Raw genomic sequence first — 57,439 nt, 5'->3', positions numbered from 1 at the left:
GCTTTACCAAGGTTAAAAATACTTCACAAGCTCTTCGTGGACATTTTGCTAAGGCTTCTGTTGAGCCAAAAGCAAAAATAGCGGAGTTTCGTGTAAGCCCCGATAATCTCCTTGATGTCGGTACTGAGATTACCGTGGAGCATTTTGTTCCAGGACAGAGGGTCGATGTGACTGGTACGAGTATTGGTAAAGGTTTTGCTGGTGTTATGAAACGGCATAATTTTGGTGGACATCGTGCATCGCATGGTAATTCAATCACACATCGTGCTCATGGTTCGACAGGACAGTGTCAAGATCCTGGTAAGGTTTTTAAAGGCAAGAAAATGGCTGGCCATATGGGGCAAGTTCGTGTGACGACGCAGAATATTGAGGTTGTTTCTACAGATATTGTGCGTGGTTTAATTTTGGTACGTGGTGCTGTTTCGGGATCTAAAGGTGCTTGGATTTTGATACGGGACGCTATAAAAAAACGTCTTCCTGATAATGTACCTAAGCCCGCTGGTATTCGCTGTCTTGAGAAAGAGAAAACGGAAATGGTTACTCCAGTGATGGAAACCTCTGTAACTGAGGGAGCTGAGTAATGGATCTTGTAATTAGAACCCTTGATGGAAATGAAGTTGGTAAGTTAAAGGTTTCTGAAGGTATTTTTGGTCTTGTTCCGCGTGAGGATATTTTGCAACGTGTTGTTCGTTGGCAACTTGCTCGTCGTCAACAGGGAACGCATCAATCGCAGGGACGATCTGATGTGTCACGAACAGGAGCAAAGATGTTTAAACAGAAAGGAACTGGGCGAGCTCGGCACTCATCTGCTCGTGCGCCGCAGTTTCGAGGTGGAGGTAAGGCGCATGGTCCTGTTTTTCGGAGTCATGCATATGATCTTCCTAAAAAGGTTCGTGCGCTCGGGGTGCGTCTTGCTTTGTCGGCAAAATTAAAAGCAAATAATTTAATTGTTGTTGATGATTTAAGTGTTAAGGATGCTAAAACGAGAATCCTTGTTTCTCATTTTTCTAAACTTGGATTTGATAATGCTCTTTTAGTTGGCGGCAAGGAGATTGATGTTAGTTTTTTTCGTGCAGCATCTAATATTCCTAATGTTGATATTTTGCCAATTCAAGGAATTAATGTTTATGATATTTTGCGTCGCAGCAAACTTGTTTTATCAAAAGCAGCTGTAGAGGCTCTTGAGGAGCGTTTTAGATGACAGACCTTCGCCATTACGATATAATTGTTAGTCCAGTTATTACTGAAAAGTCGACTATGATTTCTGAATATAATCAAGTTGCTTTTAATGTTGCGCCGAAAGCGACAAAGCCTGAGATTAAAGCTGCTATTGAAGCTCTTTTTAATGTTAAAGTTAAAGCGATTAATACGATAGTTCGTAAGGGCAAAGTAAAGCGTTTCAAAGGAATCGTTGGTCGGCAGAGTGATGTCAAAAAAGCGATCGTAACGTTGGCCAGTGGTCAGTCTATCGACGTTTCGACAGGTCTTTAAAGGGGCTCGGAGATAAAAACAATGGCACTTAAGCACTTTAATCCAACTACACCTGGGCAGCGTCAACTTGTTATTGTAGATCGCTCTTGTCTTTATAAAGGTAAGCCTGTAAAAACGTTGACAGAGGGACTATCGTCAAAGGGTGGACGCAATAACCGTGGTCGCGTTACTGCTCGTTTTCAAGGTGGTGGACATAAACGCAGCTATCGCTTTGTTGATTTCAAGCGTCTTAAACGGGATGTTACTGCAAAAGTTGAGCGTTTGGAATATGATCCGAATCGGACTGCTTTCATTGCGTTAATACGTTATGAGGATGGACAGCTAAGCTATATCCTTGCACCACAGCGTCTTGGTGTTGGTGATTCTATTATAGCTGGTTCAAATGTTGATGTTAAACCAGGTAATGCGATGCCTCTTGGTAATATGCCGGTGGGTACGATTATCCATAATGTTGAAATGAAGCCGGGAAAAGGTGGTCAAATTGCACGTTCAGCTGGCACTTATGCGCAATTGGTTGGACGAGATCAAGGGATGGCTATTCTTCGTCTTAATTCTGGAGAGCAGCGTTTGGTATCTGGGAGTTGTTTTGCAACTGTTGGTGCAGTTTCAAATCCTGATCATGGGAATATTAATGATGGTAAGGCGGGGCGGTCGCGTTGGCGTGGTAGGCGTCCACATGTTCGTGGTGTTGCTATGAATCCTGTTGATCATCCACATGGTGGTGGTGAGGGTCGTACATCGGGGGGGCGTCATCCGGTGTCTCCTTGGGGTAAGCCTACAAAAGGTAAGCGTACCCGCTCCAACAAAGCCACTGATAAATTTATTATGCGTACGCGTCATCAGCGCAAGAAATGAGAAAGGTAGTCTGAAGTGGTTCGTTCAGTTTGGAAAGGTCCGTTTGTTGACGGCTATCTTCTTGGAAAAGCAGAAAAGGTCCGTGCAAGTGGGCGCAATGAGGTTATTAAAATATGGAGCCGTCGCTCTACTATTTTGCCGCAATTTGTTGGTTTAACTTTTGGTGTTTACAACGGTAATAAGCATATTCCTGTTTCTGTTTCTGAAGAGATGGTTGGGCATAAGTTTGGTGAGTTCGCTCCCACGAGGACTTATTATGGGCATGGTGCAGATAAAAAAGCGAAGAGGAAATAGGAATGGGAAAAGCTAAAGTTCCGCGCCAGCTTAAGGATAATGAAGCAAAGGCGGTTACGCGGACAATTCGTGTTAGTCCACAAAAGCTTAATTTGGTTGCTGCAATGATTCGTGGTAAAAGAGTTAATGTTGCGCTCGCTGATTTGACATTTTCACGGAAACGTATTGCTGAAACTGTGAAAAAAACTCTTGAATCAGCGATTGCAAATGCAGAGAATAATCACGATCTTGATATTGATTCGCTCATTGTTGCCGAATCTTATGTTGGTAAGTCGATTGTGATGAAACGTTTTCATGTTCGTGGTCGTGGACGCGCTAGTCGAATTGAACGTTCATTTTCGCATCTTACTATTATTGTTCGTGAAGTTACCGAAAAAGTGGAGGCTGCATAATGGGTCAGAAGATCAATCCAATAGGACTTCGTCTTGGAGTTAATCGGACTTGGGATTCCCGTTGGTATGCTGATAGTGGTGAGTATGGGCGTCTTCTTCATGAGGATTTAGCAATTCGTTCATATGTGCTTGAAGAGTTAAAGCAAGCGGCTGTTTCTAAGGTTGTTATTGAACGTCCTCATAAGAAATGTCGTGTGACGATTCATTCGGCACGTCCAGGCTTGATTATTGGTAAAAAAGGTGCTGATATCGAAAAGCTTCGTCGTAAGCTTTCGGAAATGACAAATGCTGAGGCTTCGTTGAATATTGTAGAAATTCGTAAGCCGGAAATTGATGCTACGATTATTGCACAGTCAATTGCTCAGCAATTAGAGCGTCGTGTTGCTTTTCGGCGCGCGATGAAGCGTGCAGTTCAATCAGCTATGCGTCTTGGGGCGGAAGGGATTCGTATCAACTGTTCTGGTCGTCTTGGTGGTGCTGAAATTGCTCGTATGGAATGGTATCGCGAAGGTCGTGTTCCACTTCATACCTTACGTTCTGATGTTGATTACGGTACGGCAGAAGCTAAGACTGCTTATGGTATTTGTGGTGTTAAGGTTTGGGTCTTTAAGGGTGAGATACTTGAACATGATCCGATGGCTTCGGAGCGTCGTGCTACGGAAGCTGATCATTCTGGTTCTTTATCGAATCGTCGCCGCGAAAATGCTTAGTTTTTGTGATTGAACTAAAATTTGGAGTAAAGAGCAATGTTGCAGCCAAAGCGCACAAAGTTCCGTAAGCAGTTCAAGGGCCGTATTCACGGTGTTTCGAAGGGTGGTACGGATTTGAATTTCGGTGCTTACGGACTGAAGGCTGTTGAGCCTGAGAGGATTACTGCCCGTCAAATTGAGGCGGCGCGTCGTGCGATTACACGTTACATGAAACGTTCTGGTCGTGTGTGGATTCGTATTTTTCCAGATCTTCCAGTTACATCTAAGCCGACTGAAGTTCGTATGGGGAAGGGTAAAGGAAGTGTTGATTATTGGGCTACTCGTGTTGCGCCTGGGCGTATCATGTTTGAGCTTGATGGGGTTCCTGAAGATGTAGCGCGTGAGGCATTAAGATTGGGTGCTGCGAAGTTACCTATTAAAACGCGTTTCATCCAGCGTATTGCTGAATAAAGAGGTAAAGCGATGAGAGCCACAGAGTTACGGGCGCAAACGCTCGACCAAATGAAAGATGAATTGGTTAAGTTGAAGAAAGAGCAGTTTAATTTGCGCTTTCAGAAAGCAACGGGTCAATTAGAAAAGACTGCACGTGTTAGGCAGGTTCGTCGTGATATCGCGCGTGTTAAAACTTTTCTTCGTCAGAAGATAAACGAAAGTAAGGTTTAAGGAAATAAGAGATGCCTAAACGCGTTTTGCAAGGTGTTGTCGTAAGCGACAAGAGCGATAAAACTGTAGTTGTTAAGGTGGAACGGCGTTATTCCCATCCACTTCTTAAGAAGACTGTTAGACAGTCTAAAAAATATAAAGCGCATGATGAGAACAATCAGTTTAAGGTTGGTGATCAAGTTTCTATTCAGGAATCTAAACCAATTTCGAAAGATAAATGTTGGATTGTTCTGAAAGGCAGTGTAGCGTAGTTCATTGGGTTTATTGTTATAAAATTTAACGGTGGATTTCTTTCTATTGGTAGTTTTTGGACAATAACTTTATTGTTATTTGGCAGGCAAATCCGGGTGTGTTAGAGACATAACCGGATATAAATGTTAAGAGAAGGTGGCCAGTCATGATTCAGATGCAAACAAACCTCGACGTTGCCGATAATTCTGGTGCTCGTCGTGTCATGTGCATCAAGGTGTTAGGCGGTTCAAAGCGAAAATATGCTTCGGTCGGCGACATTATTGTTGTTTCAGTCAAGGATGCTATTCCTCGTGGCCGTGTTAAAAAAGGTGATGTGATGAAAGCTGTGGTGGTTCGTACTGCTAAGGATATTCGTCGTGCGGATGGTAGCGTTATTCGTTTTGATAGTAATGCTGCTGTTTTAGTTGATAATAAGAAAGAGCCGATCGGTACACGTATCTTTGGACCAGTTCCTCGCGAACTTCGTGGTAGGAATCATATGAAGATCATTTCCCTCGCTCCTGAAGTGTTATAAGGAGTGGTTGTTATGCAAAAGATTCGAAAAGGTGATAAGGTCGTCGTTTTATCCGGTAAGGATAAAGGGTGTAGTGGTGAAGTAATTAAGGTGAATCCAAAGGAAAATAAAGCTTTTGTTCGTGGCGTTAATATGATTAAACGTCATCAACGTCAAACGCAAAAACAAGAGGCTGGTATTATCTCGAAGGAAGCTCCAATCCATCTGTCTAATTTGGCGATTGCTGATCCTAAAGATGGTAGACCTACCCGTGTAGGTTTTCGTATGAATGCAGATGGTAATAAGATTCGTTTTGCCAAGCGTTCGGGAGAGTTGATTAATGGCTGATGAAAAACAAGCACCGCGCATGAAGACGCATTATTTTGAAGTTGTTCGTAAAACGCTTCAAGAGAGGTTTAGTTACAAGAATGCGATGCAAATTCCGCGGGTTGATAAAGTTGTGGTTAATATGGGGATTGGTGAGGCAACTGCTGATTCTAAGAAGCCCTCTATTGCTGCTGGGGATTTGGGTTTGATAACAGGTCAAAAGGCTGTTGTTACTCGTGCACGTAACTCCATTGCGACCTTTAAGGTCCGTGAAGGAATGCCACTTGGGGCTAAAGTTACATTGCGTAAAGATCGTATGTTTGAGTTTTTGGATCGTCTTGTTACGATTGCACTTCCACGGGTTCGTGACTTTCGTGGTCTGAATCCCAAAAGCTTTGATGGTCATGGTAATTTTGCTATGGGTATTAAAGAGCACATTGTGTTTCCAGAGATCAATTATGATAAAGTTGATCAAATTTGGGGCATGGATATCATCGTTTGTACGACAGCGAAAACGGATGATGAGGCGCGTGAATTGTTGCGTGCTTTTAATTTCCCTTTTCGTTCGTAACGGCAAATGTAGCGAGGTAAGGTTATGGCCAAAGTAAGTGCCGTTGAAAAAAATAAGCATCGTGAAGTGATGGTAAAACGTTATGCTGCGCGTCGTGCGCGTTTGAAAGCGATAGTTATGGATCAGAAGCTTCCTCTTGAAGAGCGTTTTAAAGCTTCTGTTCAGTTAGCTAGGTTGCCACGTAATTCTGCTAAAGTTCGTGTTCGTAATCGTTGTGAGGTTTCAGGGCGTCCACGGGCTTATTATCGTAAATTAAAAATGTCGCGGATTGCATTGCGGGAACTTGGCTCTATAGGCCATATTCCAGGCATTGTTAAGTCTAGTTGGTAAGAGGAGTTTACTCAATGTCTCTGTCAGATCCTCTTGGTGATATGTTAACGCGTATTCGTAATGCACTTGGTCGTAAAAAAAACAAAGTGATTACGCCTGCTTCTAAGCTTCGTGCGCGCGTTCTTGATGTTCTTCATTCTGAAGGTTATATTCGTGGCTATAAGCAAATCGATTTAGGTGGTGGAAAGTCTGAAATTGAAATCGAGTTGAAGTATTTTGAAGGATTAGCTGCTATTCGTGAAGTTTCGCGTGTTTCAAAGCCTGGTCGTCGTGTATATGTTTCTGCTAAGTCACTTCCTCAAGTGGCAAATGGTCTTGGTATATCAATTTTATCAACCCCTAAGGGTGTTATGGCCGATCATGAAGCGCGTGAGCAAAATGTCGGTGGAGAGCTCCTTTGTCGTGTTTTCTAAGTAATGTTAAGAAAACAGAAAAAAAGTAGGTTAGAACAATGTCTCGTATTGGAAAAAAACCCATTTCAATTCCTTCTGGGGTTACCGCAACTGTTGAAGGGCAGTTGGTTAAGGCAAAAGGTCCGAAAGGTGAACTGAGTTATGTCGTTAATGATGAAGTTTTGGTGAAATTTGAGGAAAATGTTATAACGGTTTCACCTCGGGATCAGTCAAAAGAAGCGCGTTCTAAATGGGGGATGTCGCGGTCAATGATTGAAAATATTTTTTGTGGTGTGAAAGATGGTTTTGAAAAAAAGCTGGAGATCAATGGAGTTGGTTATCGTGCTGCTTTGCAGGGTAAAGACGTTCAGCTGTCATTAGGTTTTTCGCATGATGTGATTTATAAAGTGCCATCAGGGGTTACGGTTACGGTTCCAAAGCCTACAGAAATTGTTGTTTCTGGAATTGATAAGCAGCAAGTTGGGCAAGTCGCAGCAGAGATTCGCGAATATCGTAGGCCTGAGCCTTATAAAGGTAAAGGCGTAAAACACGCAGATGAGCGTATCTTTCGTAAAGAAGGTAAAAAGAAGTAAGGATTTTGTATTATGGTTTCATCTAAGGACATTATCCAGCGTCGTGCGCGCCGTGTTCGTCGTAGAATCAAAATGGTTTCTAGTGGGCGTTTGCGGCTTAGCGTTTATCGTTCAAATCAAAATATTTATGCTCAAATTATCGATGATTCGCGTGGGCATACCCTTGTTTCCGCATCTACTCTTGAAGGTGACTTGAAAAAGTCATTAAAAAGTGGGGGTGATAAAGATGCAGCTTTTGCTGTTGGTAAGTTGATTGCTGAACGTGCAAAACAGGCCGGTGTTAAGGAAGTTGTTTTTGATCGAGGGGCGTATGTTTATCATGGTAGAGTAAAAGCCTTGGCTGAAGCTGCTCGTGAGAGTGGGTTGAACTTCTAGGGTATTTTATTGAGAAACTTAAGGAAGAAAATTTTAAGGTTTTTGGTATAAGTTCTTCTAATGTTTAGATAGAATTTTATTAGAGTGCTTCCGGAAAAGAAAAAGGAATGAGGAATGGCACAGAAAGAGCGTAGTGAGCGAGATGAGCGTGATGGTGAATTTGTCGATAGGCTTGTTCATATCAATCGTGTTGCTAAAGTTGTGAAGGGTGGTCGGCGTTTTGGTTTTGCTGCTCTTGTTGTTGTTGGTGATCAAAAAGGCCGTGTAGGTTTTGGTCATGGTAAAGCGCGTGAAGTGCCAGAGGCAGTTCGTAAAGCTACGGAAGCTGCAAAGCGTGGAATGATTTACGTTCCGCTGCGATCTGGGCGTACATTACATCATGATCTTGAAGGTCGTCATGGAGCAGGTCGGGTTTTGCTACGTTCAGCTTCTGCTGGTACCGGTATTATTGCTGGGGGACCGATGCGTGCTATTTTTGAAACTCTAGGTATGCAGGATGTTGTTGCGAAATCATTAGGATCTTCTAATCCTTATAATATGGTGCGTGCGACGTTTGATGCATTAAAACATCAAATGCATCCTAGAGATATTGCAGCTCAACGTGGTATCAAATATTCAACTTTGCAGGCACGGCGTCGGCATTTGGTTGATGCAGAAGGGTAGTTTCTGAGATTGTCAGAAAAGGAATTAGGAAATGGTTCAGAAAAAATCTCAGAGTGGTAAAACTGTGACGATAGAACAAGTTGGAAGTCCAATTCGGAATTCACAGATTCAGCGCGCAACCTTGAAGGGACTCGGGTTAAATAAAATACGGCGTCGGCGTGTTTTAGAAGATACCCTTTGTGTGCGCGGGATGATTGCTAAGGTTCGGCATCTTGTTCGTGTTGTAGATGAAGGTTAAAGGTTGCGGGAGTATAAGATATGAGACTCAATGAGCTGCGTGATCGCGAAGGCGCAACGAGAAATCGTAAACGTGTTGGGCGTGGGATTGGTTCTGGTACTGGTAAAACTGGTGGTCGTGGTGTCAAAGGACAGAAATCACGTTCGGGTGTTTCACTCAATGGTTTTGAAGGTGGGCAAATGGCTATTTATCGTCGTTTGCCAAAGCGTGGATTTAGGAATTTTTTTGCCAAAACGTATAATGAGGTTTCATTGGGACGTATTCAGTTGGCAGTTGATGCGGGTAAGTTGAATATTGAGAAGCCTGTTGATATCATTGCCTTGAAAGAGGCTGGGATTGTTCGTCGTATGAAGGGTGGGGTACGTCTTCTTTCTGATGGTGAGTTGAAAGCAAAAATTATAATTCATGTTTCTGGAGCTTCTGAAACTGCTCGTATTAAGGTTGAAAAAGCTGGTGGCCAAGTTGTTTTTCCTGAGGTTCTTTCGGCAAGCTAGCTTTGATATGGATGATGCTCTAGGAAAGCTTGTTTGCTTCAGTGAGGGTATTTTTTGAGGGTTATTGTTTTGGTTTGCATTTATTTATGTAAGGCGGTACAAATTTTAAGGGTTATGCTTCCGTGATTTAGAGAACTGAAGTGTGGATGGGAGACGTTTTATGGCATCAGCGGCAGAGCAATTTGCTTCCAATGTGAACTTTGGTACTTTTTCACGTGCAACCGAATTGAAAAAACGCATTTGGTTTACCCTTGCGGCGCTTCTTGTTTATCGCTTTGGTACTTATATTTCTCTTCCTGGTATCAATATTGATTCTTTACGGCAGACATTTGAACATCATGCCTCTGGTGTTTTGGGGTTATTTAATATGTTTGCTGGAGGCGCTGTTGGTCGTATGGCAATTTTTGCATTGGGAATTATGCCTTATATATCGGCTTCGATTATTGTACAATTATTAACTTCAGTTATTCCTTCGTTAGAAACCCTTAAAAAAGAGGGTGAACTTGGTCGTAAAATTATTAATCAGTATACGCGTTATGTAACAGTAGTTTTAGCGATTTTGCAAGCATTTGGTATCGCGGTTGCGCTCGAAACTGGTATAGGGACAGGGCTTCAAATTGTTGCTGAGCCGGGTCTTATGTTCCGTGTTTCTTCTGTTATTACCCTTGTTGGTGGAACGATGTTTCTCATGTGGCTTGGTGAGCAGATTACTTCACGTGGTGTTGGTAATGGAGTCTCTCTTATTATTTTCACAGGTATTGTTGCTAATCTTCCTTCTACTTTTGCTCAACTGTTGACCGCTCATAGTCAGGCTGATTTGTCAACTTTTTTATTAATAGGAATCGTTCTTATTGCGGTTTCTGTTATTGGAGTTATTGTTTTTGTAGAACGCGCACAACGGCGAATTCTCATTCAGTATCCAAAACGTCAGGTCGGTAATCAAATTTTTCAAGGTGATATGTCACATCTGCCTTTGAAATTGAATACTGCTGGTGTTATTCCGCCGATTTTTGCTTCATCTTTGTTGTTGTTGCCTGCAACGATTAATAACTTTTCTGATAAAATGCCTCAATGGATGCAGGCTATTTCTTATTCTCTTGGTCATGGGCAACCACTTTATATGATTGTTTATGCAATTTTGATGGCGTTTTTTTGCTTTTTTTATACAGCGATTGTATTTAATCCAAGTGATACAGCAGATCAGTTGAAAAAGCATTCTGGTTTCATTCCTGGCATTCGTCCTGGTGAGCGTACAGCTGAATATATTGATTATGTTTTGACTCGTATCACTGTTGTGGGGGCGATCTATATTATTTTGGTTTGTTTGTTGCCTGAATTTATGATATCTGCATTACAGGTTCCTTTCTATCTTGGAGGAACATCTTTATTGATTGTTGTTACTGTTACGCTTGATACAGTTACTCAAATTCAGGGACATCTTGTTGCGCACCAATATGAAGGTTTGATTAAAAAATCAAAACTTCGTGGAGGTAGAAGGAATCGATGAGAATTATTCTTTTAGGACCTCCTGGGGCTGGGAAAGGTACGCAAGCAAAAATGTTGACCGAGGAGTATAATATTCCTCAGTTGTCAACAGGTGATATGTTGCGTGAAGTTATTGCTAAAGAGACAGAGATTGGCAAAAAAGCTAAAGATACTATGAGTTCTGGTGCTTTGATCTCCGATAGCATTGTTAATCAAATTGTATCGAATCGAATTGATGAAAGTGATTGTGTAAACGGTTTTGTTTTGGATGGCTATCCGCGAACTGTAGGGCAGGCAGAAGCATTACAAAGCATTTTGCAATCAAAAAATATGCGACTTGATGCTGTTATTGAGTTGCGTGTTGATGAGCATGCACTGATTGAGCGAATGAAGAAACGGGTTGAGCAGGCAATGGCTGCTGGTGAACAGGTTCGTCCAGATGATAATTCTGTTGCATTTACGAAGCGATTAGTGGAATATCGTGAAAAAACAATTCCTCTATCAAGATTTTATTCAGAAAGGGGATTGTTGAAGGTGATTGATGGAATGATTGATATCAGTGAAGTATCGCGCATGATTAGAGAATCTCTTCAATAATAATTTTTTTTTAGAAATAAATGAAAAGTGTTGACTTTTTTTGTAAGATCTATCAAAAGGATCTTAATTTATTTCAGTGAAATATTAGGATTCGGAGTATGTTTGTGCCGGGTCACTTTTCTGTAAAGTACATCAGGTGTTTTACGGCTAATGTCAATATAAACCAAGGAGAGTAGGCGTGGCTCGTATTGCTGGCGTCAATATCCCGACAAATAAGCGTGTAATTATTGCGCTTCAGTATATTCACGGGATTGGACCAAAATTTGCTCAAGAAATTACTAAAAAGGTTGGTATTCCCGTAGGGCGTCGTGTCCATGAGCTTTCTGATGCAGAGGTGTTGCAAATTCGTGAGGCGATAGATCAGGGCTATCAAGTTGAAGGTGATCTTCGGCGTGAAGTTGCTATGAATGTTAAGCGGTTGATGGACCTTGGTTGTTATCGTGGTTTGCGTCATCGTCGTTCTTTGCCTGTGCGCGGGCAGCGTACCCATACAAATGCGCGTACCCGTAAAGGGCCGGCTAAAGCAATTGCCGGCAAGAAGAAATAATAGTCTTTTTTTAAAAAAGGTTTGTTTTTTTACATTTTGTTTCTTGTTAGTTCATTTTAATAAGAACAAAGAAGGTGGAGCTGCTGGTGTTACGGCGGTGAGGAGATCGTTGAAAGGAAGATTATGGCCAAGGAAGCCACACGTGTTCGTCGTCGAGAGCGTAAAAATATCTCATCAGGTGTTGTTCATATCAATTCAACATTTAACAATACAATGATTACTATTACAGATGCGCAGGGAAATACTATTGCGTGGTCTTCTGCTGGTGCTCAGGGGTTTAAGGGGTCACGTAAATCTACGCCCTTTGCAGCTCAAGTTGCTGCGGAAGATTGTGCTAGAAAAGCGCAAGAGCATGGTATGCGTTCTTTGGAAGTTGAAGTTTGTGGGCCTGGGGCAGGTCGTGAGTCTGCTTTGCGTGCGTTACAGTCTGTTGGTTTTATTATTACTTCTATTCGTGATGTAACACCAATTCCTCATAATGGATGTCGTCCGCGAAAAAGACGGCGTGTTTAATTGGGTGTTGTTTTTTGTTGTCAGAGACTCCTCTGATGTTCACATTGGTCGTTACGATTGAATGGTAGCGGAACTAAAGAACGGGAATAAAAATATGATCCAGAAAAACTGGCAGGAACTGATAAAACCCAATAAGGTTGATTTTTTTGCACATGATAATCCAAATGTTGTGAGCATGGTTGCAGAGCCTCTTGAACGTGGTTTTGGTTTAACATTGGGGAATGCACTCCGTCGTGTGTTGTTGTCGTCACTTCGTGGTGCCGCAATTACTGCTGTACAGATTGATGGAGTGTTACACGAATTTTCATCAATTTCAGGTGTTCGTGAAGATGTTACAGATATTATTCTTAATATCAAAGAGATTGCATTGCGCATGGAAGAAGAGGGTCCTAAACGTGTTGTTATTTGTAAAGAGGGCCCTGGTGTTGTGAGAGCTGGAGATATCAATGCTGTTGGAGATATGAAAATTCTGAATCCGGAGCATGTTATCTGCACCCTTGATGAAGATGCTGAGATTCGTATGGAGTTTATTGTCAATACAGGGAAAGGATATGTTCCGTCTGATCGTAATTGTGCTGACGATGCGCGGATAGGTCTTATTCCTGTTGATAGTCTTTATTCACCAATTCGTAAGGTCTCTTATAAAGTAGAAAATACACGTGAAGGGCAGGTTCTGGATTATGACAAATTGACGCTTACGCTTGAAACAAATGGCGCCGTGAGTGGGGAGGATGCTGTTGCTTATGCAGCACGTATTCTTCAGGATCAGTTGTCGTTGTTTGTCAATTTTGAGGATCCGCAGAAGCAAGCCGCTGAAGAGCCTGATTCAGAGCTTGCTTTCAATCCAGCGCTTCTCAAAAAAGTGGATGAATTGGAACTATCTGTTCGCTCAGCAAATTGTCTTAAGAATGACAATATTGTCTATATTGGTGATCTTATCCAAAAAACAGAAGCTGAAATGCTTCGGACACCAAATTTTGGACGAAAATCGTTAAATGAGATTAAAGAAGTTTTGGCATGTATGGGATTACATCTTGGTATGGAAATTTCGGCATGGCCACCGGAAAACATTGATGATCTTGCTAAACGCTATGAAGATCAGTATTAAAATTTAGAATTTAAGGAGAGAACTCATGCGCCATAGTAAGTCAGGTCGCAAGTTGAACCGGACTGCCAGTCACCGTAAAGCGATGTTTGCTAATATGGCCGTTTCGCTGATTGAGCATGAGCAGATTGTGACAACGTTACCAAAGGCTAAAGAAATCCGTCCTATTGTTGAAAAACTTGTTACACTTGGTAAACGTGGAGGATTGCATGCACGTCGGCAAGCTATTGCCGCACTTCGTGATGTGGATAAAGTTGCAAAATTATTTGATACGCTTGCGCCGCGTTATGCGTTGCGCAACGGTGGGTATTTGCGTATTATGAAAGCGGGATTTCGTACCGGTGATAATGCCCCTATGGCTGTTATAGAATTTGTTGATCGTGATGTTGAGGCAAAGGGCGCTATAGACCGTGTGCGTACGGAAAGTGTTGCAAATGAAAAAGAAACTTCTTCATAAAGAGAGAGTATTTTTCTTTTTGTTAAGTTTTAAAAAGCCGCCTTTTTAGGGCGGTTTTTTGTGGATGTTTTGGAGTTAACTTGACTTAAAAATATACATGGTGAGAAGATTATAGAATGTTGAATTATTTTATAATATTTATTGTTCGTATGGTTGTTTTTCTTCTTCATTATAAATATTAATAAAAATTCTTAGCTTATGGAGGATGAGAGGGTTTCTTATCTTATTAACATTAAAGAGTGGATTGGTTTTTAAGGAGTGAGTCATGAGGTATTCTCTTTTGGCGGGTCTTTTTTTCGCTATTATGGTACAGATGTCCTTTCATTGTGCGTATGCTCAAATTCCACAAACACAAAAAGAAATTACTCTTTCATTTTCTCCTCTCGTTAAAAAGACGATTCCATCTGTTGTGAATATTTATGCAGCGCGGCAAATTAGAGCGCGTTCGCCTTTTGAAGGAGATCCCTTTTTTGAGCAATTTTTTGGTCGATTCCAAAATAATCGTCCCTTGCGTAGACAATCTTCATTGGGATCAGGGGTGATTGTTGATGCACGTGGTTTGATCATTACTAATTATCACGTTATTAAGGATGCAGATGAAATTAAAGTTGCTCTTTCTGATGGACGTGAGTTTGAAAGTAAGGTTAAGTTAAGAGATGAAGAAACAGACATTGCTATTCTTGAAATTGATGCAAAGGGAGCTCAGTTTCCTATTCTTTCTTTAGGAGATTCTGATGCCGTTGAAGTTGGCGATCTTGTCTTAGCAATTGGTAATCCTTTTGGTGTTGGTCAAACAGTTACAAGTGGTATTGTTTCAGCCCAAGCACGGACACGTGTTGGCATTTCTGATTTTGACTTTTTTATTCAAACAGATGCTGCCATTAATCCAGGAAATTCTGGTGGAGCTTTGATTGATATGAAAGGACAATTAATAGGGATTAATACGGCTATTTATTCGCGTTCAGGTGGTTCTGTAGGGATTGGTTTTGCTATTCCATCAAATCTTGTAAAAGTAATGCTTGATACTGTGAAACGTGGTGGGAAATATTTTGTGCCACCTTATATTGGTGCATCTTTTCAAAATGTTACACCTGATATTGCTGGGGGCTTAGGTTTAGAACGTCCCTATGGTGCTCTTGTTATTGAAGTTATCGAAAACGGTCCAGCGGCCAAAGCTGGTTTGAAAGTAGGCGATGTTGTTTTGAGTGTGCAAGGGATGCGCGTTGATAGTCCAGACGGTCTTGGATATCGTTTGATGACAGCTGGTGTTGGGCACAGCCTTGTTTTAGAATATTTACGAAATGGAAAATTTTTAAAAACACAAATAACCATTTCATCGATACCGGAATCTGCATTTTTAAAATCTGAAAAAATTATTGATGAGGGGCCTCTTTCTGGTGCTGAAGTCTTAGATTTAACACCGCAAAATAGTCGACGTTTTCATCTTCCAATTTCTGCAAGAGGTGTTGTCATTACCAATATTGATGAAATGAGTAATGCTGCTGGAATTTTTCGGCCCAGAGATATTTTGCGTGTTATTAATGGTCATAAAATTCAAACAGTTAGTCAGTTAAAAAAGATTCTTATGCAAGGTCGTCCGCGTGTTTGGCAATTGGAGTATGAACGTGATGGTATGTATATTCGCCAATTTATTCGCTGAGGTTTTTTTTGAATAAAGATTTTTTTACTTCGTCTTTTGATTTTCAAGTTAATAAAAATCGGCCACTTGCGGAAAAATTGCGTCCACATTCTCTCAGTGAAGTCATGGGACAAAATCACTTGATTGGAGAAAACGGGGTGCTTTCACGTATGCTAGCAGTCGGTTCGATACATTCGATGATTTTTTGGGGACCTCCAGGCACAGGGAAAACAACGGTTGCGCGCTTGTTAGCGACTGAAACAAATTTTGTTTTTGAGCAAGTTTCTGCTATTTTCACTGGTGTTTCTGAGCTCAAAAAAATTTTTGAAGTTGCTCAGACTCGTTTTATGTCTGGATGCCAAACACTTTTGTTTGTCGATGAAATTCATCGATTTAATCGTGCGCAGCAGGATAGTTTTCTTCCTGTTATGGAGGACGGGACGATTATTCTTATAGGGGCAACGACGGAAAATCCTTCCTTTGAACTTAATGCGGCCCTTCTTTCTCGTGCACGTATTTTGACATTTCTTCCACATAATAATGAAAGCTTGCACATGCTTTTGAAGCGTGCTGAAGAAGTGCAGGGGAAATCTCTTCCTTTGGATGATGATGCTAGAGATGTTTTAATTGGGATGTCTGATGGTGATGCGCGGGCAGTATTAACATTGGCAGAGGAAGTTTGGTGTCTTGCACAACCGGGAGAGATCTTTGATGCTGTCTCTTTGCAAAAAATAATTCAGCGTCGTGCTCCCATTTATGATAAAGGAAGAGAGGGGCATTATAATCTTATTTCAGCGTTGCATAAGTCAGTTCGAGGATCTGATCCTGATGCCGCCCTTTATTATTTAACACGAATGTTTGATGCCGGAGAGGATCCTCTTTATATTGGGCGAAGATTGGTTCGTATGGCTGTTGAGGATGTTGGTTTGGCAGATCCGCAAGCCCTTGTCATTTGTAATGCGGCAAAGGATGCTTATGATTATTTAGGATCACCTGAAGGAGAATTGGCTTTGGCGCAGGCATGTCTTTATGTTGCGACCGCACCAAAATCAAATGCAACATATCTCGCTTATAAAGCAGCTATGCATTGTGCGCGCAAAAATGGTTCTTTGCCTCCCCCTCAGCATATCCTTAATGCCCCTACAAAATTTATGAAGGAAGAAGGATATGGGCACGGTTATCGCTATGATCATGATGAACCAGATGCTTTTTCAGGACAAGAGTATTTTCCTGAAAAACTTGGGCGCCAGATCTATTATCAACCACGAGAACGTGGTTTCGAGCGCGAGATTGCGAAGCGCCTTGAGTGGTGGAAGCAATTGCGCAAAAAACGAGCCAATCAAAAGTGAAATTTTAGTTGAAAAATTTTTTTATCGGTTTTGGGCTTATTTTACAGAAGTTATCTCATTACAATCTCCTGTTAATGGTCTCAATCATGTCTTAAATGCTTGTTATTTTTATAGAATAAAAAATTGGATCAAAATTTCTATACACTTAAAATTCAAATTTAAAAAATATTTGTCTCGTTTTAATTCTCTGATTGTTTTGTATTTATGATTTCAGTTGTATGCGATGTCGTGTAATTTTGATTGAAGATGGTTTTTTTATCAAGAGCGCGAAAGTGGTTAAATGCTAGGGATTTTTTTAGTGTGTATAAAGAAGGATGAGAGAGGCTTTGTATAAAGTTTATGTTGAAATTTACATTGTTTCTTTTCTCGAGGAAGGCTATAACTGTATCGAGTTTTCTCCTTTATATAGGGGGAGTAGGGGAAGTCTATTGCGTGCTCTAAGTTTAAAGAATTTAAGTTCTTTATCTTAGATGGGGTTTGTCTTGTAGATGCGGTATGGAAATGGAAATAGTCTGTGAAAATCTAAACTCTAGACTTTAGTTAACCAAAAATAACAGTGTACATTGAATATTGGATTATTATGAATTGATCAAGGATATTATCGTGGATAAAGCAAAAGCTCTCGATGCAGCTCTCTCTCAAATTGAACGTGCTTTCGGTAAAGGCTCTATTATGCGTCTTGGGCAAAAAGAACAGGTCGTTGAAATTGAGACGATTCCAACAGGTTCATTGTCCTTGGATATTGCATTGGGTGTTGGTGGATTACCGAAGGGACGTATTATTGAGATTTATGGTCCAGAAAGTTCTGGAAAAACAACATTAGCTCTTCATGCTATTGCTGAGGCTCAGAAAATTGGTGGAATTTGTGCTTTTATTGATGCGGAGCATGCTCTTGATCCTATTTATGCACGTAAGCTTGGTGTTGATTTAGAAAATTTGTTTATTTCTCAGCCAGATACTGGTGAACAGGCATTGGAAATTACAGAAACATTGGTTCGTTCTGGTGCTGTTGATGTGCTTGTTGTTGATTCCGTAGCAGCTTTAACACCACGTGCAGAAATTGATGGTGAGATGGGGGATGCTTTACCTGGGTTACAGGCACGGTTGATGAGTAAAGCATTGCGAAAATTAACAGCAGCAATTTTTCGCTCTAATTGCATGGTTGTTTTTATTAATCAAATTCGCATGAAGATTGGTGTTATGTTTGGTTCTCCAGAAACAACAACAGGTGGGAACGCCTTAAAGTTTTATGCTTCTGTTCGTTTAGATATTCGCCGTATTGGATCTATTAAAGATCGGGATGCGATTGTTGGTAATCAGACACGTGTTAAAGTCGTGAAGAATAAACTTGCACCTCCATTTAAACAGGTTGAGTTTGACATTATTTACGGTGAGGGTATTTCCAAAGTAGGTGAGTTGATTGATTTAGGTGTCAAGGTTGGTATTGTAGAGAAATCTGGCGCGTGGTTTTCTTATAATTCTCAACGATTAGGACAGGGGCGAGAAAATGCCAAGCAGTTTTTACGTGAACACGCAGAAATAGCTGCAGAAATCGAGACGGCTTTGCGCCAAAATGCTGGTTTGATTGCAATTGAATTGTTAGAAAATGTAGGATCAGAAAATATAGAAAACGATGAAACAATTTGAATGCACGTTTGTTAAATTTTTTAAGTATAAGATCGTTTATTCTTTGTTTTTTAACATTCCACTTTTTGATTAAATGGACTCTAAGGATTACGAAGAGTTTATTTAATGAGAGTGGGGGGTTTTTATAATTTTGTACTGTCCACTGCAGGTATCCATATGAATAGCGTTAATAGCATACGGTCAACTTTTCTAGATTATTTTCATCTTAATGAGCATGAAGTTCTGACCTCTAGCCCACTTGTTCCACGTAATGATCCTACACTCATGTTTACAAATGCAGGAATGGTGCAGTTTAAAAATGTTTTTACGGGACTTGAACAGCGTTCTTATAAAAAAGCAGCAACAGCACAAAAATGTGTCCGTGCCGGTGGAAAGCATAATGATCTTGACAATGTTGGTTATACGGCACGCCATCATACATTTTTTGAAATGCTGGGTAATTTTTCTTTCGGTGATTATTTCAAGGAAGAAGCTATTTTTTTATCATGGAAGCTTTTAACAAAAGAATTTTGTCTTCCAAAAGATAAGTTGTTAGTGACGGTTTATCATAGTGATGATGTGGCTGCTGAATTGTGGCGTAAAATTTCAGGACTTCCAGATGAAAAGATCGTCCGTATTGCGACGGCTGATAATTTTTGGGCAATGGGGGATCTAGGTCCTTGCGGTCCTTGTTCGGAGATTTTTTATGATCATGGTGATAAAATTTGGGGAGGGCCACCTGGAAGTGCTGACGAAGATGGTGATCGCTTTGTTGAGATTTGGAATCTTGTCTTTATGCAGTACGAGCAAGTGAGCAAGGAAGAGCGTATTGAGTTGCCTCAGCCTTCTATTGATACAGGTATGGGATTAGAGCGCATTGCTGCTGTTTTACAAGGTGTTCATGATAATTATGACATTGATCTTTTTCGTACATTAATGAGTGCTTCACAAGAGATAACAGGAGTTAAAGCAACGGGTGATTTTGTTGCCAGCCATCGTGTGATTGCGGATCATCTTCGCGCATCTGCCTTTTTGATTGCAGATGGTGTTCTTCCTTCCAATGAAGGAAGGGGGTATGTTTTACGTCGTATTATGCGTCGTGCTATGCGTCATGGGCATCTTCTTGGTGCTAAAGAGCCGTTAATGTGGCGACTTTTGCCCACGTTAATTCGTGAAATGGGGCAAGCTTATCCTGAATTGGTGCGTGCTGAATCTTTGATTTCAGAAACTTTAAGGTTAGAAGAAACGCGGTTTCGTAAAACTCTTGAACGGGGACTTGGTTTGTTGAATGAAGCAAGTACTCATCTCAAAGAAGGGGATCATTTTAATGGTGAAGTTGCCTTCAAGCTTTATGATACCTACGGTTTTCCGCTTGATTTAACACAGGATGTTTTGCGGCGGCGTGGAATAATTGTTGATATTGATGCCTTTGATAAAGCGATGGCATGTCAGAAAGCAGAAGCGCGTGCTCATTGGTCTGGTTCTGGGGAGGTTGTAACAGAAAAGATCTGGTTTTCCATTCGTGATCAGGTGGGAGCTACAGAGTTTTTGGGTTATGAAACAGAAAAAGCTGAAGGCGTTCTTACCGCTCTTGTGTGTGATGGTAAAATTGTTGATCATATTTCTTCGGGGCAGAAAGCCATTCTTGTTGCGAATCAAACACCTTTTTATGGTGAATCTGGGGGACAGATTGGTGATAGTGGTATTATTTCTGGTGAAAATTTTGTTTTTGAGGTGCATGATACTCAAAAAAAAGGTGATGGTGTTTTTATTCATATTGGAGAGATTAAATCTGGTCAGGCAAGGATCTCTGATTGTGTGGAATTAGCTGTTGATGTTGTTCGTCGTAGAAAAATTCGCGCAAATCATTCCGCTACTCATTTATTACATGAAGCTTTGCGTCAAACATTGGGATCTCATGTTATACAAAAAGGTTCTCTTGTCTTACCCGATCGGTTGCGTTTTGATTTTTCCCATCCAAAATCCGTTTCTTTAGAAGAATTGAAGAAAATAGAAGATTTAGCAAATGATGTTGTTTTGCAAAATAGTGAGGTAAAAACACGCCTTATGCTCGCGGATGATGCAATTTCTGAGGGTGCAATGGCATTATTTGGTGAAAAATATGGTGATGAAGTTCGCGTTGTTTCTATGGGTACTCAGCTTGAACAGGAAGAATCAAAAAGTCACTGGTCAATTGAGCTTTGTGGAGGGACGCATGTAGAGAGAACAGGGGATATTGGTTTGATTCATATTGTTTCTGAAAGTTCTGTAGCAGCAGGAGTGCGTCGTATTGAGGCTTTAACAGGCACAGCAGCACGCCTCCATCTTAAGCGCCAAGATGAGCGTATGCATGAGATTGCAGGCCTTTTAAAAACTTCCCCTACTGATGTGGAAGAACGGATTCAGGTTTTGCTTGATGATCGTCGTAAACTTGAAAAAGAGTTGAATGATGTACGAAAGAAAATGCTGCTGAGTGGGGAGATGATACAAGGTGGTCAAGAAGATGTTAGCATCATCAATGGCATATCTTTTATGGGACATGTTATGAATAATGTTTTACCGCGGGATCTTAAGGCATTGGTGGATTCTGGAAAAAAACAGATTGGGTCTGGAGTCATTGCTTTTATTACTGTTTCAGAGGATGGTAAGGGGAGTGCTGTTGTTGGTGTTACAGATGATTTAACGGATAAGTTGAATGCTGTTAATTTAGTACGTATTGTTTCCGGTGTTCTTGGTGGTCAAGGTGGTGGTGGTCGCCCTGATATGGCGCAGGCTGGCGGTCCTGAAGGGAATAAGGCTGATGAGGCACTCGCGGCACTAAAAGCCGCTCTTGAAGGATAATTTCTGATTGGTTATATTGTTTCTTAGATTCGAGATCTCTTAAAGAGAGGAGGGGGACTTACAGATTCTATGAAGCTATGGCTTTATGCAAGGGGATTACATTTTCATCGTTTTCTATTGTTGATTGATTGAATGTTAAACCGCTGGTTTCTAAGAGTTTATAGAAGCGGCCACCTTTATCGATCAATTCTTGAAAGTTTCCTTTTTCAATTAGGTGACCATTTTCTAAAAATAGCACAATATCAGCATCGCGTATTGTTGAAAGGCGATGCGCTATAATAAAAGTAGTACGATTACGGCTTATGCAATCAAGAGCCTTTTTTACATATGCTTCTGTTTCGATATCAAGAGCACTTGTTGCTTCATCTAAAATAAGAATGGGCGCATTTTTTAAAACAGCGCGTGCGATTGCTAATCGTTGCCTTTCTCCTCCTGACAATTGAGACCCTCGTTCACCAACTATTGTGTTGTAACGATCGGTTTTTTTCAGAATAAAATCATGAGCAGAAGCTATTTTTGCTGCTGCATAAAGTTCCTCATCTGTTGCTGTTGTTTTCCCTATTGAAATATTGTCATGAATACTTCGGTTAAAAAGGCAGGCATCTTGAAACACGGTTGCTAAAGATTTGCGTAAGGATTCACGATTAACAGAGCGTATATTTATTCCATCAATGGTGATATATCCAAATGTAGGGTCGTATACACGTTGTAATAAATTGATTAATGTTGTTTTCCCAGCACCTGTTGGTCCTACAATTGCAACAGTTTGTCCTGTTTTAACTTCAAAGGAAATGTCGAAGATTCCCTGAGAAGAATTAGGAAATTTGTAACTAACATGATGAAATTGTATAGAGCCTTTAACATTTTGGAGAGAAGGTAAATTTTCAGGTTCGCTGATATGAAAGGTTGAGTCCTCCATTGAAAAGAATTCTTGTAGTTTTGCTTGTGAGGATACAGTTAAATTAATAAAATTACTCATTTGATCTAAACGGCTAATCATTAATTGTGCAAATCCGACAAAGGCAACAACTTCACCTACACGTAATTGGCTTTTTGCTACAAAAAAAGCTCCAAGGAGAAGAACACAAACTATTGAAATGGTTGAAGCCATTCGGTTTAAGCCACTGGCAAGAGCCCACCAATTGAGAACAGGGTTTTGTGCTTGTAGAAGATCGTTTGTATGCTGGTGCAATGCTAAGGTTTCTTCCTTTATTCGATTATAGCTTTGTACAATGGAAACGTTAGAAATTGAATCACTGATATGCTTAAAAACATTATGATGATAGCATTCTACAGCAGCTTGTCCGTTTTTTGTTTTGCGCATCACTAAACGTGCAATCAAGACATAGATAATGGCAAGTATTACCAAGACTGTTGAAAGACGCCAATTCATGTTAAAAGCTATAGGAATAAGAACGCATAATGCGACAAGAGTTGAAAGATGTTGACGCATAAAGTCAAGCCATAGGGTTGACAGAGAGTCTACAGCGCGCAAAAGTATATGAAGAGCATTAGAAGTTCCACGTTGTTGATGCCAAGTTAAAGGCATGGTGATGATACGCTCAAAAGATTCAGTTAAAACAGCTAAGCGGCGTCTATGGACTAAGCGATCAGCGCTGCGAGCAACAAGGACATAGGCGATAATATGAGAAATACCAAAACACACCCAAATTGTAAGGGTCGAGATAATAGCTGTTTTTTCTGTGATAGAGTCAATGACGCGTCCAAATAAAATAGGTTCTGCAATAGTAATAATAGCTAGCATAATATTAGCGGTACAGATTAAAATAGATGCCTTTTTTTCTTTGTTTAGATAGTTAAGAACACGAGCATATGTTTTGAATAAGGACACAGATGATTATCTCCACGAGCTATTGCAAGGTTATCGATTTTTGTACGCTAGGCTTTGAGCTAATAAAATTTGAACAGTAAGAAAATGCAATTTTGAATACTAACTGTAATATGGTGTGATAAAGCCAATTCTATGGGATATAGATTTTTGTCTTTTTAAAGAGGAGAGAAAGAGTTGATAGATAAAATTATATTGGCGAGGAAGTTTTCATGGCAGGCGTAAAAATAAAAAAAGTTGAGATAGATGAAAACGGAATGCGTGTAGATCGTTGGTTTAAAGTACATTATCCAGGACTTGGATTTGGATATTTACAAAAATTGCTGCGTTCTGGTCAAGTACGGGTTGATGGTGGACGTGTGAAAGCCGATACGCGTCTTCTTATGGGGCAGTCTGTTCGTGTCCCGCCTTTACCTATTGGTGACAAGGAGAGTTCTCCTGTAACGGAAAAAATACTTCGTGGACAGGATGATGAAACCCTTTTGAAAAAAATGCTACTTTATGAGGATTCAAAAGTTTTTGTTTTCAACAAACCAGCTGGGTTAGCTGTACAAGGTGGCTCTGGCTTGACGCGCCATGTTGACAGTATGCTTGAGGTATGGCGCAATAAAAAAGGTGAAAAACCACGTTTGGTTCATCGGCTTGATCGTGAAACATCAGGTGTTCTGGTTGTGGCTCGATCAAGAGGGGTTGCACAGGCTTTAACAGCTGCTTTTAGAACACGAGAAACAAAAAAAACTTATTGGGCATTGGTTCGGGGAGTGCCTAAAAAAAATCAGGATAAAATTTCAACATGGATGGTTAAGGAAATTACTGCACAAGGTGATAAAATGCGTGTTTGTGAACATGGAGAACCTGATTCTAACCATGCTGTTTCCTACTATCGCGTTTTAGATACTAGGGGGCGGGCTCTTTCGTGGCTTGAAATGGAACCCTATACGGGGAGAACACATCAACTACGTGTGCATGCTGCTTATATAGATCACCCGATTATTGGCGATTCAAAATATTTTTTTTCTGATAGTAATTGGACGTTACCAGGGGGGATGCAAAACCGCCTTCACCTTCATGCACGTCGACTTCGTGTTCCTCATCCTTCAGGAGGAGTATTGGATGTTGTTGCGCCTTTACCTCCTCATATGGTACAAAGCTTTAATCTTTTGGCTTTTAATGAAATTGATGGGGATACAGAAACAGAATAAGAGAAAAATTTTTACAGTTTGTTCTTTTTGGTTTGTGTAAATTTTTTATGATTTAATAAGGTGTAATGAATTTATTATGAAGAGCTTTTTTTGATAAGATTCTTATCACTAAAGAGTTCTGTTTTTTAGTAATAAATTGCGGATATCACTTCTAAGATCTTTTTCTACAGTTTCTTTATTTTATTATAACGTCAAATATCTTTTTTTAATAGTGATATAAGTCATGTAAAATTTCAAACATCGGAGGGACAGTAGATATCATATTGTAAAAGTGCAATTAAATTAATACATTACGTGCTTTTATTTTGTTCACTTCTCCAGCAGAATCCACACTTTTATGAATAATTACCATGTATAAACAGAGCATAAAGATCAAAACATGTAGCAAATAGTATAACGCATATGAGCATTCAAATTAAAGACTTCAAAGTTGATCTATTGTTAATTCTAAGCGTATGAGTTTTTTTATAAGAAAATGCTTTCAATAGAAAGTGATCATTGGGGTGATGATCAATACCAGCTTTTCATCCTTATAAATATATATTCTTTAGAACGCAATTTTTAACCTATAATGTTATTGCTTTCTTGATGGCTTTAAACGCTTAAACATTCCTTTAAAGAGTCTATCATAAACTTATTTCTTTCCTTACTAAAGGTAACTTCTTTTAAATAAGCCGGTTCAATTTTGAGTTGGCAAAATTAACCACTCTAAATTTTGATGCGTGCTCTTTGTATAATTCTCTTTAAACATTGATGTTTAATGATATGATTTTCTTAACTTTTCTCTGCTTATTTTAAAGAGAGAGTTCTCATTTTTGAGATGTCTAAAATATGCAATAATTGTGCACTTTCACGGTCTGTAAGAAGAACATCATTTTCAGTCATAACTGATCCTTTCAATCTAAACAAATATTAACAAAACATAAGTATTTATTAACCATATTTTATTGAGATTGCAAAGTAAGTTTATTTATAAAAAACAGTAATTTATGATGTATTTTCTCATTTGATAATTTATGAGTCTTATTGAGCAAAAATGAGAGAACGAAGAGAGAAAGTTATCCACAGATAATGAAGAAATGATGGGGTACAAAACCCCATCTTTTAAGATTGACCTGTAACATAAGCCGCTCATTTATTCATATAAACACGGCGCTGTTCTAAATAATCAGTACGACGACAGGCACGTTCTACTTTACCCCCGACTGTATAACCTAGAATGGTTTCTGCTACCTCAAAAGGAGCATCGGTTGTTTCTGCTAACCAGTCGCGTAAACTAGAACGAAAATCATGCGGACAGGCATCAAGTCCAGTTTTTCTCATATATTGTGACATAGAATTCTCAGCAAGGGGACCACGACCGGATGCAGAGAAAAAGAAATCATTGCGAGATAGCGAACGCGCTTGTTTCAAAATTTCTAATGCTTCATTTGATAGAGGCACGCGAAACTCTGTTGTAGCATCACGCCTTCCTTTCATATTTTCAGCAGGGATGGTCCATATATCACCATCAACTTGATCTTTATGGATATGACGCAAAGGATATGTACGAACACCTGTCAGAATAAGCAGACGCAAAGCCAGTTGTGGTATGGTTGTTTTTTCGCAAAGTGTTTTATAAAAAGCTGGTATATCTTTCCAATCCATTGCTGGTACGTTTTGCGTTTTATGGCGTTGTTTTCCTAAGAGAGCCTTTGCTTTTTCTGTTGCTTGTAAATCAACATCCAATCCCAAGGCAGCAGCATGTTTGAAACAAAGATTAAGACGCATCAATGCCGTTCGAGCTGTTCCAGCTTTTGTATGCCAAATGGGAGCAAGTGTATTGCGTATATCAGTTTGTGTAATCTCTGAAATAGGGAGACAGCCTAACTTAGGGAGAATATGAAGTTTTAAAGGTAAAAACCAATCTCCATCTTTACCATCATTTTTTAATTCAGTTTTACGGCTTTCAAAAGTATCTAAAGCAATATCTTTTAAATAATGCAGATTACGCATTGCCTCACGCTTTTGTTTATCACGTTCTTTAATGGGGTCACGACCCTCACGAAGAACAGAACGCCACCCAGTTGCCAATTCACGGGCTTTTTTTAAAGAGACGTCTCTTAAAGCCCCCAAGCCCATTTCACGGCGTCGTCCATGAATGGTATATCGGTAAATCCATTGAGCACCCCCATCTTTACGCTTATGAAGTAACAAGCCGGCACCATCATTATATTTACCAGCCCCCAATGTTGTGACAGCTCTTGCATTAAGACGATTCATTAAAGGCGTTTTTGCTCCTTTCTAAATGTTTTCTATCCACACGATAATCCCACTTGTTACGTGCAAGGGGATGATTTTGATTGATTCAACATAAGCAGGTTTGAAATGAGAGAATCTTAGGATATTCGGGGCTCTCATTCAACATGCAAAACAGTGAATTATTATTATAAATCAATATCTTATCTATGCAATCCAAATTTAATTTTATCACTTTTGTAAACTCTAAATTTCAAAACAGCTTTTGATATCTAACTGCGTTAGAGCATTAAAAGTCCTTCTATTTGATACGACATAACATGATGGTTTCCATTCCTTGTTGGGATGATCTGTATCTATAGATAGCTATTGAGTATTTTCTAAATTAAAAAAATTATATCAATTGATATTTTTTCAAAATCCTTTTATGCAGTCTTTATAGACAGTTTTAAACTATGGTTTTTTAAAAGGCGGTACGGTATTATGAGGATGTTTTGATAACACCTTTAGATTTAGCTTTCCCTCTTTTTGGAGACTGTAATCTCTTTATGCGATATCAATTTAATCTTCAAAAGAAGGCATGATCTTTAAGCCAGTGTAATTTTTGTTATGATAAGTTCAAACGACAACGTTTTAACAATGCGATTTGTTGTGATAAAGGCGTATTGTAAAATTTATGAACTGTTATGATGATAGCGGTTTTCTAATGCTCATATGCGGTATTATATTCGTCACATGATTTTCTTGTTGTGCTCTGTTTATACATGGCAATTGGTTATAAAAAATGGACAATTGAAACATGCGTGAAAGTGTGGATTGTGATGGGAGGAATAAACAAAATAAATATACATAAGATATTGAATTTATTGTTTTTTGTATATAGTGTAATTCTGACACGTGAAAAGATTTAAAATCAAAAAAATAATACTGTTCTTGCAACAGAGAGAGCCGTTACCTTTACGATACAGAGATTATTCATTGAAGAGGAGATTGGTGCGGTTTTGGAATATCTATTGAATGTAGTGAGCTAGATTGATTTTTAATTTGTAAAATGAGTGGTCAATATTACGATTTGAACATACACAGGAACGTGTGTGGATTTGTTTAATGGGTTTTGGTTGTTTTTAGAAAGCATCTCGGCGTTTAAAGGGGTCGTAATAAATTTCTGTCACGCGAAATTTTCCTTCAAGGCGTTTGCATTGAATGATGACATCAATCATAGAAATTAATAAACCACGGATATCATCACGTGCTAAACTAGAACCACCATCACTTTCTTTTACAAGGAGAGTCATTTGTTCAAAGGCAGAAAGTGCGGTTGATGCGTGAACAGTTGTGATTGAACCGGGGTGACCGGAATTAACATTGCGGATATAGTAAAAAGCTGTACCATCCCGAAGCTCTTGTAAAAGGATTCTATCGGGGCGCATACGTAATCCAGATTCAAGGAGTTCTTTTGCTCCTGCTTTTGCCAGCCCTTGATTGTCTTTTGAATAAAAGAGTTGCACTTTGTTTGAATGCGGAACGACCAGTTCTGGAGTGTCTTCAATGGTGAGAATTCGTTCATATTCGGGAATTTTTGCAATTAAAGCTTTGGAGAGTGTTGTTTTACCCGAACCGGTTTTTCCAGATATCAAAATATTTTGTTGGGTAATAACGGCTCTCTCTAAGAAATTACAAAAATCTTTGGCAACAAACAAATCTGTTAACTCTTTTTCCGTATCAGAAAGTTCGTTTACACGTTTAATCATTTGGTTGATGGGTGTAAAACTGACCTTCCCTGTGACGGAGAACAGATTGTTTTCGTGTAAACTTTCAAGAGAAAAGGTTCGTGATGAAGGTTTACGAATTGTCATGCTGATCGTATTGACTGCAACGGCAGGAGGCATGACAATTTGTATGCGTTCATTATTGGGAAGTGTGGCGGAGAGGACGGGATTTTCTACACTGATTTTTTGTGTGGTATAAGCCGCAACAACTTTTGCAATTCCTTCTAGTTCGCCGTAGGTTAGTTCTTTTAGGATATGGGTTTGCCAACCATTGGAGCTTTCCACGATAACTTCGCCAGGACGATTGATAACAATTTCAAATAAATTTTCATCATTCAGATATTTCTCTAATATTTTTAATTTCGTTAAAACGATTGATGCGCGTTCTGAATTTTTTGTTGTTGCCATAATTTATTTTTGCCGAATTTGAGAATGGAGGAAGAAATTTCTTGGAATAGAGCGAGGAAAAATTTTATTCCTCCTCTCTGTTATAGCTAGTTTATAAACTGATGAAAAATCCAAATCTCTTGCTACAAAGATGTTGACGAGTTCTCCTTGAAATTTTTCTAGGGTAGGCGGGATGTTGATTTGATTTTCAAGAGCAACACTTGCTGTATCTTTTCCAAGATTATTTGCTCCTCCAAGATTTCCGCCGCCGAAACCTCCGCCTCCAGAGTTGTTGGCACCTGCTGCGTTGGAATTGTTTGTCAATCTGTTTGTTAAGGTTGCTGAAGCGCTGTCAATAACGGTGAGTAGGAGGGCTGAACCAAAGCGTTCCCACCAATGGGTGTTGATGTTGCCATCAAAACCGGCTCTGCCTAAACTGTCGGTTGCTGGTGAGGCAAGGGGAATGATGACACCATTTGGTGTTTTTGCTCTTGTCCAAAGGACAAAGAGGCGGGATTGCCCTTGTTTTATTCCTCCTCGGTATTCGCCTACCACTTGCGTTCCTTTATCAAGTAGAACAACGCGACCATTATCAGAGAGGATATCACGGTTAATGATACAACTTGCAAATCCTGGTTGATCACTGTTTAAGGCTGTTTCTAATATACAGGGGATTGATGTTCCCATGGCGATGATAAAGTTTCTATTGCCGATGAGACTTGCCTTTGTCTCTTCTGTTTTTGTGGGTTTTAAAAGAGCTGTAAAACTTTGTGTGTCTTTAAGACTTTCTAGGGCATTTAGTTTTTCAAGCGGGTTAAACTTTTCGAGGGTGCTAGCAAAATTATTTTTTACGAAATCCTTTAATTTAGATTGGGAATCATTGCCAAAAGCTAAAACTGGAGCGCGTCTTGCTGCATCAAGGAGGGGATCATCTTTTTTCGGTTCTGGTGTGAGTGGTTGTGGTGGTGGTAAAACAATTTGCCCTATTTTTGCTTGGGGATTTGGGGGTGCTAATTCTAAAGGGGCGAGTGAATTATGAAAGTTTTGTGTCGCTTTCTTATGCGGTTTTGCTGTGTCTTTTGTTGATGTTGGGGTCGAGAAGATATTCCAGAGGACATAGGAACAAAATCCTAAGAAAACTATAATAACAACGATTTTTGTTCCTAGGCTTTTTGAGGTATTATTTCTATTATCCCCAATCGCACCACGATCTTCAATGTGTGTCTCACCGTTATCACTCATAATGTATTCCCCTCAATTCCCGCTGTTTTAAAGATCTGATGCGATTTTGCGTTCAACAGATGGTGAAGTTGTTCCTGTTCCTGGATTTGAACCTTGTCGTTGGTAAGCTTCATTGAAAATGCATAAAACATTTTTTCCATATCTTAGCGTGAATCTGGAGCTAATTGCATGGACAATGACCATATTGCCCTTGGTGGTTTTGGGAACGAGGGATTCTGTACCGTCACTGTTTATAATATAAATAGCAGGGATTTCTTGATTGTTTGGAAATGTAAAAGTTGTTGTTTTTCCATTGTCATAAACGGATGATGGTTCAAGAGTGATGGACCCTTGAGCGGTATAAGCCCAATTGCGTGGTCCATATTGTTCATAAGTATCAAAGAGACCATCAATACGTTGTGCTTGTCTCTTTTCTTGTCGCAAGAGTGCTTCTATTCTTCTTTGTTCCGCTTCATCTTGTGGGTAGCGGAATTTGACAAGGAAATAGGTTTCATTACCAGATGCGATTTCTCCATCTTTCACCGTGAGTTCGAATTGGTAAGAACGTTTTGAGCCATCACGGCGTGTGGTGACAACTTGCAGATTGGTAATAGGTTGCACTTCACGGGCTTTGAGAAAAAGAATGTTGCCAGCTGGAGCAACTTCCCATGCTACGCTGTTGCCAATAGCGACGTGGGCTATTTCTTCATTGGCAGAAAATTCTATTTGTACGGATGAGCGTATCGAGCCAATAATTTTTGTGACATTGTAGGCGTCATAGTTGATAAAACGAATGCGATTGTCGTTTGGAGCGCGGGTGGGAAAAACACTTGCATTGCCCAAATAAGTGGGAGAAAAGGCAATAGTGCTGAGAAAGAGAAAAAGGAGTTTTTTTTTCATGGATCAGTTGACCACTTCTGGATCTGTTCTATATTCACTAACAATAAAGCCAAGAGGATTTATGAGGCGATTTTGTACGGAGATGGGGGCGTTGGTGTATTCAAAGGTGAGTGTTGCAACCCAATGGGTGATGGATTCTCTATTATCATTATCACGAACGGTTTTGTAATAACGTACCTGTGCGACATCTTGATTGATGAAGGAGATTGATTTTATCGTTATTGTAGCGATGGCGTTTTTATAGAGAATTTGGGGGCTTTGTGGGTTTCGTGCTCCATACCAGCTGGCAAATCTTGTCTGTTCTTCAGGAGAAGAGAGCAGGGAGACCGTTTGGAAGTTGTTTTGTATCTCTTCGGCTTCAAAGCCTTCGCGAGAACGGACATACTTTGCGGCAAAGTAGCGCGTGATTGCTTCGTCGACATTTGTCGGTCCTTCTTCTAGGGCTTTGACAACTTCGACAATGCCTGTTGAATTGTCGACGCGGATAACGAAAGGTTCCACCGTTTTGAGGGGGGTGAGTGTTATGACCGCTAAAGAAGAGAGGGTGGCGACTGTCACGGCTATAGCAGCGATGGCGAGTGAAGCGCGGGTGATGCGGCGTGAGGCTATCATCCGGTCTTGATCAAACAAGCGCGCTTCAGCAATATATTGCTCTAGGTCTTTTTCTTTCATGCTTTTTGCCCGCAATTTTTGTAGGATTCTCTTTCTTCTTCGGTTAATTTTTGTGCCACAAGGGCTTTGAAAACACCCTCTTGAGGGGGTGGTTTTATGTCTGTGTTGTTACTGATGATGACAGGAGTGGGGGAGGGTTTTTTCCCTTCCCAATTCCACATTGATTTGTTTAATGGTCGCTTAGAATAGCCATCGCATTTTGGTAGTGACTTCAAGGTGTGTGATGAAGACATACAACCGCTTAAGAGGACAAGCGATAAAATTGCCCCAATTTTTTTTAACACTCTTCTATTATCCTTTCTTAAACAGGTATCTTGCCATTTTTTCCATAAATTTTTCTAACTTTTGAGCACCTTTCCAAGCCGTTTTTGCTGTGTCTGCACCTAATTTTGTTGCTCCGGTAAGGGAAGCTCCTCCAGAGGCTAAAGCAGAAGCAATGCCAGGTAAATGGAAGAAAAGGTAAATACCACAAAGGCCAACAACCAAGAATTGAATTAAAGAAACCATGATATCGTTAAGACCTCTTGAAAAAACATTTATCGAAATCTTGACATACAGATTACCAAGTATAACGACTAAGACCTGTAAAATGATGAAGTTTGCTGTTTGATTTAACCATGCTTCTGTAAAACGCCTTGTTGATGAAAACATATAGAGGCCTATAAAAAGTGGTCCCACTGATATGACAAGAAACAAACCAAGTTTAGCCACTAGTGAGACAATAAAACCAATTATACAAAAAAAGGTAGCAATCATTAGGCAGATGATACCAGCAATCCATGCAGCAAGAAACTTACCCAATGAAAAAAATCCTGCTTTGTCTGCTGCATCAAAAACGTGTGCAGCAGCTTGGTTGAGCATATTGTCCCATACATTGTTACCTGAGTTTGTTGCTCCTTGTGTGACATTTGCAATGGCATTCGGCAGATCATTGAAAAATATATCCTTGACCCACGTATTGTAGGTAGCAGCTTTTGTCGCGAGTGCAACAATGATGCCAAGTTTGAAAGTTGTTGCTATAAAATCCCATAAGGGTATGGAAGAACGCCCATAAATGATATTGTATCCCATAAATATAATGTATAGAGTACAAGATATTTTAAGCGGAGCACCTAAAGACGATGAAAGATTTGTAATGACGGTATTCATTGTCTCTGTAAGAGGCTTCATCAACATATTGTCTATATCAGTGAATATGTTTTTGGTTTCTGCTACCGTTGCCATTTAGATGCTCCGCTATTTATTGTGTGTTTTGATACTTGCGTGAGGGTGCTTAAAAAGCCCCCATTCTTTTGATAATTTATTTTTCTTTCTTTTCGGATTGTTCTTGTGCTTCTCGTTCAGCTTGAGCGCGCTCTTTGGCTTCTCGTGCAGCTTTCATTCTTGCAATATCGGCTTCTATTTCAGCATTAGTTTTTTCCATTGCTTTACGATACTTTTCATCATCTTGACGGGCTCTTTCTGCAGCTTGTGCATCATATTCTTTTTCAAGTTCAAGTTGTGCCAATCTTAAGTTTTCACAATTTTTTGAAGTTCCTGCGAAGCCACATTTAGCAATCCACTCTTCCATCAATTTTGGATCTTTTTTTAATTCCGCTACGCTGTAGGTCTTTTCACAACCAGCAGCAATAAGCCCTGTGCATAGGAGCAATGTGGTGATGATCGTCTTTTTCATGGTTTATTCCCCTTCTTTCAATTTTACAAAGTTTGAACGTAATTTTAAAGTTTAGCTACATTATCACTTTTTGTAGCAAATGATGATAAATCTAGGGCAAAAACATCTTTTTGCCATAAATGTAATCTAGTTATCGTCTTGTTTCTTTTCAGCGTCTTTTTGTTCTTGATCGTCTCCACGAAATTTCTTTGCAAGATTATGAAAATATTCCCTATCCAGCTCGGCTGCTGCTAATCTTAGATTTTCACAATTTTTTGAAGTTCCTGCGAAGCCACATTTAGCACCCCATTCTTCCATTAATTTTTTATCTTTTTTAAATTCCGCTACGCTGTAGGTTTTCTCACAACCAGCAGCGATAAGCCCAGTGCATAGGAGCAATGTGGTGATGATCGGCTTTTTCATGGTTTATTCCCCTTCTTTCAATTTTACAAAGTTTGAATATAATTTTAAAGTTTAGCTACACTATCACTTTTTGTAGCAAATGATGATAAATCTAGGGCGAAAACATCTTTTTTGCCATAAATGTTTTCTATAATCTAGTTATTGTTCTGTTGTTTTTCAGCGTCTTTTTGTTCTTGATCGTCTCCACGAAATTTCTTTGCAAGATTATGAAAATATTCCCTATCCAGCTCGGCTGCTGCTAATCTTAGGTTTTCACAATTTTTTGAAGTTCCTGCGAAGCCGCATTTAGCACCCCATTCTTCCATTAATTTTTTATCTTTTTTAAATTCCGCTACGCTGTAGGTCTTTTCACAACCAGCAGCGATAAGCCCAGTGCATAGGAGCAATGTGGTAATGATCGTCTTTTTCATGATTTACTTATTGTCCTGTTGTTTTTCAGATTCTTGTTTATCGCTGTTTGTAGAGCCAAAGCTTCCCCATTTTTTACGGGTTTCCAATTCAGCCTGTTCTGCGTTTTTACAATTTTGCGTACTGATATCCCCTGATATCAAACATTTCATTAATACCTCTTCCATCAGTTTTTTATCTTTTTTAAGTTCCGCTACGCTGTAGGTCTTTTCACAACCAGCAGCGATAAGCCCAGTGCATAGGAGTAATGTGGCGATAATCGTCTTTTTCATGATTTTTCCCTCTTTTTTCGTTTACTGACCACGGAATTGTTTGGCAAAAGCTCTGTATCGTGCTCTAAATTCTTCCGTTTCACGTTGTTCTCTGGCTTTGTCTTCTGCTTGTTGAATCATGGCGTTGGCTTGCATTTGTAAGACTTGGGTTTGGAGTTTTGCTTGTATTGCCGCTAATTGTGCTTGAATGCCTTGAATTTTACCGGCGTCTTCAGTACTGCCAAGTTCATCCAGAAGTTTTGTAATGGTTTTTTGTGTTTCACTTGCTTCTTCATAAACGGCTTGCCCTGTTGAGGCTTGTCCTATCATGCTTTGTTGTGCTTTTTTAACTTCTTGTTCATAAAAAGCATCAACGGCGGCTTTTGAACCGGCTCCACCTGATGGCTCTTTGTATAAGAGCTTTTCTTTCCACTTTTCAGCGTTTTTGCTGCCGCCACCACTGCCACCGCCGCTACCATTGATCGAATTTTCAAAATGATTGAAATCAGAAGGGAGGGCGCCATTGCTCCCTTGTTTGTTAAACATTTTTTGCAATGCCGATGTGTCAGGTTTTACATTTAAAGAACTATATAATTGTTTCATTTGATCGAGTTGGCTCTTTAATTGATTAAGCTGCTCAAACCCTTGTTGTAACTGCTGTGTGCCTTGCTTTATTTGATCTTCCAATCTTCTAACTTGTTCTATGTTTTGCATAAGTATGCGGTAATCGAAGGGACCACCTAAGAATGCATTTGCTTCAGATCCAAACGAAACTGCACAAAGGGCTGTTGCTAATAAAAGTTTCTTCATTGTTTTGACCTTTCTTGAAAAAGAGGAAGCCATTTTTCTGGAGATTCACCAACTTCATCCATAATGGTTTCTAGGAGTTCAATATTCTTTGTTGTGCCGCTTAAAATGGCTATTTCATCATCAAAACCCCGTAAATTCAGTTCTGCTACAACAGAACTTTGTCCTTGTTTGATGAGAAAACGCCGTGACTCCCGGCTTAATTCTGTTTGTACGAGGTTAAATTCTCTGTCTGATAATTTAAAACCTTCAACATAATCAGCGTGGTTCCCCTTTTGGTTGGGAAAATAAATCTGTGTTGGGCATTGTTCTATAATGGTGTGGGCAATGGTCGAATTGATGGCGTCTTTCGGAGATTGCGTGGCAAAAAGCATTAAACCATTCTGTTTACGGATTGTTTTTAGCCTATCTTGCGCAAAGGCTTTAAAGGAATCGTCTTCTAAGGCTTTCCAAAATTCATCAATGACAATGATAATGCGGCGACCATCAATCAGAGAAAGAATTCTATGAAAAAGATACATCATTAATGGAGGACGAATTTCGTCATTGTCCAAAAAGTCCGTCATGTCATAGCCAATGAATTTTGCATCAATGCCAATATCATCATCAGGATTGTCAAAAACCCATCCCAATGCATTGCCGCGACACCATCTCTCTAAACGACCCGCTATGCCTTCCCTATGGGTGGTATCAAAAAACATTTGCAGGGCGGAAATCGTGCGTTGTTCCTTAGGCAACAAGGCTAATTGGTCAACCGCCGCAGAAATATCTTGCCTTTCTGATTCACTAATCGTTTGACCTTCTGCTGAAACCAGTTTGGTAATCCATTGCCGTAAAAATACTCTGTCTGATGGATTGCTATAATCTAACCCCTTCAGCGGTGCTATCCCCGTTGGTTGACCATTCTTCAACGGCATATAAGTGCCACCACCGGCTCTCACAAAAAGTTCCGCTCCACGATCTTTATCAAAAAAGATCATATTGGGATCATGCTTTTGAAGTTGCGCTAACAGAAAATTGACAATAACAGTCTTACCAGAACCAGAGGGGCCACAAACAAATGTGTTGCCTAAATCGCCAAAATGAAAATTAAAATAAAAGGGTGAACCGGCACTGGTTTTCATCAATGCTACAGCTGGTCCCCATGCATTGCCATCTATTTTCCCAACTGGAAAAGAATGAAAAGGAGAAAGTGCCGCATAGTTGCGGCTTGTAATCGCTCCAGAGCGCGTGCGATAGGCATAATTGCCCGGCAATTGTGCCCACCAAGCAGCGGCAAGTCCAAGATCTTCTCGTGCAACAACCGCACCGCCATCTGTGAGACGAGATCGGGCTTTGGCAAGATTATCTGCTAACTCTTGCGGCGTATCAGAAAAAACGGCCAATGATAAGTGATGTTCACCCAATACAAAGCGGTTGGATTCAAGATCATCTAACGCATCATCCAATTCTAAAATTTGTGATCCAGCGCGGTCGCCAGCATTCACCATTTGATTTTGTTTGCGCCCCATAATCTGCTTGGCAATGTTTTTGCTTTTGAAAACAAAAGATTGGGTAAAAATAAACTCAAAAGGAAGAGTGAGAAGACCATCCGTCATGCCAGCTTTGGTCTTTGCTGGATATTCTTTCCAACCAAACATGCCAGCAAAACGACGACCCGCCTCATGGCGTATTTCTATAATCTCTTTTCCAAAAATAAGACGGTCTGAATAAACAGTGGAGGCTATAGTCCCCCAGGTTAGAGGAACACGTTCACGACGCCCGCCAACAAGTTGGTGAATAAATTCACTTTGTTGCGAAAAAACATTGCCTTCATATTCATAAAGGCTAAGTTTTTTAGCTCCATAGCGCTGTAAATTTTGAATAATATCCGTGGTGACGTCTTCAAGTTTGCGAACAGACTCTTGATCCACTTCCGTTTTTGTTTCTTTCGCTTTTCCTAAACGCTTGAAAAAATCAACCAATTTGTCTGCTTTGTCAACGTGCGGATTCCACAAAATAGAAAGGTAGAGATCATTACGATATAGTTCTTGAGAAACCATCCGTTCACGGTATTTATCATCTAACTGCTTGGCAAATTGTGATCTGAAAGTACCATCTGGATAGATCGTTTCACGCTTTCTGATGATATGACTGTAAATTGCTATCCGTTCATCAGCTATGTTCTTAAACAAGTTATTTAATTGTTCGTGAAGTACATTTAAATCAGCAATATCAGCCGTTTCAAAATTAATACCTTCAAGTTGAATAACCGTCATAAGGGCTCGAGATTCCAATGCGATGACATGTTTGTTGACATGGCGCACATAAGGAATGATGGCTTCCGGCTGCTTTTCACGCTTGCGCTCTAGGGTGTTCATTTCAAGTCCTCATAAGTGCGAACTAATCGCAGTGGAGAAAGACTTGCACCGCCCCACAGATGAGCGTTTCTGGCAAAAACACGTGTTTTTTGCCACGTCAAAAGAATACGAAATTTATTATGGTCGTGCTTAAGAATTTCTTTGAAGATGAAATGCCCAGTAATACCAAAGGTTACAAGAAAAATATTGCCTGTTATAATAAACAATATCAGTGTCCCCATAGCGTTTAACCCCATAGCCTCAATTGTCACGCCTGCAATCATTGCAGGGCGTGTACAGGCAAGAAACAACGTATCTTCCGTTAGCTTATCGCGTTCTTTCATGATTTTAAAATGCTTGAGTGAAAATTACTTATTGGAAAGCATTGCTACAATTTGCGGTGCACCAAAAATAATGCCAATGCCAACGCAGACAAAGAAAGCTTTACGCATTTCAATATAACCAGCAATCCACGCAAGACCAACACCAGCAACAGCAATTGTGGCAATCGATTTTGCAATGGGACCTGTTAAGGCATTCACTAATTTATCAAGAGCGCTTTGAATTGATCCGAAATCTTGCGCAAATGCTGGTTCACTGAGTGCTATAAATGCAATAAACAACATAAATAGTGTGGTTAACCATTTGTTTTGTGAATTCGAGAAGGTTGATTTTTGTAAAGAACGAGCGTCCGTAAACGGATTATTTATTTTTAGCATGGAAATGTCCCCGCGTATTAATTAAAAAAAAAAGATTTCCCAATCTATTCATTAATAAATGAATCAAATATAAAATTTTTATAATTTAAAAAAACAACGAGCGCTACTGTTTTAATTTATAGTATTTTATCTTTTTTATTAAAATAAACACAAATATTTATAATATTCAAAATGATACTTTTTAAAAAATCTCTTCGTGCATCGTTTAAATATTTGATTTTCATTTATATTATTGTTTTTGGTGCTTTTTATTTTATTCAAAATTCTGAAAACTTGAACCAAAATTCTTTTGTGCAAAGCATCAAAATGATAGTGGAAAAACCATTTCAAGAACCGAATTTAAAGCCGGATTTAAAATTGACAGATCAATCTCATAGACAAGGAACGCTTTTGCATTCAGAATCATTATCAACACAATTTTATGATGAGAATGTTCCTGTCTATTCAGGTGCTATACAGGTAACAAGTGGTGTTACTTTTAAAATGATTACGCCTATAGATGAGGGCTGGAGAAAAAAGATTGTTCGAAATATCCATTTGTATAGTGTTGAATCCTGTGAAACACGGCAATTTGCTTCACGTAATGGAATTAAGTGGCCATGTGGTGCTTTTGTTACGGCATGGCTTGTGTCAAAAACAATTGATAAAGAGATCACTTGTCGGCAAGCGCGTGTTATAAAACAGGTTTATTATGCGCAGTGTTTTGTGGATGGCGTTGACCTTGCTCGCTTGGGACTTTCAGAAGGGATGATGGTTTTGACAAAAGATCAGAATCATTTTCCTTCTCCAGCGGACTATAAAAACTTACAATTTGCAGCACAAAAAGCACAAGTGGGATTGTGGTCTAGCCAGTTTGATCCACCAGAAGAGTGGAGAAGAGATAACGGCACGTATAATCCCATTGATCCTAATTAGTATGCTCAATGATCCTTTTTATCTGTCTTTTTACTGACTGAACAATAGTCCACAATTAGCCTTGTCCGGTAAAGTTGATTACATCTACTTTGTGGATTGATGGATAATTTTCGTTATGGAAAATTGTTGTTTTTATTAAGCTTACATATTTACTTAATCACTACAGCACTCTACGACAGCGTGTTGCCATTTTTATACGTCGCTTTGCTATGCTTTTTATATGGAGAGACTATCTGCTTTTCAAACTCTTTGTTCGTTCACCAAAATCATACGATCAGTCTCGCGTTTATTGAAAAAACGAACAACCCTTCGATTTTAAGGGTAAAGACACTTCTTACAGGGCATCTAAATGCGTTATTGCCTATAACTCTATAACGGATTTTTTTGTTATTTTTACGTGAATTTGCAATCCTGATAGAAGAGGAAAGTTTCTTTTTGTACCTAAAAGAAATACTATAGTATATTAAATAAAAAAATAACAAAAAATAAAAGACGAAGATTCAAAGCCTAGCAGAAATTCTCCTATTTTGTGAAATGTTCAAGATCAACTTTATATTCTTTCATGAAAGTAATTTTCTCTCCTTTAAAGAATTAACCAGGACTGATCCAATATTGATTAGGGAATCTTGGTTTCAACATTTCTCTGTTTAAGCATTCTTTTAAGCCACTATAAATATTTTCTCCGTCATAGCGAGTTTTTGCTCATGAACTCTTTCATTATACAAAATAAGAGTGATGTTTTCGTCATGCTTTACCTTTGATTGGTGTGATCGGTTTGTAAAGCGAATACAACAGCTAAATAGCTCGTACGAGAGAGATCACAAAGGCTTGAATTTTGGCAGAAAATATTTTTATGAAATTTTTTCTTTTTCAATAACGTGTGTTGTTGTTATATGGATCACTTCATCGGTCTTGTAATCTATCAATTTGTGCTCCATAATATATGGTTGAATAATCCGATGACTAGTACAAATTCTAGGTTTATTGAGGAACATATTTTAATATGAAGAATACAGCCCTTGTCGTAATTTAATTTCTTTCATTTGAATTTTCACATATATGATAAAAGTTCTTTTTGTGGAAAATAAATTTGATAGTTACTGAATCATTATTATTCTATCTTCACCTATTTTTATATATAGCAATACAAAAAAATATTCAATAAACAATAAAGCACACTGTTGCCACAATAACGGTGCTTTCATTCGTAATCTTATGGTTTCATTAGAGATTCAGAAGAATAGATCATGAGTGTTTTTTCTTTAGGGGGAAGAGGAGTCAATTAAATCTTATTGTGGGACATAAAATTTAGAAAAATCAGTAAATCTATTAAAAATAACGGAAGTAAAACAATATGCGTGAAATTTTGAATCATTTTGATATACCTTTGAATAAAAATCATTCTGTTGAGAAGTTTCAAAAACTTTCATGCCAACCACTATCCAAACGATTTTATAGGCAAGTGAAGATTTTGTCTGAAGAAGGAGGTTTTTCTATCTGGTTGGATGAATATCCAGTGAAAACACCAGCAAAACGTCCTTTTTTTGTACCAACAGAAGAGTTCGCTACATTAGTGGCAGAGGAATTTGAAAGCCAAAAGCAAGTTATTAATCCAGCAAAAATGCCAATGACGCGTCTTGTTAACACTGTTATTGATGGTATAGCTGATGATATGCAGGTTGTTTTTGAAGGCTTATTGCGTTTTGTTGCCTGCGATATGATCTTTTATCGTGCTCAAACACCAAAAGAGTTGGTACAGCGGCAATGTGAACAGTGGGATCCTTTATTGGATTGGGTAGAAGAAAAACTTGGTGCACGATTTCATTTGACCGAAGGGCTTATGCATATTGAACAACCACGGGAAGCTATTCAAGCGGTTAGCAATTATCTCCGTAAATTCGTTTCTCCTTATATGCTTGCCGCACTTCATATGATGACAACTTTAACAGGGTCAGCTCTTATTGCTTTTGCTGTTGTGGAGAGAAAAATTGATGCAGATCATGCTTGGAATATTGCTCATTTAGATGAAGATTGGATGATAGAACAATGGGGCGTTGATGAAGAAGCAATGGCGCGTCGTGTTGATAAGAAAGTCGAATTTAATGCTGCTGTCACAGTCATGACAACTTGTTTGTAAGAAAAAGTTTTCTTTTATTTATACGCACCATTTTTCTTAATCAGAGTATTTTGTAATTTTCTGGGGATTGACTTTTATTTTTTCCAGTCCTGGGAATGCTTCATTGGTAATGTTTAAGATTGCTTCATCATTACCACGAATAAAATACCAATGGTTGTTGTCAAGAAGTGCAATAACCTCAGTTTGAATAGCGCACTTTTTTCCAGAATTTGTTGTGGTGACAAATTCTACAGGTATAACAAAATAAGGGATACCATTATCAAGTTCTCCTTCACGTTTTTGTTTTTGGTCGATGTGAATACTCTCAATTTTATAATTTTCTGCCAACCGTTCTATTTGGCTTCTCATGATTTGTTGGAATTGTGATTTACTGAAATTTTTCTTGGCAGTTAAGCTATTGATGATTTGGGGAGGAATTGCGTTTAAGATAGCATTCGCATCAGCATTTTGAATTGCTTTGCTGTAAGCAAAAGCTGCTTTTTCAAGGTCTATAAGTCTTTGATTTGTAATTTTAGAAGCTTGAGTTGTAGAGATCATAAAGGCAATGCATAAAAAAATGGGAAAGAGGAGATAAATTCGTCGCATTAGAAACCTTATTAATTGATTTGAATGAATTCAAGTTAGACTTATAAAGGAAAAGTACAGAAGCAAAAAGCCAGTTGTGTTTTCTGATGAGGAGAATATCCACAAAAATGAAGGATGAATCCTTCATTTTTAGTCAAAAGAATAACTGATTATTCTTTAAACAGAATAATACATATCGAATTCGACAGGATGAGGCGTTGTTTCATAACGCAAAACTTCTTGCATTTTTATTTGAATGAAAGAATTAATTTGATCATCGTCAAAAACATCGCCAGCTTTCAAAAAGCTACGATCTTTATCAAGTGCTTCAAGTGCTTCGCGTAGACTTCCTGAAACTGTAGGAACTTCTTTGAGCTCTTTTAAGGGAAGATCATAAAGATCTTTATCCATAGCCTGTCCAGGATGAATTTTATTTTTGATTCCATCAAGACCAGCCATTAAGAGTGCTGCAAATGCTAAATAAGGATTTGCTGTTGGATCTGGAAAACGCACTTCTACACGTTTTGAATTTGGCGAATGACTCATTGGAATTCGGCAAGATGCAGAACGATTGCGTGCAGAATAAGCAAGAAGAACAGGCGCTTCATAACCAGGCACTAAACGCTTATAGGAGTTTGTTGATGGATTGGTAAAAGCGTTAATTGCTTTTGCGTGCTTAATGACACCACCTATAAAAAATAAGCAGGTTTCTGATAGTCCAGCATATTCATTCCCTGCAAAAATTGGTTTACCATCTTTCCAAATAGACATGTGAACATGCATGCCTGAGCCATTATCACCAAAAACTGGTTTTGGCATGAAAGTTGCTGTTTTTCCATAGCTGTTTGCTGTTTGATGAACAACATATTTAAAAATTTGCATCTTGTCGGCTTCACGAACAAGCGTATCAAAGCGAATACCTAATTCATGCTGTCCTGCTGCCACTTCGTGATGATGCTTCTCAACACGAACGCCCATATCTTTGAGTGCCGTGAGCATTTCAGAGCGCATGTCTTGGCAAGAATCGAGTGGGGGAACAGGAAGATAACCACCCTTCATTCGTGGACGATGGCCAAGATTTCCCATCTCATATTCCGTATCATCATTGGAGGGAAATTCACTTGAATCCAGTTTAAATCCAGTATTATAGGGATCCGTTTTATAGCGTACATCATCAAAGATAAAAAATTCCGCTTCTGGACCTATATTGATTGTATCGCCAATTCCTAAAGATTTCATATATACTTCAGCTCTTTTGGCGATAGAACGAGGGTCTCTACGATAAAATTCTCCAGAAACAGGATCAAGCACATCACAAAAGAGGACTAAAGTGGATTGTGCAAAAAAAGGATCAATATGTGCTGTTTCTGGATCTGGCATTAAGACCATGTCCGATTCATTAATTGTTTTCCATCCGGAAATTGAAGAACCATCAAACATAACACCATCGCTAAATGTATCTTCACTGATTTCTGCGATATCCATTGTGACGTGATGCAACTTTCCACGCGGATCGGTAAAACGTAAATCGACAAAACGAATTTCGTTATCTGTAATTTGTTTGATAATGTCTGATGCGGTTGTCATATCCAATTTCCTTATGTGGGATTGAGGTGAATAAAAAAGGTAAAATTTGTTATCATTTATTAAAGGGCATCGATTCCGGATTCGTCAGTACCTATACGAATGGCATCATCAATGGAAAAAACAAATATTTTCCCATCGCCGATATGTTTTGTTTGAGCTGCTTTACGTATTGCGTCAACGGTTTGCTCCAACTTTTCATCGGCAACAACAATTTCAATTTTTACTTTAGGTAGAAAATCAACAACATATTGAGCACCACGATAAAGTTCTGTATGTTCTTTTTGACGACCAAAACCTTTAGCTTCTGTGACTGTAATACCATGTAATCCAATTTTTTGAAGCGCTTCTTTCACTTCATCAAGTTTGAAGGGTTTTATAATGGCTTCAATTTTTTTCATGCTGAAATTATCTCCAACGTTATTTGGTCTTTTTAGACTGCATCACATTATATTGACAACTATAAGATGTCCAACAGATACTTTGTGCACAGAAAGTCAAAAATTCTTTCATTTTATGTCTTGTTTGGAAAAGTTTCGTTTGTGGTATAAAATGGAAAGTTGTCGTTCTTTGAAAAAAGTCTATAAAGCTTGTTAGAGAGTAAAAATAATACAATAATATAAGAGATATTTGGTTCTTTATTATGCCAATTATGCCACATATTTTTTATAAGAGGAGCAGTGTTAGAAGGAGTCCTATAAAGGTTGGCGCAGTAAAATTTCTTTCAGAAATTTTCCCGTATAAGAAGCTGGAATCTGAATAATATCTTCAGGACGTCCAACTGCAACGATTTCACCACCACGGTCTCCACCCTCTGGTCCTAAATCAATAATCCAGTCGGCTGTTTTTATAACTTCAAGATTATGTTCAATCACGACAACTGTATTGCCTTGTTCGACGAGTTCATGCAGAACTTCGAGGAGTTTAGAAATATCATGAAAATGTAAACCCGTTGTTGGTTCATCCAAAATATACAATGTACGCCCTGTTGTTTTGCGTGAAAGTTCTTTAGCAAGTTTTACACGTTGAGCTTCACCACCAGAAAGTGTTGTAGCTTGTTGTCCTAATTTGATATAGCCAAGACCAACTTTACTGAGGGTTTTTATTTTGTTGTGAATGGTAGGAACAGCTTGAAAAAATTCTTCAGCCCTTTCGATCGTCATATCCAAAATATCAGCGATAGACTGCTCTTTGAATTTTACTTCAAGTGTTTCTCTATTATAACGTTTTCCTTGGCAGACATCGCAAGTAACGTAAACATCAGGGAGAAAGTGCATTTCAATTTTGATGACTCCATCCCCTTGACATGCTTCACACCGTCCTCCTTTGACATTAAATGAAAAACGTCCTGCTTGATAACCACGGGCTTTTGATTCTGGGAGTTCGGAAAACCATTCGCGGATTGGCGTAAATGCGCCTGTATAGGTTGCTGGATTAGAGCGTGGGGTGCGTCCAATAGGCGCTTGGTTGATATCAATGACCTTGTCAAGAAATTCCAATCCTTCAATTTTGTCATAGCTTGCGGGGCTATGATAACTTCCCATGATATGGTGTGATGCAGCTTTAAAAAGAGTTTCAATAAGGAATGTTGATTTTCCTCCGCCTGAGACACCAGTTATGCATGTGAAGGTTCCAAGAGGGATATCAGCACTAATATTTTTGAGGTTATTCCCTCGAGCTCCGATGATTTTAAGTTTTTTCGACTTTGCTATTTTGCGTCGTTGAGCAGGTAGTGGAATAGCCATTTTCCCTGAAAGATATTGTCCTGTGAGAGAAGATACATTTTCTATAATTTCCTGTGGTGTACCTTGCGCTATAATTTCTCCTCCATGAACGCCTGCGGCAGGGCCCATATCAACGACATGATCTGCAGTAAGAATGGCATCTTCATCATGTTCAACAACAATAACTGTATTACCAAGATTACGCAGATGGTGCAGCATTTTCAGAAGACGTTCATTATCGCGTTGGTGTAAACCAATAGAGGGTTCATCTAAAATATAAAGGACGCCTGTAAGTCCAGATCCAATTTGGGATGCTAATCGAATACGTTGACTTTCACCCCCTGAAAGAGTGCCTGAATTTCGAGATAAGGTAAGATATTCCAGTCCTACATGATTTAAAAAAGCTAAGCGTTCACGAATTTCTTTTAAAATACGCACTGCGATGTTACGTTGTTTTTCGGTCAGATGTTGATGAATATGAGCAAACCAATCATCTGCTTTTGAAATGGAAAGTTCTGATATTTGCCCAATATGCATTCCGTGGATTTTTACAGCTAACGCTTCTGGTTTTAGACGATAGCCATGACAAGCTGGACAAGCTGAAGAAGACATATAACGTTCGATTTCTTCACGGGACCATGGAGAATCGGTTTCTTTCCATCGTCGCTCCATATTGGGGATAATCCCTTCAAAGTGTTGAATCCTTTTATATGATCCTGAATCATTTTTATAAATAAAGGAGATTTCTTTGTTTTTTGTACCATAGAGAATAGCGTGTTGTGCCTCATTTGAGAGTACACACCATTGATCCGTAAGTTTAAATCCGTAAACTTTGCCTAATGCTTCTAAGGTTTGGCTATAGTATAATGAAGATAATTTAGACCAAGGAGCAATTGCACCATCTTTTAAGGCAAGATTTTTATTTGGTATGATTTTTATCGGATCTACAGCTTTTTTGATACCAAGTCCGTCGCAAAGAGGACAAGCACCAAAAGGATTGTTGAATGAAAATAAACGTGGTTCAATTTCGGGGATAGAAAATCCAGAGATGGGACAAGAAAACTTTTCTGAAAAGATAAGCCGTTTGTGTGTTTCATTTTTCGATTTATGAGCAGATTCTTTTGAGGTTTCGTTTTGTGCTAAGGGCTGGTCAGCCATTTCAGCAACTGCAATTCCATCTGCTAGTCGTAAACAGGTTTCTATACTGTCAGCTAGGCGAGAGGTAATATCATCACGCACGACAATGCGATCTACTACGACATCTATATCATGTTTATATTTTTTATCGAGAGGAGGAATATCAGGAATTTCATAAAATTTTCCATCAACTTTAGCACGTTGAAATCCTTTTTTTAAAAGTTCTGTCAGTTCTTTTTTATATTCTCCCTTTCGTCCTCGGACGAGAGGTGCCATAATGAAAATTCGTGTATCTTCTGGTAAGGACATAATTTGATCAACCATTTGGCTTACCGTTTGGCTTTCAATAGGAAGTCCTGTAGCAGGAGAATGAGGAACGCCAATACGTGCGAAGAGAAGGCGCATGTAATCGTGGATTTCAGTGACGGTTCCTACCGTTGAGCGAGGGTTGCGACTGGTTGTTTTTTGTTCAATAGATATCGCTGGAGAAAGACCATCTATGCGGTCGACGTCTGGTTTTTGCATAACTTCCAGAAATTGACGCGCGTAGGCAGAGAGACTTTCAACATAACGCCGTTGACCTTCAGCATAAATTGTATCAAAAGCTAAAGATGATTTTCCTGACCCAGAAAGCCCAGTGATAACAATCAGTTTGTCCCGCGGAAGATCAAGATCAATATTCTTAAGATTATGCTCACGCGCGCCGCGAATGGATATGTATTTTTGATGAGTCATGTTTTATCCTTAGCATATACAAAAATTGAGCATCTAAAATAGAATAAAACTGTTTTCTGGAATTACAATGCATTTCATTGCTTAACAAAGATAAAGCAGACTTGTCTTGTGGAAAGAAAAATATAAAGAACAATTTTTTATTCTCTGAATGATGGAATAAACTATGCGTGATTGTTATCTTTTGTTATAATCATAAAATGTAACCTTTTAAGAAGGATAGCAAAGTCTACATTGAAGGTCAATTGCAGATATGCAAATGAAAAGGTGGTAATGACTGCTATACAACAAAGATTGTTTTGCAAATTAAGATTTTGGAGTTCATGCAATGGCTGGTAGCCTTAATAAAGTTATTTTGATTGGTAATCTTGGTGCAGATCCTGAAATTCGCCGTTTGAATTCTGGTGATCAAGTGGCGAATTTGCGTATTGCTACTTCAGAAAGTTGGCGTGATCGTAATACAAATGAGCGTAAGGAACGCACAGAGTGGCATAGTATCGTTATTTTTAACGAAAACCTTATCAGAATTGTGGAGCAATATTTAAAAAAAGGGAGCAAAATCTATATTGAAGGTCAGTTGCAAACACGCAAATGGCAAGATCAAAATGGCAATGATCGCTATACAACAGAGGTTGTTTTGCAAAAATATCGTGGTGAATTGCAAATGCTTGATGGGCGTGGTGCTGGTGGAGAGCAAATGCAAGGAGCAAATCAGTCGAGCGGAAATTATGGTAGTGGTAGTTTTGGTGACAGTAGCTCGGGTCAGAGGGACAATTTTGGTCAAAACAATAATCAAGCAAGAGAAGACTTTTCGCACAAATTAGATGATGATGTTCCTTTTTGAGGGCTCTCCAACAGTGTTGTTTTTTCTTCGTTTGTTTCTTTTCAGTTATTTGTTTTAGTTTTTTAAAGTTTAAAGAAGCGAGATCTTGTATCTTTTATCCGTAATTTTTAATACAAATAAATAACATGTTGAAAATTATTGTTAAATTTCTACCTTTGTTGCGGGAGAGGAATTAGCATTTTGGCGCTTTTTTCGCTATAAAAGGGTAAAGTGATTCTTTATTTGAAAGTCTTGAAGCTGTGACCGATCTTACTCCACTACAAGAACGTGATGTGCTAACCGGCATAGAGCCCATCAGCATTATTGATGAAATGCAACGCTCTTATCTCGATTATGCGATGAGCGTGATTGTTTCCCGTGCACTTCCTGATGTCCGTGATGGACTGAAGCCCGTTCATCGGCGGATTCTTCATGCTATGAATGAGATGGGGCTTTCTTTCAACAAGTCTTATCGCAAATCTGCCGGTGTTGTTGGTGAGGTTATGGGGAAATTCCATCCTCATGGTGATGCTTCGATTTATGATGCATTGGTGCGTATGGCACAGGACTTTTCTTTGCGAAATCCATTGATTGATGGGCAAGGAAATTTTGGTTCTGTTGATGGTGATCCGCCTGCAGCAATGCGTTATACAGAATGTCGTTTAGAAAAAGTTTCCGAAGAACTTTTAGCTGATATTGATAAAGATACCGTTGATTTTCAGGATAATTATGATGGGCGTGAGCGTGAACCCGTCGTTTTACCGGCGCGTTTTCCTAATCTTTTGGTTAACGGATCAGGTGGTATTGCCGTGGGAATGGCAACCAATATTCCGCCCCATAATCTTGGAGAAGTTGTTGATGGTTGTATCGCCTTGATTGATAATCCAGACATAACACTTGATGAGATCATCCAAATTATTCCTGGTCCTGATTTTCCTACCGGTGGTATTATTCTTGGCCATTCCGGTATTCGTTCAGCTTATGAAACAGGACGCGGTTCGGTTATTATGCGTGCTAAGGTTGATATTGAAGAAATTCGCAATGGTCGGCAAGCAATTATTGTAAGTGAAATACCTTATCAGGTTAATAAAGCAACCATGATTGAAAAAATGGCTGAATTGGTGCGTGATAAACGTATCGAAGGAATTTCCGATTTGCGTGATGAGTCTGATCGTGATGGCTATCGCGTTGTTATCGAGCTTAAGAAGGATGTTGTAGCAGAGATCGTTTTGAATCAATTATATCGTTATACGCCCCTGCAAACTTCCTTTGGTTGTAATATGGTTGCGTTGAATGGAGGAAAACCTGAACAAATGACGTTGCTTGATATGCTTCGTGCATTTGTTTCTTTCCGAGAAGACGTTGTAAGTCGGCGAACAAAATATCTTTTGCGTAAAGCGCGTGAGCGTGCCCATGTTTTGGTTGGTCTTGCGCTTGCTGTTGCCAATATTGATGAAATTATAGCGCTCATTCGTAAAGCTCCTGATCCACAGACAGCGCGTACACAATTAATGGAGCGGCGCTGGCCAGCTTTTGATGTGGCACCTTTAATTAAACTTATTGATGATCCTCGTCATATTATTCATGATGATGGTACTTATAATTTATCTGAAGAACAGGCGCGTGCTATTTTAGAATTGCGTTTGCAAAGATTAACGGCACTTGGACGTGATGAAATTGCAGATGAATTGAATAAAATTGGTGTGGATATTACCGATTATCTCGATATTTTGGCATCTCGTTCACGTATCATGGGGATTGTTAAGGAGGAATTAAGAGCTCTTCGTGAGGAGTTTGCAACACCACGACGGACTATCTTTGGCTTTGGGAGCGCTGAGATGGATAGTGAAGATCTGATTGCTCCAGAAGATATGGTGGTAACGGTTAGTCATAGTGGCTATATTAAGCGTGTGCCTCTCAATACATATCGTGCGCAGCGCCGCGGTGGTAAAGGACGTTCTGGTATGTCTACCAAGGATGAGGATTTTGTAACGCGATTATTTGTTGTTAATACCCATACACCAGTTCTTTTCTTTTCATCGCGTGGAATTGTTTACAAGGAAAAAGTTTGGCGTTTACCCCTTGGTACGCCGCAATCGCGTGGGCGTGCGCTTATTAATCTGCTTCCTTTACAGCAGGGTGAGCGCATAACAACGATTATGCCTTTGCCAGAAGATGAAGCGCATTGGAGTACATTAGACATTATGTTTGCAACGACGCGTGGAACTGTCCGTCGTAATAAATTATCAGATTTTGTTCAGGTTAATCGGAATGGCAAAATTGCTATGAAGCTTGATGAAGAAGGAGATGAGATTCTTTCTGTCGAGACTTGTACAGAACATGATGATGTTGTTTTAACAACGGCTAATGGACAATGTATTCGTTTTCCAGTTGTTGATGTTCGTGTTTTTGTAGGACGTAATTCGGTGGGGGTTCGTGGTATTAATTTGGCTGATGGTGATAAGGTTATTTCGATGACGATCTTAGAGCATGTTGAGGCGACTTCCTTTGAACGTTCTGCTTACATTAAACGGGTGGTGAGTGAACGGCGTGCTGCTGGTGCCGATGCTGAAGATATTGTAACTCTTGATGAAGAAGATGAGGGAAATGAAACGGAGTTAACAGACGAGCGCTATGCAGAACTTAATGCGCGCGAACAAATGCTTTTAACAGTGAGTGAGTTTGGTTATGGAAAACGATCTTCCTCATATGAATTTCGAGTTTCTGGACGCGGTGGAAAAGGGATTCGTGCAACAGATCCTTCTAAAACAGCTGGAATTGGTAAATTAATAGCGGCTTTTCCGGTGAAAGCGCAAGATCAAATTATGTTGGTCTCAGACGGTGGGCAGCTCATTCGTGTTCCTGTGGAGGGGATTCGTATAGCTGGCCGTTCGACGAAAGGGGTCACAATCTTCAATACAGCTGAGGGTGAAAAAGTCGTATCGGTTGAACGTATTTCTGAATCTGAAGATGATGATAACCAATTAGATGATGCAGCTGAGAAATCTCCTGATACAGTTGGTGTGAGCACAGAAAAATAGTTCTTAAGGGGGCGAAGTGAAACGATGAAAATTGCTCTTTATGCTGGTTCCTTTGATCCTCTTACAAATGGTCATCTTGATGTTTTGCGGGGCAGTTTCATTTTGGCTGATAAGGTGATTGTAGCTATAGGTGTGCAGGCTAAAAAAAAACCACTTTTTAGTTTTGAAGAGCGGGTTGATTTAATTACTGAGGTAGGGAAAGATTTGTTAAATGTAGGTCCTGATCGGTTGCAAGTTCTCTCATTTGATGCTCTTTTAATTGATAAGGCTCGAGAAATTGGTGCTTCATTTCTTATTCGCGGATTACGTGATGGTACTGACCTTGATTATGAAATGCAAATGGCGGGGATGAATGCTTTCATGGCTCCTGAATTGCAAACAGTTTTTTTGCCGGCAAGCGTTTCTGGACGCGTCATTACTTCTACATTGGTGCGTCAAGTTGCTTCTATGGGAGGCGATGTGGCGTCCTTCGTGCCTGCAAATATTGCAAAAGCTTTGCGCTTAAAATTTCAATCTTCAAAGGAATATGATTATGTATCTTAGAGTTTTTGCTCTTTTGACATGTCTTTTTTGTTTTTTTTCGTTGAGTGCTGTCGCGAGAGATTCTAACATAACCGATGATGCAAATGTTCTTATTTTATCTCTTAAAAATGGTGATGTGATTATTCGTCTGCGTCCTGATCTTGCACCTAAACACGTTTTACAAATCAAAAGGTTAACAAAGGAAGGTGCATACAATAATGTTGTCTTTCACCGTGTTATTCCAGGTTTTATGGCACAAACTGGTGATGTTCAATTTGGAAAAAAGGGGAGTGCAGACTTTGATGCTAAACGCGTTGGGAGAGGCGCCTCAAATTATCCCAATGTACCAGCAGAATTTTCAAGTCAGCCATTTAAGCGTGGGACCGTTGGAATGGCGCGTGCACAAGATCAAAATTCCGCGAATTCTCAATTCTTTATTTGTTTTGATGATGCTCCTTTTTTGAACGGTCAGTATACTGTTGTTGGAGAGGTTATAAAAGGTATGGACGTTGTTGATCAAATTAAAAAAGGCACCAGAAGTAATAATGGATCGGTAAAAAATCCTGATGTTATTAATGCTGCTACTTTACAAGCTGATAGATAAGACAAAGGAGTTTAGCCATATGTCCGAAATGAGAGATTTAGAAAATACCTTAATTCTTGAAACAACAAAGGGGAAAGTTTTTATTGGGCTTTTTGCTGATTTAGCACCTGGGCACGTTGCACGTATTAAAGAACTTGTCCGTGAAGGTGCTTATGATAATGTTATTTTTCATCGCGTTATTGATGGTTTTATGGCTCAAACGGGGGATGTACAATTTGGAAAAAAGGATGGGACAGAATTTAATTTATCACGTGCGGGTATGGGAAGTTCAGCGAAACCTAATTTGACAGCAGAGTTTTCAAATCTTTCTCATAAGCGTGGTACAGTTTCTATGGCACGTAGCCAGAATCCAAATTCTGCTAATTCACAGTTTTTTATTTGCTTTGCTGATGCTCCTTGGCTTGATCGCCAATATTCTATATGGGGACAAGTGATTGAAGGTATGGAAAATGTCGATAAAATTAAGCGTGGTGAGCCTGTTATAGAGCCTGATATAATTCTTAAAGCTACAATTGCTGCCGATACGAAATAATATAATTATATCGATTTCAATTTTAAGAGCCTTAAGTGAAGATATTCCAGTCTGATTGTTGTCTCAAATATGATAAAGATCAACTGTTACAGCTTAAATCCATAAGGGGATTCTAAGCCTATGCGTTCTCTTCGCATTAAGTTTCGTTATCTGTAAGTTTTATCGGTTTTGCTGGAGGGCTTTTTTGCTGTTGTTGGTGATAGGAGTACGTTCAAGGTTGGATAATTAATGGTCGTACTGCTGGCTTACAAGCAGAGCATGAATGACTGATTTCATTATTTTAATTATACAGAGTTCATTACTTTTTGCAGTTGTTCTATGGTTTATCTTTGTGTTTTGAATTTTATATTTTTATGTAAGTGGATTTAGGAAGGCAATGCTCTAGAATAATGCTTTGTATTGAAAATCGTTTAAAAGAAGATGAGAAGGTTTCTGTGTTGATTTCTTCTGAGTTTGTTTAATGAAGGAAGACTTAAAGTTTAAGTGTTACGATGGTGAGTTGTGATGAGATATTTTGTTGTTATTTGCTGCTCTTATAATGCTTAATGCTCATTTTTTACTGAACTATATTGGCATGAAAATATAAGGCCGTTATTTTTTTGGCAACGGCTCTAGAACTGCGGTGGATAGAAATATAACGCCTACATTGTTGGTATATCGAATATTATTGGGAAATGAGACTATCATTTTACCTATGATAATTGTTTGATAACAAAATTTCATTTACTCTGTTAAATTCTTTTATGCTGATTACAATATTAAGAGAATCGAAGATTAATCCATTAAGCTTATGATGATGTCTTAAGAAAAGCCATAGCTTTTCTTAAGACAATGTGAGTTTGTAGAATCAAAAAGACAAGAGTGATGATAAAGACATTTCATTATAAAAAAATTGCTCAAGATGGGTGTGCACGTCGTGGTGAAATTATAACGGGTCGTGGGAGTGTTCGTACACCAGCATTTATGCCCGTTGGAACGGCAGGAACTGTGAAAGCTATGTATATGGATCAGATACGTGCTCTTGGTGCAGATATCATTTTGGGCAATACTTATCATTTAATGTTGCGTCCGGGAGCAGAGCGTGTTGCTCGTTTAGGAGGTTTGCATGAATTTTCACGCTGGTCTGGACCTATTTTAACCGATTCTGGCGGATTTCAAGTTATGTCGTTGGCGGGAATTCGTAAAATTACAGAACAAAATGTTATTTTTCGTTCTTACATTAATGGCGCATACTATGAGATGAGTCCAGAGCGTTCTATCGAAATTCAAGGGCTTCTTAATTCTGATATTCAGATGCAGTTGGATCAATGTATTGCACTGCCGGCAAGTGAAAAAGAAATAGAAGCTGCTATGGAACTTTCATTGCGGTGGGCCGAGCGTTGTAAAACAGTTTTTGGTGATCAGCCAGACAAAGCACTGTTCGGTATTGTTCAGGGTGGTGATAATATGAAACTGCGTGAACGTTCTGCACAAGCGTTAAAAGAGATGGATTTGAAAGGCTATGCTATTGGGGGACTTGCTGTTGGCGAACCACAGAGTGTTATGACAGCCGTTTTGGATGTGACTTGTCCAATTTTACCAGAGGATAAACCACGTTATCTTATGGGGGTGGGAACGCCTGATGATATTTTACAAAGTGTTGCTCGTGGTATTGATATGTTTGATTGTGTTATGCCAACCCGTGCAGGACGTCATGGTTTAGCTTTTACACGTTTTGGTAGAATTAATTTGCGTAATGCGCGTTATGCAGAGGATCCACATCCTCTTGATCCACAGTCTCTTTGTCCTGCTGCATATGATTATAGCTGTGCTTATTTGCATCATTTGATTAAATCCGGTGAGTCTCTTGGTGGTATGTTATTGACTTGGAATAATCTCTTTTATTATCAGCAGCTTATGCAAGGAATTCGTGAGGCTATTGAAGAAGGATGTTATAGTGATTTTTGTGCTGAAACACGTGCTTTATGGATGCAAGGACGCTAAAGCGTTGATTGCAATGAACGCATCTGTCTTTTTTCATGTTGCTTAATCTGTTTTGTATTAAAGGCTTTTGCTAAAAATGAAGCTAAAAGTGCTTTTTAGAAATATAAAGTTGTATTGATCTAAAATAAACGTGCAGTTTATTGGTATATATTTTCTTTGTAACTGTAAAAGTAAACCGAAACTTTTACTCCGGTACGCACTACCTGATCCGGAGAAAAACAGTTTGTTTCTGTTTCTGATGACTGTTTAGATCAACAATGTTAATGAGGAGTTAGCGAACCTTTAAGGAAGTATGAAAATTGCGTTTTTATAGGGTTATTTGTATTTTTTATCCTTAAACAGTGAAGTCATAAAAACGGCCGTCTTATTAAGCAGGAAATATAAAGGTGTTTTTGTCTGAATTGAAGATTTGAAAAACACAAAAGATTAACACTTTAAAGTGTTGGCTTATTTTATTCTAATAATGATATTTTCATAACTAAAGTTTTATTTACGTTACAGAATGTTGCAGATAGTATCCAGCTAAAAAAACAAATTCTATTTATTAAAGAGATATTTTATGTCACACCAAAAGAAAAATAAAAGCATTTTTGTTTTTGTTGTGGAAGGTGTTTGAATTGTGTCATTGGAAATTTTTAAGCATAAATATAAGAAGGTCCTAAGTTCATTTATACGCTATATTACAAATTTCATGATTAAAATATCACTCTATAGAAATGAAGAAGATGAGGAATTCTCATAGAGAAAGCATTTTTGCGTTAAGAATTGATTTGAGAACACGGTGTTTAGCAATTTTAGCTCTTGCGGTGGGGAGTTTTGCTATTGGTACTGCAGAATTTGTAGCTATGGGTTTGCAACCGGAAATGGCACGAAGCTCATCTGTTGATATTCCTACAGCGGGTCAATATATTTCTGCTTATGCATTGGGTGTTGTGATTGGGGCGCCTCTTTTAGCTGTTGCGACAGCTCAGTTATCACGCAAAACTGTATTGATAGGATTAATGTTTTTTTATGCACTGGCAAATATTACAAGTGCTTTTTTTTCTGATTTTAGCACATTAGTAGCGTTGCGGTTTATTAGTGGTCTTCCACATGGCATCTATTTCGGTCTTGCAACTCTCGTTGCAGCTTCAATGGTGGAAATGAATGAACGGTCCAAAGCTGTCGGGTATGTTATGCTTGGTTTAACGATTGCGACTGTTTTTGGAGCACCTAGTGCAACGTGGATTGGTCAACTTGTTGGTTGGCAGAGTGCTTTTGTTCTTGTAGGTGCGATTGCTTTATTATGTTGTTTGCTTGTTTGGAAATTTTTACCTTCTGGTTTGGATCGTTCAAAAACAAGTCCTCTACGTGAACTTGGTGCATTACGGCAAAAGCAGGTTTGGTTTCTTTTGATGATGGTTTCTGTTGGAGCATCAGGATTATTTTCTGTTTTTACTTATATTAAGTCAACATTAATGCATATTGCTGGTGTTTCGCTTGATTTTGTGCCATTTATTATGCCGTTAGTTGGATTAGGTATGGTAATAGGGAATCTTTTTGGACCTAAATTTGCAGTAAAAATAGGTCTTTCACCATTGATATTTTTTTCGATGTTTTGGAGCACGTTTGTTTTTTTTCTTTTTTTCTTCTTATCACATACTCCGTTAACAGCAGCATTAGGATGTTTTTTTGTTGGTACTTCTTTTGCCGCTATGCCTTCTATACAAACAAAGATTATGGATGTCTCTCTTCATGGACAAATTTTGGCAGGAGCATTAATGCAGTCTGCTTTTAATATTGCTAATGCTCTTGGAGCAGAATCTGGAGCATGGGTTTTGAGATTGGGCTATAGTTATGAATATACCGCTATTGTTGGGGGTATTTTAACTTTATGCGGATTACTGATTTTTTGCTTCTCATGGTGGAAATTTGGATGAAATAAAATCAAATAATTATGCCTAATGTAAGGGATTGGTCTGTTATTGATTCTATTACGTTTTTTTGCCCCTATCCCTAACTTTTTTGAAGCTTTTTTATCGCTTCAAGGGCAAGTTTTTTACGATCTGCGCTTTTGGTATAAAGAGATGCCATATTGTCATCTGTCCATCCAAAGATTGCTTTGAGTTGTGAGACTGTTGCACCTGAGTTAGCAGCACGTGTTGCTGCTAATTTCCTCAAGCCATGGGCTGATTTTTTGATACCTGCTTTGATACAGGAATTACGAAATAAAACCCCAAAGCTTTCTTTGGGTATTTTGTTTCCACGTCTACCACAAATGAATGTTTCTTCTCCAATAGGACCAATTTTAAGGGTTTCTGCTAATTCAGGCAAAATAGGAAGAAAAACATCTGTTTTAAATTGGCTCTTTTCTGTTTTAAGATGAATGATATTCTCTTTCACATCTTTCCAACCAATGCGAACGGCATCACCACGGCGCAAACCCGTGTACAGAAGGACATCAATCCAAACACGTTCATGGGTTCCTAAAGCCCATTTTTGATAATATTTCTCAACATCTTCTTCTGTCCAAACAGGAAATCCCTCTTTATTTTTAAGAGTAGGTCTTTTGATTCCTAATGCTGGATTGTCTTCTAAAAGACCTTGATCAATTGCCCAATTAAAAAGACCATTAAGTGATTTTAGAAAATCTCTAGCCATTCCAGGTGTTTCTTTACGTCGTTCAACACCGGCTATAATATGTTTCTTTTCGATTGCTTTATATGGAATATTCCCTATGGAATCGCATACCTTCATAAGGATGGATTCTTTTTGTCTTTTCGTAGCTTTAGCAAAGCTATGCCAATTGGAGCTGTTAAAATATTGTTTAAGCAGCCATGCAAAAGAACCTTCAACAAGTTTCCCTGGCTTGGATTTAGGAAGGATAAGTCCTTGTAATTGGGCAAGGGCGCTTTTGTAATTGTCGACAAACTCTTGCGTTCCATAGGTTCCTCGTACTCTAATACGTTTCCCATGACCAATACGCACATACCATATAATTTTACCATGGCGTGTGATTTCTTTAACAAGA

The 57,439-nt window shown here is 39.1% G+C and carries 61 protein-coding genes (1 of these 61 cut by a window edge); 40 read left to right on the top strand and 21 right to left on the bottom strand.

What is annotated here, in order from left to right:
- From rplC to alaS, 30 genes are all read left to right on the top strand, one after another.
- Positions 1–581, top strand: the 3' portion of a protein-coding gene (gene rplC / locus AC0QT4_RS07075; RefSeq protein WP_473201014.1) for a 50S ribosomal protein L3. Its footprint begins 160 nt before the window's first position; the window shows 581 of its 741 coding nt (coding positions 161–741); its start codon lies off the left edge, out of view; its stop codon occupies positions 579–581.
- Positions 581–1,201: a 50S ribosomal protein L4 gene (gene rplD / locus AC0QT4_RS07070; protein ID WP_473201013.1), complete on the top strand. Its 621-nt coding sequence runs from the start codon at positions 581–583 to the stop codon at positions 1,199–1,201. Before rplC ends, rplD begins: the two co-directional genes overlap by 1 nt.
- Positions 1,198–1,491, top strand: coding sequence for a 50S ribosomal protein L23 (locus AC0QT4_RS07065; RefSeq protein ID WP_473201012.1), 294 nt, complete (start codon positions 1,198–1,200; stop codon positions 1,489–1,491). Before rplD ends, AC0QT4_RS07065 begins: the two co-directional genes overlap by 4 nt.
- Before the next feature lie 21 nt (positions 1,492–1,512).
- Positions 1,513–2,346, top strand: a complete 834-nt coding sequence (gene rplB, locus AC0QT4_RS07060; protein ID WP_473201011.1) for a 50S ribosomal protein L2 — start codon at positions 1,513–1,515, stop codon at positions 2,344–2,346.
- Positions 2,347–2,361: 15 nt separating this feature from the next.
- Complete coding sequence (gene rpsS / locus AC0QT4_RS07055; protein WP_004855734.1) at positions 2,362–2,640, top strand: 30S ribosomal protein S19; 279 nt, start codon at positions 2,362–2,364, stop codon at positions 2,638–2,640.
- Positions 2,641–2,642: 2 nt separating this feature from the next.
- Positions 2,643–3,032 (top strand): 50S ribosomal protein L22, encoded by a 390-nt coding sequence (rplV, locus tag AC0QT4_RS07050; protein WP_473201010.1) that lies wholly within the window; start codon positions 2,643–2,645, stop codon positions 3,030–3,032.
- The gene (gene rpsC, locus AC0QT4_RS07045; protein ID WP_473201009.1) at positions 3,032–3,742 is read left to right on the top strand and encodes a 30S ribosomal protein S3; all 711 of its coding nucleotides are present in this window, start codon (positions 3,032–3,034) and stop codon (positions 3,740–3,742) included. Before rplV ends, rpsC begins: the two co-directional genes overlap by 1 nt.
- Before the next feature lie 36 nt (positions 3,743–3,778).
- On the top strand, positions 3,779–4,192 hold the full coding sequence (gene rplP, locus AC0QT4_RS07040) for a 50S ribosomal protein L16 (protein ID WP_004859191.1): 414 nt from the start codon (positions 3,779–3,781) through the stop codon (positions 4,190–4,192).
- Positions 4,193–4,204: 12 nt separating this feature from the next.
- Complete coding sequence (rpmC, locus tag AC0QT4_RS07035) at positions 4,205–4,405, top strand: 50S ribosomal protein L29 (RefSeq protein ID WP_241438650.1); 201 nt, start codon at positions 4,205–4,207, stop codon at positions 4,403–4,405.
- Between the two features lie 11 nt (positions 4,406–4,416).
- Positions 4,417–4,656: a 30S ribosomal protein S17 gene (gene rpsQ, locus AC0QT4_RS07030; RefSeq protein WP_473201008.1), complete on the top strand. Its 240-nt coding sequence runs from the start codon at positions 4,417–4,419 to the stop codon at positions 4,654–4,656.
- A gap of 146 nt (positions 4,657–4,802) precedes the next feature.
- The gene (gene rplN, locus AC0QT4_RS07025; RefSeq protein WP_004855715.1) at positions 4,803–5,171 is read left to right on the top strand and encodes a 50S ribosomal protein L14; all 369 of its coding nucleotides are present in this window, start codon (positions 4,803–4,805) and stop codon (positions 5,169–5,171) included.
- Between the two features lie 12 nt (positions 5,172–5,183).
- Complete coding sequence (gene rplX / locus AC0QT4_RS07020; RefSeq protein ID WP_473201007.1) at positions 5,184–5,498, top strand: 50S ribosomal protein L24; 315 nt, start codon at positions 5,184–5,186, stop codon at positions 5,496–5,498.
- Positions 5,491–6,048: a 50S ribosomal protein L5 gene (gene rplE, locus AC0QT4_RS07015; RefSeq protein WP_473201006.1), complete on the top strand. Its 558-nt coding sequence runs from the start codon at positions 5,491–5,493 to the stop codon at positions 6,046–6,048. The genes rplX and rplE overlap by 8 nt, the downstream gene beginning before the upstream one ends.
- Positions 6,049–6,072: 24 nt before the next feature.
- The gene (rpsN, locus tag AC0QT4_RS07010; RefSeq protein WP_473201005.1) at positions 6,073–6,378 is read left to right on the top strand and encodes a 30S ribosomal protein S14; all 306 of its coding nucleotides are present in this window, start codon (positions 6,073–6,075) and stop codon (positions 6,376–6,378) included.
- A gap of 14 nt (positions 6,379–6,392) precedes the next feature.
- Entirely contained in the window at positions 6,393–6,791 is a 399-nt protein-coding gene (gene rpsH / locus AC0QT4_RS07005) for a 30S ribosomal protein S8 (protein WP_473201004.1), read from the top strand.
- A 38-nt stretch (positions 6,792–6,829) separates the two neighbouring features.
- Positions 6,830–7,363 carry a 50S ribosomal protein L6 gene (gene rplF / locus AC0QT4_RS07000; RefSeq protein ID WP_473201003.1) on the top strand — a complete coding sequence of 178 codons (534 nt, stop codon included), beginning with the start codon at positions 6,830–6,832 and terminating at the stop codon, positions 7,361–7,363.
- 12 nt (positions 7,364–7,375) lie between these two features.
- Positions 7,376–7,738, top strand: coding sequence for a 50S ribosomal protein L18 (gene rplR / locus AC0QT4_RS06995; RefSeq protein WP_473201002.1), 363 nt, complete (start codon positions 7,376–7,378; stop codon positions 7,736–7,738).
- A gap of 114 nt (positions 7,739–7,852) precedes the next feature.
- Positions 7,853–8,401, top strand: coding sequence for a 30S ribosomal protein S5 (gene rpsE, locus AC0QT4_RS06990; protein ID WP_473201001.1), 549 nt, complete (start codon positions 7,853–7,855; stop codon positions 8,399–8,401).
- A 31-nt stretch (positions 8,402–8,432) separates the two neighbouring features.
- A complete protein-coding gene (rpmD, locus tag AC0QT4_RS06985; RefSeq protein WP_473201000.1) occupies positions 8,433–8,639 on the top strand; it encodes a 50S ribosomal protein L30 in 207 nt (68 codons plus the stop codon).
- A 20-nt stretch (positions 8,640–8,659) separates the two neighbouring features.
- On the top strand, positions 8,660–9,133 hold the full coding sequence (gene rplO / locus AC0QT4_RS06980; RefSeq protein WP_473200999.1) for a 50S ribosomal protein L15: 474 nt from the start codon (positions 8,660–8,662) through the stop codon (positions 9,131–9,133).
- Positions 9,134–9,293: 160 nt separating this feature from the next.
- Positions 9,294–10,640, top strand: a complete 1,347-nt coding sequence (gene secY / locus AC0QT4_RS06975; protein ID WP_473200998.1) for a preprotein translocase subunit SecY — start codon at positions 9,294–9,296, stop codon at positions 10,638–10,640.
- A complete protein-coding gene (locus tag AC0QT4_RS06970) occupies positions 10,637–11,215 on the top strand; it encodes an adenylate kinase (RefSeq protein WP_473200997.1) in 579 nt (192 codons plus the stop codon). The genes secY and AC0QT4_RS06970 overlap by 4 nt, the downstream gene beginning before the upstream one ends.
- Before the next feature lie 178 nt (positions 11,216–11,393).
- A complete protein-coding gene (rpsM, locus tag AC0QT4_RS06965) occupies positions 11,394–11,762 on the top strand; it encodes a 30S ribosomal protein S13 (RefSeq protein ID WP_273760554.1) in 369 nt (122 codons plus the stop codon).
- 123 nt (positions 11,763–11,885) lie between these two features.
- Positions 11,886–12,275 (top strand): 30S ribosomal protein S11, encoded by a 390-nt coding sequence (gene rpsK, locus AC0QT4_RS06960; protein ID WP_241438667.1) that lies wholly within the window; start codon positions 11,886–11,888, stop codon positions 12,273–12,275.
- Between the two features lie 94 nt (positions 12,276–12,369).
- Positions 12,370–13,383, top strand: a complete 1,014-nt coding sequence (locus AC0QT4_RS06955) for a DNA-directed RNA polymerase subunit alpha (RefSeq protein WP_473200996.1) — start codon at positions 12,370–12,372, stop codon at positions 13,381–13,383.
- Positions 13,384–13,408: 25 nt separating this feature from the next.
- Positions 13,409–13,837 (top strand): 50S ribosomal protein L17, encoded by a 429-nt coding sequence (gene rplQ, locus AC0QT4_RS06950; protein ID WP_473200995.1) that lies wholly within the window; start codon positions 13,409–13,411, stop codon positions 13,835–13,837.
- A 265-nt stretch (positions 13,838–14,102) separates the two neighbouring features.
- The gene (locus tag AC0QT4_RS06945) at positions 14,103–15,497 is read left to right on the top strand and encodes a DegQ family serine endoprotease (protein WP_473200994.1); all 1,395 of its coding nucleotides are present in this window, start codon (positions 14,103–14,105) and stop codon (positions 15,495–15,497) included.
- An 8-nt stretch (positions 15,498–15,505) separates the two neighbouring features.
- Positions 15,506–16,825, top strand: a complete 1,320-nt coding sequence (locus AC0QT4_RS06940; protein ID WP_473200993.1) for a replication-associated recombination protein A — start codon at positions 15,506–15,508, stop codon at positions 16,823–16,825.
- A gap of 603 nt (positions 16,826–17,428) precedes the next feature.
- Positions 17,429–18,472, top strand: coding sequence for a recombinase RecA (recA, locus tag AC0QT4_RS06935; protein WP_473200992.1), 1,044 nt, complete (start codon positions 17,429–17,431; stop codon positions 18,470–18,472).
- A gap of 156 nt (positions 18,473–18,628) precedes the next feature.
- Positions 18,629–21,292 carry an alanine--tRNA ligase gene (alaS, locus tag AC0QT4_RS06930; RefSeq protein ID WP_473200991.1) on the top strand — a complete coding sequence of 888 codons (2,664 nt, stop codon included), beginning with the start codon at positions 18,629–18,631 and terminating at the stop codon, positions 21,290–21,292.
- Positions 21,293–21,359: 67 nt separating this feature from the next.
- On the opposite strand, the gene AC0QT4_RS06925 is transcribed toward alaS, so the two are convergent.
- Complete coding sequence (locus tag AC0QT4_RS06925; RefSeq protein ID WP_473200990.1) at positions 21,360–23,144, bottom strand: glucan ABC transporter ATP-binding protein/ permease; 1,785 nt, start codon at positions 23,142–23,144, stop codon at positions 21,360–21,362.
- 209 nt (positions 23,145–23,353) lie between these two features.
- Here AC0QT4_RS06925 and AC0QT4_RS06920 point away from each other — a divergent pair, with 209 nt between their 5' ends.
- Positions 23,354–24,343, top strand: a complete 990-nt coding sequence (locus tag AC0QT4_RS06920) for an RluA family pseudouridine synthase (RefSeq protein ID WP_473200989.1) — start codon at positions 23,354–23,356, stop codon at positions 24,341–24,343.
- A gap of 1,131 nt (positions 24,344–25,474) precedes the next feature.
- Here AC0QT4_RS06920 and AC0QT4_RS06915 read toward each other — a convergent pair.
- The 15 genes from AC0QT4_RS06915 to AC0QT4_RS06845 form a co-directional block, all read right to left on the bottom strand.
- Positions 25,475–26,605: a tyrosine-type recombinase/integrase gene (locus AC0QT4_RS06915; protein WP_473200988.1), complete on the bottom strand. Its 1,131-nt coding sequence runs from the start codon at positions 26,603–26,605 to the stop codon at positions 25,475–25,477.
- Between the two features lie 1,100 nt (positions 26,606–27,705).
- Positions 27,706–28,758, bottom strand: coding sequence for a P-type DNA transfer ATPase VirB11 (gene virB11, locus AC0QT4_RS06910; RefSeq protein ID WP_473200987.1), 1,053 nt, complete (start codon positions 28,756–28,758; stop codon positions 27,706–27,708).
- Positions 28,759–28,761: 3 nt separating this feature from the next.
- Positions 28,762–29,979, bottom strand: coding sequence for a type IV secretion system protein VirB10 (virB10, locus tag AC0QT4_RS06905; RefSeq protein WP_473200986.1), 1,218 nt, complete (start codon positions 29,977–29,979; stop codon positions 28,762–28,764).
- Between the two features lie 27 nt (positions 29,980–30,006).
- Entirely contained in the window at positions 30,007–30,858 is an 852-nt protein-coding gene (virB9, locus tag AC0QT4_RS06900) for a P-type conjugative transfer protein VirB9 (protein ID WP_473200985.1), read from the bottom strand.
- Between the two features lie 3 nt (positions 30,859–30,861).
- Entirely contained in the window at positions 30,862–31,530 is a 669-nt protein-coding gene (locus AC0QT4_RS06895; protein WP_473201016.1) for a VirB8 family type IV secretion system protein, read from the bottom strand.
- Positions 31,527–31,763, bottom strand: a complete 237-nt coding sequence (locus tag AC0QT4_RS06890; RefSeq protein ID WP_473201015.1) for a type IV secretion protein VblB7 — start codon at positions 31,761–31,763, stop codon at positions 31,527–31,529. Before AC0QT4_RS06890 ends, AC0QT4_RS06895 begins: the two co-directional genes overlap by 4 nt.
- A gap of 58 nt (positions 31,764–31,821) precedes the next feature.
- Positions 31,822–32,754 carry a TrbL/VirB6 family protein gene (locus tag AC0QT4_RS06885; protein ID WP_473200984.1) on the bottom strand — a complete coding sequence of 311 codons (933 nt, stop codon included), beginning with the start codon at positions 32,752–32,754 and terminating at the stop codon, positions 31,822–31,824.
- A 76-nt stretch (positions 32,755–32,830) separates the two neighbouring features.
- Positions 32,831–33,205 carry an EexN family lipoprotein gene (locus AC0QT4_RS06880; RefSeq protein ID WP_473200983.1) on the bottom strand — a complete coding sequence of 125 codons (375 nt, stop codon included), beginning with the start codon at positions 33,203–33,205 and terminating at the stop codon, positions 32,831–32,833.
- A gap of 126 nt (positions 33,206–33,331) precedes the next feature.
- The gene (locus AC0QT4_RS06875; protein ID WP_473200982.1) at positions 33,332–33,607 is read right to left on the bottom strand and encodes an EexN family lipoprotein; all 276 of its coding nucleotides are present in this window, start codon (positions 33,605–33,607) and stop codon (positions 33,332–33,334) included.
- Between the two features lie 134 nt (positions 33,608–33,741).
- A complete protein-coding gene (locus AC0QT4_RS06870) occupies positions 33,742–34,017 on the bottom strand; it encodes an EexN family lipoprotein (protein WP_473200981.1) in 276 nt (91 codons plus the stop codon).
- Between the two features lie 3 nt (positions 34,018–34,020).
- A complete protein-coding gene (locus AC0QT4_RS06865) occupies positions 34,021–34,287 on the bottom strand; it encodes an EexN family lipoprotein (protein WP_473200980.1) in 267 nt (88 codons plus the stop codon).
- 21 nt (positions 34,288–34,308) lie between these two features.
- Positions 34,309–35,076, bottom strand: coding sequence for a TrbJ/VirB5 family protein (locus tag AC0QT4_RS06860; RefSeq protein WP_473200979.1), 768 nt, complete (start codon positions 35,074–35,076; stop codon positions 34,309–34,311).
- Positions 35,073–37,433 (bottom strand): VirB4 family type IV secretion/conjugal transfer ATPase, encoded by a 2,361-nt coding sequence (locus tag AC0QT4_RS06855; protein ID WP_473200978.1) that lies wholly within the window; start codon positions 37,431–37,433, stop codon positions 35,073–35,075. Before AC0QT4_RS06855 ends, AC0QT4_RS06860 begins: the two co-directional genes overlap by 4 nt.
- Positions 37,430–37,756 (bottom strand): VirB3 family type IV secretion system protein, encoded by a 327-nt coding sequence (locus tag AC0QT4_RS06850; RefSeq protein ID WP_473200977.1) that lies wholly within the window; start codon positions 37,754–37,756, stop codon positions 37,430–37,432. The genes AC0QT4_RS06855 and AC0QT4_RS06850 overlap by 4 nt, the downstream gene beginning before the upstream one ends.
- A gap of 24 nt (positions 37,757–37,780) precedes the next feature.
- Positions 37,781–38,131, bottom strand: coding sequence for a TrbC/VirB2 family protein (locus AC0QT4_RS06845; protein WP_473200976.1), 351 nt, complete (start codon positions 38,129–38,131; stop codon positions 37,781–37,783).
- A gap of 171 nt (positions 38,132–38,302) precedes the next feature.
- Between AC0QT4_RS06845 and AC0QT4_RS06840 the strand changes: the two genes are divergently transcribed.
- Entirely contained in the window at positions 38,303–39,046 is a 744-nt protein-coding gene (locus AC0QT4_RS06840; RefSeq protein WP_473200975.1) for a nuclease, read from the top strand.
- Positions 39,047–40,400: 1,354 nt separating this feature from the next.
- Positions 40,401–41,183, top strand: a complete 783-nt coding sequence (locus AC0QT4_RS06835; protein ID WP_473200974.1) for an ATP12 family chaperone protein — start codon at positions 40,401–40,403, stop codon at positions 41,181–41,183.
- Positions 41,184–41,219: 36 nt separating this feature from the next.
- On the opposite strand, the gene AC0QT4_RS06830 is transcribed toward AC0QT4_RS06835, so the two are convergent.
- The 4 genes from AC0QT4_RS06830 to uvrA form a co-directional block, all read right to left on the bottom strand.
- On the bottom strand, positions 41,220–41,768 hold the full coding sequence (locus AC0QT4_RS06830) for a hypothetical protein (RefSeq protein WP_473200973.1): 549 nt from the start codon (positions 41,766–41,768) through the stop codon (positions 41,220–41,222).
- Between the two features lie 156 nt (positions 41,769–41,924).
- Positions 41,925–43,334, bottom strand: a complete 1,410-nt coding sequence (gene glnA / locus AC0QT4_RS06825; RefSeq protein ID WP_473200972.1) for a type I glutamate--ammonia ligase — start codon at positions 43,332–43,334, stop codon at positions 41,925–41,927.
- Positions 43,335–43,393: 59 nt separating this feature from the next.
- Positions 43,394–43,732 (bottom strand): P-II family nitrogen regulator, encoded by a 339-nt coding sequence (locus AC0QT4_RS06820; protein WP_473200971.1) that lies wholly within the window; start codon positions 43,730–43,732, stop codon positions 43,394–43,396.
- A gap of 294 nt (positions 43,733–44,026) precedes the next feature.
- Positions 44,027–46,927, bottom strand: a complete 2,901-nt coding sequence (gene uvrA / locus AC0QT4_RS06815; RefSeq protein ID WP_473200970.1) for an excinuclease ABC subunit UvrA — start codon at positions 46,925–46,927, stop codon at positions 44,027–44,029.
- 325 nt (positions 46,928–47,252) lie between these two features.
- Here uvrA and ssb point away from each other — a divergent pair, with 325 nt between their 5' ends.
- The 7 genes from ssb to AC0QT4_RS06780 all read left to right on the top strand — a co-directional run bounded on the left by ssb (position 47,253) and on the right by AC0QT4_RS06780 (position 56,348).
- Complete coding sequence (ssb, locus tag AC0QT4_RS06810) at positions 47,253–47,768, top strand: single-stranded DNA-binding protein (RefSeq protein WP_473200969.1); 516 nt, start codon at positions 47,253–47,255, stop codon at positions 47,766–47,768.
- Between the two features lie 239 nt (positions 47,769–48,007).
- The gene (gene gyrA / locus AC0QT4_RS06805; protein WP_473200968.1) at positions 48,008–50,788 is read left to right on the top strand and encodes a DNA gyrase subunit A; all 2,781 of its coding nucleotides are present in this window, start codon (positions 48,008–48,010) and stop codon (positions 50,786–50,788) included.
- Positions 50,789–50,812: 24 nt separating this feature from the next.
- Complete coding sequence (gene coaD, locus AC0QT4_RS06800; RefSeq protein WP_473200967.1) at positions 50,813–51,331, top strand: pantetheine-phosphate adenylyltransferase; 519 nt, start codon at positions 50,813–50,815, stop codon at positions 51,329–51,331.
- Entirely contained in the window at positions 51,321–51,914 is a 594-nt protein-coding gene (locus tag AC0QT4_RS06795) for a peptidylprolyl isomerase (protein ID WP_473200966.1), read from the top strand. Before coaD ends, AC0QT4_RS06795 begins: the two co-directional genes overlap by 11 nt.
- A 19-nt stretch (positions 51,915–51,933) precedes the next feature.
- Positions 51,934–52,446, top strand: a complete 513-nt coding sequence (locus AC0QT4_RS06790) for a peptidylprolyl isomerase (RefSeq protein WP_473200965.1) — start codon at positions 51,934–51,936, stop codon at positions 52,444–52,446.
- Between the two features lie 864 nt (positions 52,447–53,310).
- Positions 53,311–54,429 (top strand): tRNA guanosine(34) transglycosylase Tgt, encoded by a 1,119-nt coding sequence (gene tgt / locus AC0QT4_RS06785; protein ID WP_473200964.1) that lies wholly within the window; start codon positions 53,311–53,313, stop codon positions 54,427–54,429.
- 716 nt (positions 54,430–55,145) lie between these two features.
- On the top strand, positions 55,146–56,348 hold the full coding sequence (locus AC0QT4_RS06780; protein WP_473200963.1) for an MFS transporter: 1,203 nt from the start codon (positions 55,146–55,148) through the stop codon (positions 56,346–56,348).
- 76 nt (positions 56,349–56,424) lie between these two features.
- Here the strand turns inward: AC0QT4_RS06780 and AC0QT4_RS06775 are convergent.
- Positions 56,425–57,439 (bottom strand): tyrosine-type recombinase/integrase (locus AC0QT4_RS06775; protein WP_473200962.1); only part of this gene is annotated, 1,015 nt, incomplete at its 5' end.

It is taken from the genome of Bartonella sp. EBT8, assembly GCF_055796165.1.
This window is presented reverse-complemented; position numbering and strand designations above follow the sequence as displayed.

Bases quoted from the DNA above. Each gene is read 5' to 3' on its own strand.
- rplB (WP_473201011.1), top strand. From the start codon at position 1,513: ATGGCACTTAAGCACTTTAATCCAACTACACCTGGGCAGCGTCAACTT.
- rplF (WP_473201003.1), top strand. From the start codon at position 6,830: ATGTCTCGTATTGGAAAAAAACCCATTTCAATTCCTTCTGGGGTTACC.
- AC0QT4_RS06885 (WP_473200984.1), bottom strand. From the start codon at position 32,754: ATGGCAACGGTAGCAGAAACCAAAAACATATTCACTGATATAGACAAT.
- uvrA (WP_473200970.1), bottom strand. From the start codon at position 46,927: ATGACTCATCAAAAATACATATCCATTCGCGGCGCGCGTGAGCATAAT.
- AC0QT4_RS06895 (WP_473201016.1), bottom strand. From the start codon at position 31,530: ATGAAAGAAAAAGACCTAGAGCAATATATTGCTGAAGCGCGCTTGTTT.
- glnA (WP_473200972.1), bottom strand. From the start codon at position 43,334: ATGACAACCGCATCAGACATTATCAAACAAATTACAGATAACGAAATT.
- rplQ (WP_473200995.1), top strand. From the start codon at position 13,409: ATGCGCCATAGTAAGTCAGGTCGCAAGTTGAACCGGACTGCCAGTCAC.
- AC0QT4_RS06845 (WP_473200976.1), bottom strand. From the start codon at position 38,131: ATGCTAAAAATAAATAATCCGTTTACGGACGCTCGTTCTTTACAAAAA.
- AC0QT4_RS06955 (WP_473200996.1), top strand. From the start codon at position 12,370: ATGATCCAGAAAAACTGGCAGGAACTGATAAAACCCAATAAGGTTGAT.
- AC0QT4_RS06830 (WP_473200973.1), bottom strand. From the start codon at position 41,768: ATGCGACGAATTTATCTCCTCTTTCCCATTTTTTTATGCATTGCCTTT.
- AC0QT4_RS06780 (WP_473200963.1), top strand. From the start codon at position 55,146: ATGAAGAAGATGAGGAATTCTCATAGAGAAAGCATTTTTGCGTTAAGA.
- alaS (WP_473200991.1), top strand. From the start codon at position 18,629: ATGAATAGCGTTAATAGCATACGGTCAACTTTTCTAGATTATTTTCAT.
- AC0QT4_RS06865 (WP_473200980.1), bottom strand. From the start codon at position 34,287: ATGAAAAAGACGATTATCGCCACATTACTCCTATGCACTGGGCTTATC.
- AC0QT4_RS06945 (WP_473200994.1), top strand. From the start codon at position 14,103: ATGAGGTATTCTCTTTTGGCGGGTCTTTTTTTCGCTATTATGGTACAG.
- AC0QT4_RS06870 (WP_473200981.1), bottom strand. From the start codon at position 34,017: ATGAAAAAGACGATCATTACCACATTGCTCCTATGCACTGGGCTTATC.
- rplX (WP_473201007.1), top strand. From the start codon at position 5,184: ATGCAAAAGATTCGAAAAGGTGATAAGGTCGTCGTTTTATCCGGTAAG.
- rpsH (WP_473201004.1), top strand. From the start codon at position 6,393: ATGTCTCTGTCAGATCCTCTTGGTGATATGTTAACGCGTATTCGTAAT.
- rplE (WP_473201006.1), top strand. From the start codon at position 5,491: ATGGCTGATGAAAAACAAGCACCGCGCATGAAGACGCATTATTTTGAA.
- AC0QT4_RS06890 (WP_473201015.1), bottom strand. From the start codon at position 31,763: ATGTCTTCATCACACACCTTGAAGTCACTACCAAAATGCGATGGCTAT.
- AC0QT4_RS06860 (WP_473200979.1), bottom strand. From the start codon at position 35,076: ATGAAGAAACTTTTATTAGCAACAGCCCTTTGTGCAGTTTCGTTTGGA.
- rpsN (WP_473201005.1), top strand. From the start codon at position 6,073: ATGGCCAAAGTAAGTGCCGTTGAAAAAAATAAGCATCGTGAAGTGATG.
- coaD (WP_473200967.1), top strand. From the start codon at position 50,813: ATGAAAATTGCTCTTTATGCTGGTTCCTTTGATCCTCTTACAAATGGT.
- AC0QT4_RS06790 (WP_473200965.1), top strand. From the start codon at position 51,934: ATGTCCGAAATGAGAGATTTAGAAAATACCTTAATTCTTGAAACAACA.
- rpsQ (WP_473201008.1), top strand. From the start codon at position 4,417: ATGCCTAAACGCGTTTTGCAAGGTGTTGTCGTAAGCGACAAGAGCGAT.
- virB9 (WP_473200985.1), bottom strand. From the start codon at position 30,858: ATGAAAAAAAAACTCCTTTTTCTCTTTCTCAGCACTATTGCCTTTTCT.
- rplD (WP_473201013.1), top strand. From the start codon at position 581: ATGGATCTTGTAATTAGAACCCTTGATGGAAATGAAGTTGGTAAGTTA.
- virB10 (WP_473200986.1), bottom strand. From the start codon at position 29,979: ATGAGTGATAACGGTGAGACACACATTGAAGATCGTGGTGCGATTGGG.
- rpsK (WP_241438667.1), top strand. From the start codon at position 11,886: ATGGCCAAGGAAGCCACACGTGTTCGTCGTCGAGAGCGTAAAAATATC.
- AC0QT4_RS06915 (WP_473200988.1), bottom strand. From the start codon at position 26,605: ATGAATCGTCTTAATGCAAGAGCTGTCACAACATTGGGGGCTGGTAAA.
- rplP (WP_004859191.1), top strand. From the start codon at position 3,779: ATGTTGCAGCCAAAGCGCACAAAGTTCCGTAAGCAGTTCAAGGGCCGT.
- AC0QT4_RS06855 (WP_473200978.1), bottom strand. From the start codon at position 37,433: ATGAACACCCTAGAGCGCAAGCGTGAAAAGCAGCCGGAAGCCATCATT.
- ssb (WP_473200969.1), top strand. From the start codon at position 47,253: ATGGCTGGTAGCCTTAATAAAGTTATTTTGATTGGTAATCTTGGTGCA.
- AC0QT4_RS06875 (WP_473200982.1), bottom strand. From the start codon at position 33,607: ATGAAAAAGCCGATCATCACCACATTGCTCCTATGCACTGGGCTTATC.
- AC0QT4_RS06970 (WP_473200997.1), top strand. From the start codon at position 10,637: ATGAGAATTATTCTTTTAGGACCTCCTGGGGCTGGGAAAGGTACGCAA.
- AC0QT4_RS06920 (WP_473200989.1), top strand. From the start codon at position 23,354: ATGGCAGGCGTAAAAATAAAAAAAGTTGAGATAGATGAAAACGGAATG.
- AC0QT4_RS06820 (WP_473200971.1), bottom strand. From the start codon at position 43,732: ATGAAAAAAATTGAAGCCATTATAAAACCCTTCAAACTTGATGAAGTG.
- rpmD (WP_473201000.1), top strand. From the start codon at position 8,433: ATGGTTCAGAAAAAATCTCAGAGTGGTAAAACTGTGACGATAGAACAA.
- AC0QT4_RS07065 (WP_473201012.1), top strand. From the start codon at position 1,198: ATGACAGACCTTCGCCATTACGATATAATTGTTAGTCCAGTTATTACT.
- rpsE (WP_473201001.1), top strand. From the start codon at position 7,853: ATGGCACAGAAAGAGCGTAGTGAGCGAGATGAGCGTGATGGTGAATTT.
- secY (WP_473200998.1), top strand. From the start codon at position 9,294: ATGGCATCAGCGGCAGAGCAATTTGCTTCCAATGTGAACTTTGGTACT.
- AC0QT4_RS06795 (WP_473200966.1), top strand. From the start codon at position 51,321: ATGTATCTTAGAGTTTTTGCTCTTTTGACATGTCTTTTTTGTTTTTTT.
- rplO (WP_473200999.1), top strand. From the start codon at position 8,660: ATGAGACTCAATGAGCTGCGTGATCGCGAAGGCGCAACGAGAAATCGT.
- virB11 (WP_473200987.1), bottom strand. From the start codon at position 28,758: ATGGCAACAACAAAAAATTCAGAACGCGCATCAATCGTTTTAACGAAA.
- rplR (WP_473201002.1), top strand. From the start codon at position 7,376: ATGGTTTCATCTAAGGACATTATCCAGCGTCGTGCGCGCCGTGTTCGT.
- rpsC (WP_473201009.1), top strand. From the start codon at position 3,032: ATGGGTCAGAAGATCAATCCAATAGGACTTCGTCTTGGAGTTAATCGG.
- AC0QT4_RS06850 (WP_473200977.1), bottom strand. From the start codon at position 37,756: ATGAAAGAACGCGATAAGCTAACGGAAGATACGTTGTTTCTTGCCTGT.
- AC0QT4_RS06840 (WP_473200975.1), top strand. From the start codon at position 38,303: ATGATACTTTTTAAAAAATCTCTTCGTGCATCGTTTAAATATTTGATT.
- rplN (WP_004855715.1), top strand. From the start codon at position 4,803: ATGATTCAGATGCAAACAAACCTCGACGTTGCCGATAATTCTGGTGCT.
- tgt (WP_473200964.1), top strand. From the start codon at position 53,311: ATGATAAAGACATTTCATTATAAAAAAATTGCTCAAGATGGGTGTGCA.
- rplV (WP_473201010.1), top strand. From the start codon at position 2,643: ATGGGAAAAGCTAAAGTTCCGCGCCAGCTTAAGGATAATGAAGCAAAG.
- AC0QT4_RS06880 (WP_473200983.1), bottom strand. From the start codon at position 33,205: ATGAAAAAGACGATCATCACCACATTGCTCCTATGCACAGGGCTTATT.
- AC0QT4_RS06835 (WP_473200974.1), top strand. From the start codon at position 40,401: ATGCGTGAAATTTTGAATCATTTTGATATACCTTTGAATAAAAATCAT.
- rpmC (WP_241438650.1), top strand. From the start codon at position 4,205: ATGAGAGCCACAGAGTTACGGGCGCAAACGCTCGACCAAATGAAAGAT.